The sequence below is a fragment of the Streptomyces sp. NPDC036813 genome, assembly GCF_055609245.1.
In genome coordinates, this window is sequence record NZ_JBVJPV010000025.1 from 1 (window position 1) to 57671 (window position 57671).

Annotated in this window: 50 protein-coding genes, 2 pseudogenes and 1 CRISPR repeat array (1 of these 53 running past the window's edge); of the genes and pseudogenes, 7 read left to right on the plus strand and 45 right to left on the minus strand. The window is 69.4% G+C overall.

Annotated elements, in window-relative coordinates:
• The first annotated feature begins 727 nt into the window (after positions 1–727).
• Entirely contained in the window at positions 728–1051 is a 324-nt protein-coding gene (locus ACZ67Q_RS36075; RefSeq protein WP_267009341.1) for a hypothetical protein, read from the plus strand.
• Positions 1052–1061: 10 nt separating this feature from the next.
• Here ACZ67Q_RS36075 and ACZ67Q_RS36080 read toward each other — a convergent pair whose 3' ends face one another.
• The 12 genes and pseudogenes from ACZ67Q_RS36080 to ACZ67Q_RS36135 all read right to left on the minus strand — a co-directional run bounded on the left by ACZ67Q_RS36080 (position 1062) and on the right by ACZ67Q_RS36135 (position 15139).
• On the minus strand, positions 1062–2246 hold the full coding sequence (locus ACZ67Q_RS36080) for an IS110 family RNA-guided transposase (protein ID WP_471190819.1): 1185 nt from the start codon (positions 2244–2246) through the stop codon (positions 1062–1064).
• A gap of 460 nt (positions 2247–2706) precedes the next feature.
• A CRISPR array of direct repeats spans positions 2707–2979; the repeat unit is 29 nt; unit sequence GGGACCATCCCCGCATGCGCGGGGAGCAG.
• A gap of 220 nt (positions 2980–3199) precedes the next feature.
• Positions 3200–3349, minus strand: a pseudogene (locus tag ACZ67Q_RS36085) (PIG-L family deacetylase); the annotation flags it as partial.
• A 19-nt stretch (positions 3350–3368) separates the two neighbouring features.
• Complete coding sequence (locus tag ACZ67Q_RS36090) at positions 3369–4127, minus strand: hypothetical protein (protein WP_471190821.1); 759 nt, start codon at positions 4125–4127, stop codon at positions 3369–3371.
• Between the two features lie 199 nt (positions 4128–4326).
• Positions 4327–4917, minus strand: a complete 591-nt coding sequence (locus tag ACZ67Q_RS36095; protein ID WP_471190823.1) for an AAA family ATPase — start codon at positions 4915–4917, stop codon at positions 4327–4329.
• Entirely contained in the window at positions 4914–7289 is a 2376-nt protein-coding gene (gene fxlM / locus ACZ67Q_RS36100; RefSeq protein WP_471190825.1) for a methyltransferase, FxLD system, read from the minus strand. Before fxlM (ACZ67Q_RS36100) ends, ACZ67Q_RS36095 begins: the two co-directional genes overlap by 4 nt.
• Positions 7290–7319: 30 nt before the next feature.
• Positions 7320–8705 carry a phosphotransferase gene (locus ACZ67Q_RS36105; protein ID WP_471190827.1) on the minus strand — a complete coding sequence of 462 codons (1386 nt, stop codon included), beginning with the start codon at positions 8703–8705 and terminating at the stop codon, positions 7320–7322.
• Positions 8702–9130 carry an HIT family protein gene (locus ACZ67Q_RS36110; RefSeq protein WP_471190829.1) on the minus strand — a complete coding sequence of 143 codons (429 nt, stop codon included), beginning with the start codon at positions 9128–9130 and terminating at the stop codon, positions 8702–8704. The genes ACZ67Q_RS36105 and ACZ67Q_RS36110 overlap by 4 nt, the downstream gene beginning before the upstream one ends.
• A gap of 164 nt (positions 9131–9294) precedes the next feature.
• A complete protein-coding gene (locus ACZ67Q_RS36115) occupies positions 9295–10506 on the minus strand; it encodes a methyltransferase domain-containing protein (RefSeq protein WP_471190831.1) in 1212 nt (403 codons plus the stop codon).
• Positions 10496–11890, minus strand: a complete 1395-nt coding sequence (locus ACZ67Q_RS36120) for an MFS transporter (protein WP_471190833.1) — start codon at positions 11888–11890, stop codon at positions 10496–10498. The genes ACZ67Q_RS36115 and ACZ67Q_RS36120 overlap by 11 nt, the downstream gene beginning before the upstream one ends.
• Positions 11803–12591: a class I SAM-dependent methyltransferase gene (locus tag ACZ67Q_RS36125; RefSeq protein WP_471190835.1), complete on the minus strand. Its 789-nt coding sequence runs from the start codon at positions 12589–12591 to the stop codon at positions 11803–11805. Before ACZ67Q_RS36125 ends, ACZ67Q_RS36120 begins: the two co-directional genes overlap by 88 nt.
• A complete protein-coding gene (locus ACZ67Q_RS36130; RefSeq protein ID WP_471190837.1) occupies positions 12579–13598 on the minus strand; it encodes an NUDIX hydrolase in 1020 nt (339 codons plus the stop codon). Before ACZ67Q_RS36130 ends, ACZ67Q_RS36125 begins: the two co-directional genes overlap by 13 nt.
• Before the next feature lie 440 nt (positions 13599–14038).
• Positions 14039–15139 (minus strand): phosphotransferase enzyme family protein, encoded by a 1101-nt coding sequence (locus ACZ67Q_RS36135; protein ID WP_471190839.1) that lies wholly within the window; start codon positions 15137–15139, stop codon positions 14039–14041.
• A 522-nt stretch (positions 15140–15661) separates the two neighbouring features.
• On the opposite strand from ACZ67Q_RS36135, the gene ACZ67Q_RS36140 reads away from it, so the two are divergent.
• Positions 15662–16051: a hypothetical protein gene (locus tag ACZ67Q_RS36140; protein ID WP_471190841.1), complete on the plus strand. Its 390-nt coding sequence runs from the start codon at positions 15662–15664 to the stop codon at positions 16049–16051.
• A gap of 63 nt (positions 16052–16114) precedes the next feature.
• Here the strand turns inward: ACZ67Q_RS36140 and ACZ67Q_RS36145 are convergent, their stop codons facing one another.
• The 10 genes from ACZ67Q_RS36145 to ACZ67Q_RS36190 all read right to left on the minus strand — a co-directional run bounded on the left by ACZ67Q_RS36145 (position 16115) and on the right by ACZ67Q_RS36190 (position 26769).
• Positions 16115–17116: a thioesterase domain-containing protein gene (locus ACZ67Q_RS36145; RefSeq protein ID WP_471190843.1), complete on the minus strand. Its 1002-nt coding sequence runs from the start codon at positions 17114–17116 to the stop codon at positions 16115–16117.
• A 40-nt stretch (positions 17117–17156) separates the two neighbouring features.
• Complete coding sequence (locus ACZ67Q_RS36150) at positions 17157–18101, minus strand: beta-ketoacyl synthase N-terminal-like domain-containing protein (protein ID WP_471190845.1); 945 nt, start codon at positions 18099–18101, stop codon at positions 17157–17159.
• A 20-nt stretch (positions 18102–18121) separates the two neighbouring features.
• A complete protein-coding gene (locus tag ACZ67Q_RS36155; protein WP_471190847.1) occupies positions 18122–19258 on the minus strand; it encodes a beta-ketoacyl synthase N-terminal-like domain-containing protein in 1137 nt (378 codons plus the stop codon).
• Positions 19255–21033, minus strand: coding sequence for an AMP-binding protein (locus ACZ67Q_RS36160; protein ID WP_471190849.1), 1779 nt, complete (start codon positions 21031–21033; stop codon positions 19255–19257). Before ACZ67Q_RS36160 ends, ACZ67Q_RS36155 begins: the two co-directional genes overlap by 4 nt.
• Positions 21034–21196: 163 nt before the next feature.
• On the minus strand, positions 21197–21976 hold the full coding sequence (locus ACZ67Q_RS36165; RefSeq protein ID WP_471190851.1) for a nucleoside 2-deoxyribosyltransferase: 780 nt from the start codon (positions 21974–21976) through the stop codon (positions 21197–21199).
• 90 nt (positions 21977–22066) lie between these two features.
• Positions 22067–22780 carry a uracil-DNA glycosylase family protein gene (locus tag ACZ67Q_RS36170; RefSeq protein ID WP_471190853.1) on the minus strand — a complete coding sequence of 238 codons (714 nt, stop codon included), beginning with the start codon at positions 22778–22780 and terminating at the stop codon, positions 22067–22069.
• Positions 22781–22894: 114 nt separating this feature from the next.
• On the minus strand, positions 22895–24142 hold the full coding sequence (locus tag ACZ67Q_RS36175; RefSeq protein ID WP_471190855.1) for a class I SAM-dependent methyltransferase: 1248 nt from the start codon (positions 24140–24142) through the stop codon (positions 22895–22897).
• Between the two features lie 605 nt (positions 24143–24747).
• On the minus strand, positions 24748–25977 hold the full coding sequence (gene fxlM / locus ACZ67Q_RS36180; RefSeq protein WP_471190857.1) for a methyltransferase, FxLD system: 1230 nt from the start codon (positions 25975–25977) through the stop codon (positions 24748–24750).
• A gap of 103 nt (positions 25978–26080) precedes the next feature.
• Positions 26081–26221: a hypothetical protein gene (locus ACZ67Q_RS36185; protein ID WP_471190859.1), complete on the minus strand. Its 141-nt coding sequence runs from the start codon at positions 26219–26221 to the stop codon at positions 26081–26083.
• 170 nt (positions 26222–26391) lie between these two features.
• Positions 26392–26769: a DUF6415 family natural product biosynthesis protein gene (locus ACZ67Q_RS36190; protein ID WP_471190861.1), complete on the minus strand. Its 378-nt coding sequence runs from the start codon at positions 26767–26769 to the stop codon at positions 26392–26394.
• A 381-nt stretch (positions 26770–27150) separates the two neighbouring features.
• Here ACZ67Q_RS36190 and ACZ67Q_RS36195 point away from each other — a divergent pair, with 381 nt between their 5' ends.
• Positions 27151–28458, plus strand: a complete 1308-nt coding sequence (locus ACZ67Q_RS36195) for an XRE family transcriptional regulator (RefSeq protein WP_471190863.1) — start codon at positions 27151–27153, stop codon at positions 28456–28458.
• Between the two features lie 3 nt (positions 28459–28461).
• Here the strand turns inward: ACZ67Q_RS36195 and cutA are convergent, their stop codons facing one another.
• A complete protein-coding gene (gene cutA, locus ACZ67Q_RS36200; RefSeq protein WP_471190864.1) occupies positions 28462–28788 on the minus strand; it encodes a divalent-cation tolerance protein CutA in 327 nt (108 codons plus the stop codon).
• Positions 28789–29007: 219 nt separating this feature from the next.
• Between cutA and ACZ67Q_RS36205 the strand changes: the two genes are divergently transcribed.
• The gene (locus ACZ67Q_RS36205) at positions 29008–29337 is read left to right on the plus strand and encodes a DUF4259 domain-containing protein (RefSeq protein WP_471190866.1); all 330 of its coding nucleotides are present in this window, start codon (positions 29008–29010) and stop codon (positions 29335–29337) included.
• Positions 29338–29642: 305 nt separating this feature from the next.
• Positions 29643–31454, plus strand: a complete 1812-nt coding sequence (locus ACZ67Q_RS36210) for a DUF2637 domain-containing protein (protein WP_471190979.1) — start codon at positions 29643–29645, stop codon at positions 31452–31454.
• A gap of 348 nt (positions 31455–31802) precedes the next feature.
• Here ACZ67Q_RS36210 and ACZ67Q_RS36215 read toward each other — a convergent pair whose 3' ends face one another.
• Entirely contained in the window at positions 31803–32246 is a 444-nt protein-coding gene (locus ACZ67Q_RS36215) for a hypothetical protein (protein ID WP_471190868.1), read from the minus strand.
• Positions 32247–32750: 504 nt separating this feature from the next.
• Between ACZ67Q_RS36215 and ACZ67Q_RS36220 the strand changes: the two genes are divergently transcribed.
• Together ACZ67Q_RS36220 and ACZ67Q_RS36225 are read left to right on the plus strand one after the other, a co-directional pair.
• Positions 32751–33368, plus strand: a complete 618-nt coding sequence (locus ACZ67Q_RS36220; protein ID WP_471190870.1) for a hypothetical protein — start codon at positions 32751–32753, stop codon at positions 33366–33368.
• A 463-nt stretch (positions 33369–33831) separates the two neighbouring features.
• Positions 33832–34776 carry a methylenetetrahydrofolate reductase gene (locus ACZ67Q_RS36225; protein ID WP_471190872.1) on the plus strand — a complete coding sequence of 315 codons (945 nt, stop codon included), beginning with the start codon at positions 33832–33834 and terminating at the stop codon, positions 34774–34776.
• A gap of 48 nt (positions 34777–34824) precedes the next feature.
• Here ACZ67Q_RS36225 and ACZ67Q_RS36230 read toward each other — a convergent pair.
• The 21 genes and pseudogenes from ACZ67Q_RS36230 to ACZ67Q_RS36330 all read right to left on the minus strand — a co-directional run.
• Positions 34825–34955 (minus strand): annotated as a pseudogene (locus tag ACZ67Q_RS36230) (IS256 family transposase); the annotation flags it as partial.
• Between the two features lie 422 nt (positions 34956–35377).
• On the minus strand, positions 35378–35647 hold the full coding sequence (locus tag ACZ67Q_RS36235; protein ID WP_471190874.1) for a hypothetical protein: 270 nt from the start codon (positions 35645–35647) through the stop codon (positions 35378–35380).
• A gap of 132 nt (positions 35648–35779) precedes the next feature.
• Complete coding sequence (locus tag ACZ67Q_RS36240; RefSeq protein WP_471190876.1) at positions 35780–37279, minus strand: hypothetical protein; 1500 nt, start codon at positions 37277–37279, stop codon at positions 35780–35782.
• 337 nt (positions 37280–37616) lie between these two features.
• On the minus strand, positions 37617–38306 hold the full coding sequence (locus tag ACZ67Q_RS36245; RefSeq protein WP_471190878.1) for a hypothetical protein: 690 nt from the start codon (positions 38304–38306) through the stop codon (positions 37617–37619).
• Entirely contained in the window at positions 38303–41734 is a 3432-nt protein-coding gene (locus ACZ67Q_RS36250; RefSeq protein ID WP_471190880.1) for a LysM peptidoglycan-binding domain-containing protein, read from the minus strand. The genes ACZ67Q_RS36245 and ACZ67Q_RS36250 overlap by 4 nt, the downstream gene beginning before the upstream one ends.
• 12 nt (positions 41735–41746) lie before the next feature.
• Positions 41747–42190 (minus strand): pilus assembly protein TadG-related protein, encoded by a 444-nt coding sequence (locus ACZ67Q_RS36255; protein ID WP_471190882.1) that lies wholly within the window; start codon positions 42188–42190, stop codon positions 41747–41749.
• The gene (locus ACZ67Q_RS36260) at positions 42190–42612 is read right to left on the minus strand and encodes a TadE family protein (protein WP_471190981.1); all 423 of its coding nucleotides are present in this window, start codon (positions 42610–42612) and stop codon (positions 42190–42192) included. The genes ACZ67Q_RS36255 and ACZ67Q_RS36260 overlap by 1 nt, the downstream gene beginning before the upstream one ends.
• 35 nt (positions 42613–42647) lie before the next feature.
• Entirely contained in the window at positions 42648–43073 is a 426-nt protein-coding gene (locus ACZ67Q_RS36265; RefSeq protein ID WP_471190884.1) for a TadE family protein, read from the minus strand.
• On the minus strand, positions 43073–43288 hold the full coding sequence (locus tag ACZ67Q_RS36270; protein WP_471190886.1) for a hypothetical protein: 216 nt from the start codon (positions 43286–43288) through the stop codon (positions 43073–43075). Before ACZ67Q_RS36270 ends, ACZ67Q_RS36265 begins: the two co-directional genes overlap by 1 nt.
• A gap of 47 nt (positions 43289–43335) precedes the next feature.
• The gene (locus ACZ67Q_RS36275; protein WP_471190888.1) at positions 43336–44220 is read right to left on the minus strand and encodes a type II secretion system F family protein; all 885 of its coding nucleotides are present in this window, start codon (positions 44218–44220) and stop codon (positions 43336–43338) included.
• A complete protein-coding gene (locus ACZ67Q_RS36280; protein WP_471190890.1) occupies positions 44217–45170 on the minus strand; it encodes a type II secretion system F family protein in 954 nt (317 codons plus the stop codon). Before ACZ67Q_RS36280 ends, ACZ67Q_RS36275 begins: the two co-directional genes overlap by 4 nt.
• Positions 45167–46678 (minus strand): CpaF family protein, encoded by a 1512-nt coding sequence (locus ACZ67Q_RS36285; protein ID WP_471190892.1) that lies wholly within the window; start codon positions 46676–46678, stop codon positions 45167–45169. Before ACZ67Q_RS36285 ends, ACZ67Q_RS36280 begins: the two co-directional genes overlap by 4 nt.
• Positions 46665–47489 carry a hypothetical protein gene (locus tag ACZ67Q_RS36290; RefSeq protein ID WP_471190894.1) on the minus strand — a complete coding sequence of 275 codons (825 nt, stop codon included), beginning with the start codon at positions 47487–47489 and terminating at the stop codon, positions 46665–46667. The genes ACZ67Q_RS36285 and ACZ67Q_RS36290 overlap by 14 nt, the downstream gene beginning before the upstream one ends.
• Complete coding sequence (locus tag ACZ67Q_RS36295; RefSeq protein WP_471190896.1) at positions 47489–48205, minus strand: SAF domain-containing protein; 717 nt, start codon at positions 48203–48205, stop codon at positions 47489–47491. The genes ACZ67Q_RS36290 and ACZ67Q_RS36295 overlap by 1 nt, the downstream gene beginning before the upstream one ends.
• Before the next feature lie 18 nt (positions 48206–48223).
• Complete coding sequence (locus tag ACZ67Q_RS36300; protein ID WP_471190898.1) at positions 48224–48730, minus strand: ATP/GTP-binding protein; 507 nt, start codon at positions 48728–48730, stop codon at positions 48224–48226.
• Between the two features lie 368 nt (positions 48731–49098).
• Positions 49099–49716, minus strand: coding sequence for a hypothetical protein (locus tag ACZ67Q_RS36305; RefSeq protein WP_471190900.1), 618 nt, complete (start codon positions 49714–49716; stop codon positions 49099–49101).
• A 283-nt stretch (positions 49717–49999) separates the two neighbouring features.
• Complete coding sequence (locus ACZ67Q_RS36310) at positions 50000–50917, minus strand: replication-relaxation family protein (protein ID WP_471190902.1); 918 nt, start codon at positions 50915–50917, stop codon at positions 50000–50002.
• On the minus strand, positions 50914–53424 hold the full coding sequence (locus ACZ67Q_RS36315; RefSeq protein WP_471190983.1) for an ATP/GTP-binding protein: 2511 nt from the start codon (positions 53422–53424) through the stop codon (positions 50914–50916). Before ACZ67Q_RS36315 ends, ACZ67Q_RS36310 begins: the two co-directional genes overlap by 4 nt.
• 92 nt (positions 53425–53516) lie before the next feature.
• A complete protein-coding gene (locus ACZ67Q_RS36320) occupies positions 53517–54164 on the minus strand; it encodes a hypothetical protein (RefSeq protein ID WP_471190905.1) in 648 nt (215 codons plus the stop codon).
• A complete protein-coding gene (locus ACZ67Q_RS36325) occupies positions 54161–55276 on the minus strand; it encodes a C40 family peptidase (RefSeq protein WP_471190907.1) in 1116 nt (371 codons plus the stop codon). The genes ACZ67Q_RS36320 and ACZ67Q_RS36325 overlap by 4 nt, the downstream gene beginning before the upstream one ends.
• Before the next feature lie 35 nt (positions 55277–55311).
• Positions 55312–57671, minus strand: the 3' portion of a protein-coding gene (locus tag ACZ67Q_RS36330) for a hypothetical protein (protein WP_471190909.1). It continues 391 nt past the right edge of the window; only the last 2360 of its 2751 coding nucleotides appear in the window; its start codon lies off the right edge, out of view; its stop codon occupies positions 55312–55314.

Consider the following 57671-nt stretch of genomic DNA (forward strand, 5'->3'; position numbering starts at 1 on the left):
GCATCGCCCGCCTGCACAACCTCACCCTCACCGGATGACAGGCAAACGAGCAGGTCAGCCTGCATGCCTCAGATCATTTACGGGACAACCTCTAGGGCTCCTTGCTCCACTTGAGGCAAGGGGCATGAGCGCAGGCAGTGGTGGATGGGTAGCCTCAATTCGTGCGGGGGCCGCGCCGGACGCAGACGGCGCGGCCCTCGGATCTGTCGTGTGCCGGGGCGGCTGTGCCCTGGCCGTTGCTGCGGTCGGCCCGGCGCGCGACACGCCCTCACGAACATGCTCCACACACACGAAGCAGCGGCCCTCGCCGATCCCAGACCGAAGTCGTGGGACGGTGAGGGCCGCGTGGGTGGTCAGACCGTCGTCGGCTCGCCGCAGGTACAGCGGGGGTCGTTGAGGGTGCCGCGTCCAGTGTGGCCGGAGCCTCCGCAGTCGGTGCACGGGGAGCAGCACCCCGAGCAGCGGCCCCTTCCCTGGCGCGCGAGGGACCATCCCCGCGTGCGCGCGGAGCAGGTCATGCCGCGCGATCCGGTCGAGCTCGAAGAGGGGCCATCCCCACGCGCGGGTAGCAGTTGGCGAGCCTCCTCGGCACCCTCATACTCCTGGGACCATCCCCGCGCGCGGGGAGCAGATCGAGTTCGCCGAGTCCGTCCCTGAGGGACCATCCCCGCGTGCGGGGGGGGGTGCCCCTATCTCTTTCATCAAGGTGGTGGGTCAGGATGGCGGCATGACGACCTGGTTCCGCACCTACTACGAGGACGAAGATCTGTGGCTGTACTTCGAGGCCGATGACGAAGGCTGGGCAGCGCGACAGGTTGAGGTCCGGGGGCAGGACTCGCGTCCGGTAACGGCCGCCTCCTTGGAAGAGGTGCTGCACTTGCGTGATCATGCAGATCTCGCGGCGATGTTCCGCTATGAACGGCAGTACGGCGTTCTCGCCGAAGGTCCCATGGACGGCTGGCAGGACCAGCCGCAAGCTGCCGAGATCTCCGCGGAGGAGTTCGAGCGGCTGTGGGCTGAAGCACGGCGGGCTCTCGGCGATTCAGCGTGACTTGGCGGGTTTAAGGTTCGTAGAAGGTTCCGTCTCGGAGCATCGCGAAGAGGACGTCTGCCCGTCGTCTGGCCAGGCAGAGGAGGGCCTGAGTGTGGTGCTTGCCCTGGGCGATCTTCTTGTCGTAGTAGGTCCGCGATGCCGGGTCGCCCAGGGCTGCGAACGCGGAGAGGAAGAAGGCCCTCTTGAGCTGCTTGTTTCCTCTCCTGGAGGGCTGTTCACCGCGGATCGAAGACCCGGAACTGCGGGTTGCAGGGGCGAGACCGGCGTAGGCGGCGAGGTGGCCGGCGGTCGGGAACGTGCTGCCGTCACCAACCTCGATGAGGATCCTGGCTCCGGTCCTGACGCCGATTCCCGGCATGGACGTCAGGACCTTGGAAAGAGGGTGGCCCTCCAGGAGTTCCTCGATCCGCACAGCCAGGAGCTTGCGCTGGTCAAGGACAGCAGTCAGGGATCCGGCCAGGCTCGGGACGATCAGTGTGGCCGCCTCGGTGCCCGGAACGATAACGGTCTGTTCGTCCAGGGCGGTGAAGATCTCCTCGACCAGTCGCTCGGCCATCCGCGGGGCCTTCGGCCGTAACAGGGTGACCAGCCGCTGCCGTCCGGCCTTACGGATCTGGGCCGGTGAACCGAACCGCTCCAGCAAGGCCAGCACCGCCGGGTGCTGCAACCGTGGCCCCAGCACCCGCTCCAGCGACGGGTGGATCTGCGTCAGCAGGCCGTGGAGCCGGTTGGCGACCCTGGTGGCCTCGCCAGCCAGGTCGTCGTTGAACCCGACGATCATCTCCAGCTCGGCGATGGTCTCGTCCTCGCCGTCGATCGCCCGCAGCGTGTGCGGCATCGCGCGGGCCGCGTCCGCGATGATGAACGCGTCCTTCGCGTCCGTCTTGGCCTCGCCCGGGGAGAGGTCGGCGATCCGCCGCATCGTCAGCCCCGGAAGGTAGGCGACCGGGCAGCCCATGTCCCGGGCCACGGCCAGCGGCAGGGCACCGATCGAGGCCGGCTGGTCGACTACGACCAGCACCGTTCCGTGCTTGGCCCGAAGTTTGGCGAACAGCTCGCGGAGCTTGGGTTCAGTGTTGGGCAACCACTTGTCGAATGCCTTCTTGCCGGCCGGTGTGACGGCGGTGGCGTGGTGTTCGCCTTTGCCGACGTCCAGGCCGAGGAAGACGTCGATGTCTTCGGTGTCGATCACGTGCGGGCCCCTCCGCTCACGCTTTCGTCCGGCCTTGCCAGGGCACCGAGCTGCCACATCCACGTTACGGAGAGCTCTTCCGGCCTTGGGTGAAACCGGTGCTCAAGCCCCTCATCAGCGGTCCGTCGATGCCTCCGGACCCGGTAACACCACCCCCCGGATCATCGCCAACAAGGGGGGAAGTCATGCCGGATCCGAAGGCCGGAGGCCCCGTTGCGGAGCACGAAGACGGTAACGGGGGGGGAGGCCGAGGGGCAGTTCGTCGCCTTGGTCAGCGTGGGACCATCCCCGCATGCGCGGGGAGCAGATCATCGCCAAGGCGGGCGGCCTGGAGACCCGGGGACCATCCCCGCATGCGCGGGGAGCAGCCTCGGCCGGGGCGGTCTGGCGAGCGCGGAATGGGACCATCCCGCATGCGCGGGGAGCAGTCGCACGGTGAGTGCGTATCCGCTCGGCAATGGGGACCATCCCCGCATGCGCGGGGAGCAGTACGGCCGTCGGCCCTCGTGCTTCTGGTGGTCGGGACCATCCCCGCATGCGCGGGGAGCAGCTGGGCGGCCAGGCGGTGGGTGTCGCCCTGGAGGGACCATCCCCGCATGCGCGGGGAGCAGCGTGGACGCGGTGACGACACTGGCGGCCGCGGGGGACCATCCCCGCATGCGCGGGGAGCAGAGCGTGAGCCGCATCAACGTCACAGAGGTCGAGGGACCATCCCCGCATGCGCGGGGAGCAGACTACGTGACCTGCAGGTTTGCAGGGCCAGTGCCGTGTTTTCCATGACTTCTCGAGAGTCCGACAAAATTCGCATTTACCTACCCTGCAGTTCCTGCTGTGCCGCGGCCCAGCAGGAGGCCCAACTCATGACGTCCGCTGTCTAGCTTCGCTAGCTGTAGATCCTGCCCGTTTCTTCATATCGGTGTCACGCTTCGCTTACACCCTGTATGTATCTGGCCGGCAAGTTCGGGTGCTCTGCGGCTGTCGGGGGCCCAGGTGGCGGTGACGACCGCCGTGCGGGCCCCGGCGGCGTGGTGCTGGGCGAGGACGCCTCCGGCGAGGAGGGATTCGTCGTCCGGGTGGGCGGTGACGGCAAGCAAGCTGGGCAGCACGGAGTCTCCGGTGCGGTCACGGTACGGGGACGGGGGTGCCGGTGAGGTGCTCGGCGCGGTGGGCGAGGTGGGGAGCGAGGTCCGGGTGGCCGCCGCGGCCGGCGACCTGGAGGAGCTGGGCGAGCGCGACGAGCTCCCCGGTCCGTCCGGCGGGCGTGTTCAGGACGTGGGCGAACTCGTGGCGGATCCGGGCTGCCGTGGCGGGCCGGGTGAGGCTGTAGGCGTGCAGGAGGCCGACGTCGAAACCGACGGGAACCAGGCCCCAGCCCTCCCAGTCGAGCATGACCAGCGGCGGTCCGGTGAGGTTCGCCCAGTGCAGGTCGCCGTGGCCCGTGGTCCAGGCGCTGATCTGGAAGGTGGGGACACCGAGGAACCGGGTGAGGTTCTTGTCGATCCACTGCTGCCGTACGGCCTGCCGGTCGGTCTGGACGGTCGACGTCGCCTCCAACGCCAGGCGGAGGTCGGACCACCACGCGGACGGCAGATCGAGGTCCTCGGTGAGGACCGGGCCGCCGGCCTGGAGGGCGGGCAGCGGCACGTACTCGGACAGCTCCGCGCGATAGGCGTAACCGTGGGCGGACCATTCGAGCACGTCATGGAGCCGTGGCCGGGGCACGGCCGCGGGGAGCGCCTGGTGGGCCGTGGCCGGCCCCTCCCACAGGCGGGCGTTGCGCCTGTCCTCGGGCGCGCAGACCAGGCGGAGCCACCACCGGCCGGCCCGGCGGCCCAGGGTGCGGCCCTGCCAGCCCCACACGTCCGGGCCAGTGGGCGTCACCTTGAACGTCCCTGCCGCGGCCGCGTGAGAGTGACGCATTCTGACCTGGTCATCGCGATCGTGCGGCGGCACGAACACCGCCGTGGACGGGGAACCGGCCGCGGTGTTCATGACCGTGCTCCGCACGCTCGGCCCGGACAGATCGGGGAGGGGCGCCGGCTGCTGCGGCCGAAGCCCGGGACGGGGTGAATAGTGGCGGTCATGCCTGTGGTGCCTCCGGCGATCGGGGCCGCGCGGGGACCGGGAGTCGCAGGTGTGCGAGGGCGACGTCGAGGGTCTGCTCGGCGGTGAGGGCGCTGGTGTCGATGACGTGGCCGTCGGCGTGCATCCAGATGGTGGCGGCCTGCTCGTAGTCGGATGCCCGTCGGCGGCGGTAGGCCCGTACGGCTTCGCTGCGCGCCTCGTCGCCGGGGAACTCCCGGCTGGCCGCGATCCGCTCCTGAAATACCGCCGGGGCGGCGTGCACCACAAGATGCTGGAAGCCTCCGTCGGCCTGGCGCAGCGGGGTGAAGATCTCCTCGGCGTAGGCGGGGTGCAGGACAGCCATCGGAACGATGACGGGGCCGCCCGTGTGCCGGACTAGGCCGGCGACGAGAGCGCCGGTCAGGTGCCGCCACAGCGGCAGGTCCTGGTAGTCCTTGGGCCGGAGGGCGTGTCCGGCGAGCGTGCTGCGCAGCAGGTCGCCGACGGCCTCCGGGTCGGCGACCGTCGCGCCGGGCAGCGCGCGGCACAGCCCGGCGGCCAGAGTGGCCTTGCCGCCGCCAAACGGACCGTTCAGCCAGACGATCATGCCTCTCCCGTGGTCGCGGCGAGCGTGTCCGTGGGCCGCGCCGGGGTCGGGAGGTGCCCGTCCCGGCCGGGCCACCGGAACACCAGCCGGGAGGACGTCTTGTCCACCACGTCGCCGCCGGGCAGCAGACGGTCGGGAGTGCCGGCCGGATGGACCGTAAGGACGGGATCGGCGTGCTTGTCGTTGTCGTCGGCGCGCACGTGGCGGTCCCAGGCCCGGACCGTGGCCGTCAACTGCTCGGCGAGATCGGGTCCCTGCTCGCCGAAGGCGTGGACGACCCACTCCCACGCCGTGTGCTGCGGGCGTTCACCGTCCTTGGTCTGGACGTGGATCAGGTAGGCGAGCGAGGCGTCGCCGACGATCGCGGGCGCGTCACGGTCCTTCCCGATGGCGGTCACACCCTCGGCTGGAGCCTGGTGAGCGGCCAGCCGGCAGAAGGAGGGCAGAGTGGTGGCCGCGTACAACTGCAAGGAGCCGAAGTACGAGTTCGCCCCCATCGTCACTCCGGTGGCGACCTCGTGCCGCGGCCCGCGCAGCACCTCCTCCAGGCCCGTCGTGTCGGCGGCGGTGCCGTGCTCGAAGCGGAGCGTCAGCCCGCCGTCGAGAAGGGAGACGACCGGGATGGTGCGGGCCTGCTCTCCCTGGTCACGGACGAAGCCGCAGAAGGTCCATCCGCGCGCATGCAGCACCTCGCCGCGCCGCTCGAAGGCGATCGCCCGGGTGTAACCCCCGATCTCCAGCGGCAGGACCAGACGGCCGCCCTCGGCCAGCTGCTCCCGCCAGGCCGGGGCGATGTCCCAGCAGTTGTAGGTGATCACACTGCCGTCGAAGCCGCCGCGAGGCACGAGGTGGGCAGGGGCGCCGAGGGCCGCGTCCGCCTCGACAACGGTGACGCGTCCGCTGCCCGCCTCGGTGGTGAAGGCGCGAGTGCGGCGCACGACCCACGGGTCGATGTCGACGGTGACCACCCGCCCGCAGGGGCCGGCGACCTGGGCGATCAGCTCGGCGTTGTAGCCCCCGGAGCCCGCCTCGAACACGATCGCACCCTCCCGCAGGCACAAGTTCTCGATCATGCGGGCCTGGAGCCACGCCGCGGACACCGAGCTGGTCGCCGTCCCGGTCTCGTCGCGGCGGGTGACGACGGCCCGGTCACCGCCGTCGTACGCGGCCGCCAGGTTCGCTTCCGGAGCGAAGCGGTGGCGGGGGACGGTGCGCAGCGCGTCACGGACGGCCTCGGACGGGGTCCAGCCGCCACCGATCACGGTCTCGGCCATCGCCCGGCGCAGCCGGACAGCCTCGGCCGGTTCACCCGGCACGGGCGGCCGATCTGCGGCGAGCGGGTAGGAGACCACGGGCGGCAGGTCCGGGATGACACCGGGCCACACGGCATCCAGCGTCTGGGCGGCCGGGACGAACACGTCACCGACGCCGGCCAGAGTGTGCAGGTCGAAGAACTCCCAGCGGTCGAACAGCTCCGGTTCCCCGTTGGTCAGGGTTCCCGTCCACGCGGCGACGCGGACGACGGCCGTGAGCCGGGGAATCCCGTGACTGTCATCCACCAGCATCGTCACCACATACGCGTCCGCCGGATCGGCGACCAGGCCCGTTTTTTCGACGAGTTCGCGGACTGCCGCTGAGGCGAAGTCCTCCGCACCACTCGTCTTGCCGCCGGGGAGCTCGAGCACGCCGCGCCGGGCGCGGCCGAGCAGGACCCGCCCGGCGCCGTCCGTGACGACCGCGAGAGCGCCGGTCAGCGCGTGGCCGGTGGTCGGCCGCTTCTCCACGGCCCGGGTGCTGACGTGGCAGGGGCCTCGCAGGACCAGGACGGCCAGGCCGTCCGCGTCCAGCTGCTCCACCGTCTCCCATCCAGCGGCGAGCACGGCGATCTCGTCCTCGTCCAGCGCGATGCCGCGCCGCTCCTCGGGCGTGTTCTCCACCACCGGGGTGATGACGACGAGAGCGCCGCCGTCCCGCAGCCGCTCACGCAGCCCGTGGACGACGCGACTGCGGTCCTGCACGAACGCGTACATCAGGCGGAGCGTGATCAGGTCGTACCCCGCATCGTGCAGCGGGGCGAGGTCGTCGTGTTCGATGTCCAGGTGCAGCCAGCGCACGCCCTCGACGTCACCGTGCTCGTCCCGGGCCCGGGCCAGGGCGCTGTCGGTGAAGTCAATGGCGTCCACGGTGTAGCCGAGCGAGGCGAGGTAGGCGGCCAACTCCCCGGTGCCGCAGCCCACATCCAGCGCCCGGCCGCCGCCGTCGGGGAGGGTGGCGTACTCGGCGAGAAATTCCCGCTCGCGCTCACCGAGCCGCCGGAAGTTCTTGCCGTCGCTGAAGTGCTGCTCCCACTCGTCGCGAGCGATGTACGTCAACGTGCTGCTCCTCTTCCGTAGGTGCGGTGGTCAGGGGCGTCGAGTGGTGCGGAGCCGGGCCAGGGTGCGCAGGCCGCGCTCGACGAGCTCGGGATCGCCGTGGGCTGTGCCGTAGGAGATGCCGGAGACCGCGTCCAGGGCGGACAGGACCGCGAGCTGAACCTCTTCCTCCGGCGTGAAGGGACGGCCGTAGCCGGCCATCACGGCCTGCCGAAGGTCGGGGCGGCCGTGCCAGGCATCGGAGAGCCGCACGAAGTCCCTGATCACGGGGCCTTCCTCCGACCGCTCGAAATCGATCACGTAGAGGGCATCGGCGGCTTCGTCCCATCGCAGGTTGCGCAGCTGGAGATCTCCATGGGTGGGGACCGCCTCCAAGGCGGGCAGGCCGACGGCCTCCTCGGCGGTTGCGCGGATGAAGTCCTCATCCCCGGGCGCGAGGTGGGTGCGGGCGCCGTCCAGGTGCCGCTCCAGCTTCCCCAGGGGCAGGGCGCCGGCGGCCGGGCGCGGTGGGGCGCTGGTGTGGATAGCGGCTGCGAGCTGCCCGATGCGGTGGAAGATGCGCTGCTGCTGCTCAGGCGTGTACGTGGCGCCATGCAGGGACCGGCCTCCGACCGCGGTGAGGACTACAGCCCGCAGCTGTGCATCGGCGGCCACCAGCCGGGGCGCGGCCGCGCCGAGGGAAGGCACCCAGCCGCGGAGCGCGCCGACTTCGCGCTGGTGGAAGCGGTCATTCTGGTGGATCTTGACGTACCAGATGCCGCCCTCGGCGCCGCGTGCCCGCCAGACGCGGCTCTCCTCTCGCGCCCAGGAGACGTCCGTCCACGCGGTGATCCGGCCCACCGCATGTTCGGCGAAGGCGCGCACCTCCTCCTCCGGGGCCGTGCCGAGGCTGCCGGGGTCAGGGACCAGGACCGTCCGGTCGGCATCCGGGGTGTAGGCGATCGGGTCGCCGGGCTCCTGGAAGTGGACGGCCATCCGCGCGCCGGTTTGGTAAGCGTCCAGTCCGGCCCGGCAGTACGCGACCATCGGCTCCGGCAGGCTGTGGAACGCGAACCACCCCATGGCGTCGCAGACTTCCGGCTCCCGTACCTGCGGCGTGCCCTGCCAGCGCCGTACCTCGAAGAACACACCGAGGCGGGCGCTGCCGGCGAGGGAGCGGTGGTGCACGGTGACGGCCGCGCGGACGTCGGCAGGATCGACGACGATGCCGGCCTCTTCCCGGGTCTCGCGCACCAGGGCCGTGACCACGTCTTCCCACGGGCCGTCCAGGTGCCCGCTGACCAGATGCCAGCATCCCGCCGCGTACACGTCGCCGGCCCGCCGTGACAGCAGCACCTCGGGCTGCCCGGCCGCGCCGTCGCGAACGGCGATCAGGTGGACGTCGAGGGGCTCGGTGTGCCGCTGGCCGCCGGTCATACGTCCCCCAACAGGGTCCGCAGCGCGGCGCCGTCGGCCGGCAACTGTGCCTCGTCCTGGCGTCCGCCGTCGAGGAACTCCCGCGGCAGCGGCCCGCGCGGGGACGGATCGGTGTCACCGGCGTACCGGGGGCAGATGTGGCTGTGCAGGTGGGGTACGACGTTGCCGAGGGTGGAGTAGTTCAGTTTCACCGGCTCGTAGAAGGCCGTCAGGGCCTTGCCGAGCGCGAGGGTGTCGCGCCAGTAGGCGGCGGCGTCGGCTTCCGGCAGGTCGGTGGGCTCGGCGACGTGCGGGGCGCCGCGGTGGATGAGCACGCAGTAGCCGCGGACGCGCCCGCTGCGCCACAGATAGGCGTTGGCCACCTCACCGCGGCGAAGCAGCACGCCCCAGCCGATGTCGGCCGAGGTGTAGTCGTTCGCACACATGGGGCACCCGTCGCCGGAGCGGTGGCGGAGGAAGTCCTCGGGCCAGCCGGCTGGCACAGAGGAGCTGTCGGCTTGGGGAGGGAGGGGGTGGTGTTGCTGGGGCATCCGTTCTCCGTTCGCGGAGTGGCTGGTGGGCGGGGTAAGGGCGTTTCGCGCGGGCGAGGTCACGACCTCGGCTGGGGAATGCCGGCGAGGGTCGGTAGCGTCCAGGTCAACGCATTCGGCTCCGCGCCGGACGTGACGGTCTGGGCCCCGGTGCCAGCGGTGAGGTCGACGGTGTACGACTCCGGCCGGCCGGTTTCCTCCCAGCGGGCGTGGAGCTCCTCGAGTTCGGCCCAGACGTCACGCGGCCCGCAGACGCGAACAGTCCCGTCGCCGGGGTCGGCGACGACCCAGGAGTCTTCGTCAGGCGCGACGATGGTCATGGTCTCGGCCTGGAAGTCCCGGACCAGACCGGGCGCGAGGTATGCCGCGGCGAGCCAGAATCCGTAGGCGTCGTCCGGCGGCGGGGCGAGCCGGGTCGGTCGTGCCCTGCCGGGGTCGGCTTTGATGCGGGCGCGGTGGTCCAGGGCGCTGAGCCACCGGTAGCCGAGCAAGGGCCGGTACCCGCGCGGCCGGCCCTGAAGCACCGCCTTGACTGTGCCGACCGCGGTACGGGTGACCAGCAGTTGTCCCGGCCAGCTCGGCGTACGGGTCACGAGCGTCGTGAGTAGCCGGCCGCCCGGTGCGAGTTGCTCCACCCACGGCTCCGGGGCGCAGGGCACGCCGATGCCGGAGTGGATCCGATCGTACGGCGCCCGCGGCTCGTGCCCTTCGAGCGCGTCGCCCTCCACAACGGCCGCGCCGACACCGAGGCAGTCCAGGTTCCGCTGGGCGAAGGCCGTCATCTCTCCGTCCCGCTCCACGCCGGTGGCGAGTCCGGGGCCAGTGATGGCGGCGGCGAGCGCCAGGGAAACGCCGGGGCCGGGGCCGAGCTCCAGATACCTGTGGCCGGGGCCGAGTTGCATGGCTTGGAGGGCTTCGACGGTGGCGGGGGTGTAGGTGGACATGGACGTCATGTGTCCGCCGGTCACCGGGCCGCGCGGAAGAGCGTCGAGGGGTTCGCCGTCGCGCTGGAGCAGAATCGACTCGTCGCTGTGGATCAGGTCGAGCCACTCCTCCTGGTCGTCGGGGTGGGAGCCGTCGAGGAGGCGCCAGTCGATCGGGTCCGCACCCGGTCCGCTGACCCGGACGTACGCGTGCGGGAGCAGCACCTCACGAGGCAGGCGAAGTAGCGCGTCGCGCAGCAGCGTGTCAGTCAGGACGCCGTCGGCCGAGAGCCGGTCGACCATGGAGGCGCGCCGACGGCTCGCCGCTTCATGGAGGTCAAGAGGCATGAGCGGAGTCCTTCACGGGGAAAGGCGCAGGGGTGGGCATTGTGGTCAGGCGGCGGATCGGCGAGGCCCACAGCAGCGCTGCTGGCAGGAGGTAGAGCACGGTTCCGGAGATCAGCGCCGCGTGTACGGAGGAGGCAGCGGCGATGGCGCCGGCCGTGAGGGCGGCGGCCGGCCGCAGACCGGTGACCAGCCAGACTGAGGTCTGCTGCGCGCGGGACTGCAGCTCCGAAGGGCACAGCTGCTGGCGCAGGGACCGCTGGGTCGTGCCCGCCGCGACCGCGGCCGCCGTCCTCAGCGCGCCGGCGGTCGCGATCACGCCCAGCCACACCGGACCCGGCCGGGCGACGAGAAGAGGCACCCCGCACACGGCGTAGGCGAGGAACCCTGTCAGCAGCACGCGCGCCGGCCCGAACCGCTCCACGAGGCGGGTGGCGACCATTGCGCCCGCGAGGCCGCCGGCGGCGGTGACGCCCATGACCAGCCCGAGTCCGGTGCTGCCGGAGTCGAGCCGGGTCAGCAGCGTGTACGCGAAGTACGTCGTCACGGTCCCGTCGGCGTACGCGAGACCGGCGAGCGAGAGCACCAGGGGACGCTGTATCGGATCGCGCATCACGTAGCGCACCCCCTCGCGGATCGCGGCGCCCATCCGCACGGGCCGGTCAGCCGCCCGGCGTGCCGCGCCAGGCCGGATCCAGGAGGCGCACCAGGCGCTGATCAGGTACGAGAGAGAGTCCAGCCACAGGGCCCGGACCGCACCGAGGAGTCCCACGACGAGGGTGCCGCCGTATGTACCGGCCGTGTCCGCGAGGGAGAAGGCGCCGGCGATCCGCGCGTTCGCCGGATGCATGTGGGCGCGGTCGACGATCTCGGGCACGATGGCGATCGACGCGGCCTGGTGCACCACTGTCAGGGCCCCCAGCAGCAGGGCGACTGCGTAGAGAACGGCCACGGACAGGACTCCTACGGCCCAGCAGACCGGCACCACGGACACCACCGCGGCCGCGACGAGATCCGTACCGATCATGATCTTCTTCTTCGGGTACCTGTCGCCGGCCACCCCGGCGGGCAACGCGAGAACGAACGCGGGAACCGTCGCCGCGGCGGCCAGCAGCGACACCTGGCCGGGGGAGGCGTCCAGCTCCAGCACCGCGATCACCGGCAACGCCACGCCGTGGACCGATGACCCCGCGAGGGTCACCGCCTCACCGACCCAGTACGCGCGAAAGGACCTGTTGGCGCGTAGAGGAAGGGGGGCCGCGCCTTCCGCGGCCGCGCCGCGGACTGTGCTGGCGGGCGTCACGATCGGCTCTGCTCCGGTCGGCGAACCAGGGTGTGCACGAGGTGACCCAGGTCCCGGAAGGGGCTGCGCGAGGACGCAGCCCACTCCAGCTCCAGTGCCGCCGCGTACGCGACCGGATCCGGAGCCCAGGCGTCGTCGAAGTGGTCGTGGAAGATCCGCACCCCCTGCCACGGCAGCGGACTCAGCCCGTGCTCGGCGGTGAGCCGGTCGAGGGCGTCGGGTTCGTCACCGCGGGATTCCCGGCCGAGATTGCCGACGCTCCGGTCCGCTCCGGACACGATGAGCCGGCGCGCGGTCTCGGAGTCGCCGACGAGAGCCTCGCGTACGCCGATGGCCCGACTGTTCTTGGCGAGGATGCTCAGTAGGCCGCCCGGGGCGACGAGCCCTGCCAGCCGGGCTACGGCCTCACCGGGATCGTCCAGGTACATCAGCACGCCGTGGCAGCACACCGCGTCAAACGGCTGCAGGTCCAAGGAGGGGGTCTCGATGCCGGCCTTGACGAGCCGGACGCGGTCGGCGAGCTCAGGGCGGCCAGCGAGACGGTCGGCTGCGGCCGCCAGCATGGTGGCGGACGGATCGACGCCGGTCACCTGGTGGCCGGCCGCGGCAAGGCGGAGCGTCATCTCGCCGTTCCCGCAGCCGACATCCAGAATCTGAGCGGGTGCGGCCGGAAGCTCGGCGAGGAGTCGGCGTTCTACCAGGTCGTGACGCAGGCGGCCCCGCGCGCTGTCGGAGTGGGCGGCGTACGCGGCCCCCACCGAGTCGAACCCGGTCACCTCCCCCATCCCAGTTCCGTGTAGGGCCGGCCGGCCTGGATGCCCTCGATGGCCGCTCGGGTGTAGTCGACGGTCAGCTCGGGCAAGTCCTGGACGTTCCACCACCCCCAGGACACGCACTTGTCGGGCTCCTGCCGCTTCGGCTCACCCTTCCAGCGGCGGGCGCGGAAGAAGAGCTGGACGCGAGGCGGGTCCGTGGGCCGTTCCCTCATGTGCACGGTGTGGACGAGCTCGACGTCGGCCGGCTCGATGACCAGTTCCGCTTCCTCGTACGCTTCGCGTACGAGGCACGCTGTCGCAGATTCGTCCTCGCAATGGCCCGCCAGGACGTGCCAGGAACCGCCCGCATAGGCCGAGTCGGGGTGTCGCAGCCCCAGCAGGACCTGACCGTCCCGCTCCAGGTAGAGGTGGACGCCGACCACGTTCAGCACGGTCCCGGCCGGTGCTTCCGCCCGCGCGGACTCTGCGGGCGCCTTCGGACCGTCGGCGGGCTGGGGATGTTCGGCGGCGTGCTGCTCCAGCAGTTCCCGGGTCGAGGGCAGCATCGTCATGTGCGGGAACTTCTCGGGCCGTACCCAGGCGAGCATCACGCCCTCGGTGAGGGGTAGACGGGCGGGGTCGCCGGTCCAGAGGCCGGTGAACAGCTGGATCGGCAATCTTGTTCCGTCGGTGCCGGTGACGTGCTCGACCGCGTACGGCTCCAGGTCCGCGACCGTCAGACCGGCCTCCTCGCGCAGCTCGCGACGGACCGTGTCGAGCAGGGTGCGGTCCTGCGGCTCCCGGCCGCCGCCGAGCAGCGACCAGCAGCCGGGCTCCCAGATCCACGGCTTGTTGGCGTCCCGCAGGTGCAACAAGTACTGGCCAGCGCCATCGTGGATGATCGCGGAGGCGTTCAACGGTTCCGGCTGTCCGTCCAACCCCGCGTTCAGCTCCCGCTCGGCGTCCGAGATATTGTCCGCGCCTCCGGCCTTTGGGCCGCTCCCGGTCTTGTCGCTGCCTGGTTCGATCAGCGTCAATGTGTTCCCCCTTCGTGGACGTGGTGGTGGCGTCGACGTGTTCAACGACGCCGCGCGATTTCGAGCACCTGTTCCTTTCGGACGGGTTGTGCACCCTGTGATTCCGCGGGTCTCCGAAGGTGTGCGGTGCACCGACCCTTGCTGCGTAAGGACGCGCCACTTGGGCTTAGTTGGCCGAAACGCCGATGCTCGGTCGTTGAGGCCGTGAGATCCGCAGGAGGTCGGCCCACCTCACCGTGGCGGCCTGAAACCGCTGACAGGCGAGCCGCGGCGGTTGTCGATCCGGGCGGCGGGTTGTCCCCGGTCAGACGGCTGTCGGAGGTGGCGAAGGCGCGGGTGCCGGGTGCCTTCAGGAGTACCTGAAAGCCCTGGGCCGCGTTCCGGTGAAGGCGTGGGGACCCTCGGGTCTTGGGTGAGTTACGCCGGCCAGGAGGGTCATCTCAGCGAAGGGCGTCACGGAGTGCCTCCTCCATGCCAGGTAGCCGATCCAGCAGCATCAGAGCTGCCTCGTGCCGCACCCGCCCGTAGGCCTCCATTGCGGCGTCGACGATGTGCGGTCGTTCCACTGGTACCGACAGCGGAAAGGCCGAGCAGAGCATGGCTGCACAGCCGACACGGAGCGAGGACACGAGGTCGTCCGCGGACGCCTTAGGGTTGGCGCCCCGGTAGGCCAGGGTGAGATCGGTGTATCCGGTGAGCCAGCTCTCCGCACTGTTGTCCAGCACGCTCTTGGGGTCGCAGCCGAGACGAGCGATCTCCCAGGCGAGGTACCCGAGTGCGGGCGGCCGGAAGTCCACGATCGCGGCTACCTCGTCGTTCGCGAACAGAACGTTGGGTCCGGCCGTGTCGCCGTGCAGGATCTGGACGGTCAGACGGGGAAGCGAAGCGAGGGTGCGCTCGACGTCCCCCAGGATGGCTTGACGCTCACGCGCCGCCTGCAGCGACCACGCCTCGAACTCTCCGAGCCTGGGCCTGTGCTCGTACGCATGGATCAGGCGCTCGAAGCGGTTCCGTGATGCGGCCACATCGCACACCTCGGCACCAGGTTCCAGGGTGGGCGCGGCGGCGGGGTGAGTGGCCAGCCGGGCGTGGAGGCGGCCCAGCTCTGTGCCGACGGCTGCCCATCGTGCACCTGTCAGGCCGCCTTCGGCCGTTGTGGTGTGCGGCACGTACGACCACAGGGACATCGGCAGGCGGCCGTTGGTCGCGATGAGTTCGCGCTGGCGCGTGCGGGTTGCCCGTGCGGTCGCGACACCTCCGTCGGCGCAGTACTCGGACAGTTCGACCGACGTCTGCTCCAGATCCAGGTGCTCTCGCGTGCGGTAGACCTTGGCGAAGTGCCGTCGGCCCGCCCGGTCCGCGACGGCGTAGTTGTCCGTCGCGGTGCCCTCCGGGATGCGCGTGATCTCTGCAGGGTGCAGTCCGTACGCGAGCTCCAGCGTGTCGGCGATCGCCGTGATCTGTTCCCCCTCTCCGGTACGGCCGGGTGTGGAAGGCGCGGCGACGGGATTGGCGGCGGGCTGCTGAGATGCGGTGGACATGGTCTCCTCGTCGAAGCGCACAGCGCGATGGCGGTCAGATGATGGACGGGCGGCAAGCGGTCGGGGCGGTCAGGACGCGGGTATGGACCGTGGCCGCCAGGTGCTCACCGAGCTGCGGCGGGCCGCGCCGGGTGAAGCGGGGCCGCAAGCTCGTCGGCGTACAACGCTTCGTCAATGCGGTCATCTGTTTGTGCCTCCCTCGTTCGGGGGGTGTCGCAGCACCCGAGCCCGATCCGCACCGCCCCTGGCTGCCGACAGGAGACCGGCCCACCAAGCCGCCCCCTCATCGCCGCGTGAGCCGTCGGCAAACCGACGCCGGCCTTCCAAGGCGAACCGGGCCGGTTCGGCATCGCGCAGGCGGGACGTAGGGCCGACCGGCGGGCTCTGCGGAAACAGGTAAGGAGCGCTCGTCGAATAGAGTGCGGGCGCGCGGGTGTCCACGTCGTCCACCAGAAGATGATCTTGGGTGCCTTCGTCTCGTCTTCGCAGGCGTCTCTCGGGCCGCACCACTAGGAGGAACCAGTGTCATCGCCGCAAGTGATCAGCCCCGCAGAGAAGCTCGCCGAGGCGAAGAAGCTGCTGGGCTTGCCTCGAATTGTTGCGATTTGCGGCTCCACTCGTTTCATGGCCGAGATGGCTGAGGCGGATGTGCGGGAGACCAAGGCCGGACGGATTGTCGTCAAGCCGGGTTGTGACCTGAAGTCGCCGCACGCACTGTGGTCCGATCCTGTCGAGGCTGAGGCACTGAAGGTTCGACTCGACGAACTGCACCGGTCGAAGATCGAGCTGGCTGATGAGGTGCTGGTGGTCGGCGACTACATCGGTGAGAGCACCCGGGCCGAGGTCGCCTACGCCCGATCGCTCGGCCGGCCCGTGCGGTTCACCCACCCCGAAGTCGACCCCGACGCTTGAGGGCCACCCCCCGGGCTCCTTGCAGTGGGTCATCCAGCGGGTGGCGCGGCGGTGAGAGCCTGCTCATGTAGCGGCTGAGCGCATCGCGGCCGTTATGGCGGCAGCGAGAGGCCGCTGGTGGCTCGCCAGGTAGAAGTGGTCGCCCTCGTACAGCTCGAGTCCGCGGAAGCTCGTGGTGAACGCTTCCCAGGAGAGCAGTCTGTCCTCGCCGGTCAGCTTGTCGCGGCGGCCCCCGAATACCGAGAGCGGAACGGGCAGCGGCTCGGGGGCACGAGGAGGAGCCCAGGTGTCCAGGAGCTTGAAGTCACCACGGAACACCGGGGCGAACGTGCGCCAGACGGCGTCGTCGTCGAGGAGCTGCGGCTGGCTGCCTCCCACGTTTCGCAGCCAGCCGCGCAGTTCGTCGTCGGACATCAGGTGTGGGCGGTGGTCAGCTCCGGCCTCGTCTCGCGGGGCGCCGTAGGCGGACACCCCCAGCCAGTCCGGGAGCGGGTCCCCTCCGTGGTGAAGGCGGTGGGTGAGCTGGTAGGCGATGAGCGATCCCATGCTGTGGCCGAAGAACCCGAAGGGCCGGTCGAGCAGGGGCGCGATCGCGGTGTGGAAGTAGTCCACCAGCCGGTCGCAGTCGTCGATCAGCGGCAAGGACCGCAGCCGGCCTCGGCCCGGGGCCTCCAGGAGGCAGAGCTCCCAGTCCTGGGGGAAGAGTTTCGCCCAGCCTCGGTAGAGGAGGTGGGAGCCGCCGGCGTGGTGGAACAGGAACAGGCGCGCCGCCGGGTCGCGCAGCGGCCTCGGGCGGATGACCGGCTGGGCCGACGTGTCGCTGACGAGCTTCGAGACGACGACGGCGTGCAGCTCGGCGAGGGTCCTGGCACCGCTGATGACCACGGTGTTCTCCGGGACGCCGAACGCGGTCTCGACGCGGGTCGCAATCTCGAGCATCAGCAGCGAGTCGATGTCGAGCTCGTCGGTGAAGTGCGCCTCGTCGGTGACCTCCTCGGGCTCGATCTCCAGTGCTGCGGCTATCAGAGCGCGAAGCTCCTCGATGTTCACGGATGCGGTGGTCATGGTGTTCCCCTGGCTCCTACATGGATGGACGAGTGGTTGGTCAAGGCGTCAGCAGCAGAGCGGCTGCCGCGTCGTGACGAGGGCCTCCGGCCGTGGCGAGCACGCTCCCGGTGGCGTCGCTCACCAGATGGGCAGCCCCGGCAGCGCACTGCAGGACACCCAGCGCCCCGGACAGCGGGCCCAGCTGGGCTTCCAGGTCGATCCGGCGAGTGCCTGCGAGCAGCTGGCCCGCCCCGGCACCCGCCTTGGCCCCGAGCCACAGCCCGACGAATCTCTCCTCCGTCACACCGGCGGAGGTCAGCGCCGCGGCGAGGTCCCGGGCCCGTGCGTACCCGGCGATCGTGGCGCGCGGCCGCGCGCCACGGGAAGCGGCCGCGTCCGCCGGTTCGAGAACTACGGCGACCGCCGCGTCGGTGGACTGCTCGCGTAGCAGCCTCGTCGCCACCTCGTTGGCCGGTTCGACTCCGACGACGACGGCCGTCTCGGCGCGGCCGGCCACGAGGAGGGTTCGTGCCCAGGCGAGGGCATCCAGACCGCTGGTTACGCCGTTGCAGACGGTGAGATTGGGGCCGCGCAGCCCGTAGCGGATGGCCACCCAGCCGGCGATGACGTTGCTTGAGGTCTGGGGCAGGCCCAACGGGCTGAGGCCCCTGACGCCTTCGCTGGCGATGGTGTCGGCTGCTTCGCAGACGCTGTCCGCGTTGCCCAGGTTGGTGCTGACCACGACGGCGGTCGAGTCGGCCACGCCCGTGAACGTCGCGTGGGCGTCGGTCAGGCCCGCGCCGTGGAGGGCGAACTCGGCGGCCCGCAGGGCGAGCCGGGACGCGCGGTCCTTGTGGCGCATCTCGCGTCCGACCAGGCCGGTGGCCGGATCGAAGCCGCCCTTGCCGGGCAGCGGTCCGAGGAGGTCGCCGTACGTCGCGACCCTGGGGAGAGCCAGACCGATGCCCGTGACGACGACCTTCCGGGAGCTCTGGTTGCTCATCCGTGCAGTACTCGTCCAGCTCATCGGGCCGCCTCCACGATCGCGACGGCGTTGATCCCTCCGAAGCCGAAGGCGTCGATCTGCGCGATGGTCAGGTCGCCGGCCGCAGGGGCGCCCTGCACCAGTCCCAGCCCCGCGGCCTCGGCGATCGGATCGGTGAATCCCAGGACCGGGGGGACCTTCCTCTCCTTCATGGCAAGCACCGCCATCACGAGGCTGAGGAGTCCCGAACCGCCCAGGGTGTGGCCGGTCATCGCCTTGATGGCGGTCATCAGCGGCCCGGGGCTGGCGCCGTGGAAGATGCGGCGCACGACGCTCGACTCCGTCACGTCGTTGCGGGGGGTTCCGCTGCCGTGCAGCATCACCAGGTCGATGTCCTGCGCCCGTACCCCTGCTCTGCGGTAGGCGTCCTGGACCGCGCGGGTGATGCCGTCGGGGTCGGGCGCGGTGGCGTGGTGGGCGTCGCAGTTCATGCCCACACCGCGCACACGGGCATGCACGGGCCCGTTCCCGGTGCCGGCGCGCTGGACGACGACGGCCGCCGCGCCCTCACCCATCAGCATGCCCTTGTGCGCGGTGTCGAAGGGGCGGAGCGCGTCGGGGATGTCGTTCTGCACCCGGTCGAGCGTGCCGAAGCCGCTCTCGGTGACGGCGTCGGTGCCCGCGACGACGACCGTGTCGGCCAATCCGAGCTCGATCATGTCGGTGGCCAGGCCAAGCGCGCACAGCGTGGCCGAACAGGCGTTGGCGAAGGTGTACGTGGTGGACGCCCCGAAGGCCGCCTTCAGGGCGGTGCCGAAGTGCAGGTCCTCGAGGGCGACGTCTGCGTTCTCTCGCCACCACAGTTCGAGGCTGCGCTGCTCGCGCATGGTGGTCCCGACCAGCACGGGTATCTCGGACAGATCCTCGTCCAGGCCCGCGTCGGCAACTGCCTGACGGACGACGGTGGTGAGCCAGCGGGTGGCGCGGCGCGGGATGTCGCCCCCGCCCTCGGGCCGGTCGTCGATCTCGTAGGCGTAGGCCGCCCGGTACTTGGCGGGGTCGAATGCCTTCAGAGGCGTGCGGCTCTCCTGGCCCGCGCACAGCGCGGCGAATATCTCTTCGGGGCTGGCACCGACGTTGGCGACGGCGGCCATGCCCGTAATGTCCCAGGTCACGGTTGTCCAGCCGCCTTCCGCAGCTCGAAGGCGGCCAGCTTGCCCGTCGATGTGGTCGGGAGCTCGTCGCGGAACTCCAGACGGGCGGGCCGCTTGTAGGCGGCGAGACCGCCGCGGATCGCGGCCATCACCGCGTGCCGCACCATGGCCTCGTCGCATCCCGGCCGGGCCACCAGGTACGCCACGGCCTGCTCCAGGCCGTCCGCATCGCGGCCGCCGACCACCGCGCAGTCTCGGATTCCTTCAGCGCCGCGGATGACGTTCTCGATCTCGCCCGGCGCGACCTTGTAGCCGCCCAGGTTGAGCAGGTCATCGACGCGGCAGAGGTGGACGAAAGCGCCGTCCGGGGCACGGCGCACCACGTCGCCGGTGTAGGCGCCGCCGTCGGCGAAGGTGGCCGCTGCGGCCTCCGGGCGACCGATGTAGCCGAGGGCGACGGTCGGGCCGGAGATGTGGAGTCGGCCCTCCTCCCCCTCGGCGACGGGCGTGCCGTCCGCAGCGCGGACGGTCGCGGATATCCCGGGCACCGGTACCCCGAAGGTGCCCGCACGCCCGTTTCCCGGCGGGGTGCCGATGACTGTGTAGAGCACCTCGGTGGCGCCGAGACCGTTGAGCAGCTCGGCCTGGAAGGCGGTGCGGATCCGCTCGCTGAGCGGAGCGGGCAGATTCTCGCCCGCCGACACGCACAGCCGCACGGAGTCGACTGCCGTCTCGGATGCGTTCAGCAGCGCGGCGTACAGCCGTGGGACGGAGAACAGCACGGTGGGCTGGTGGTGTTGAAGAGCGGCGGTGAGTGAGTGGACGTCGACCGTGCCACGTATGAGCGCAACGCGGGCGCCGGCCGCGAGAGGGCACAGGACGGAGTTGCCGAATCCGTAGCCGAAGAACATCCGGGCACTTGAGAGCACGGTGTCCTCGGGAGTCAGCGCCAGTACGGTGCCGATGCCGTCGGCCATGGCCGTGATCGCTCCTGCCGAGTGCCGGACCCCCTTGGGCATGCCGGTGCTTCCGGAGGTGTACTGCACCAGTGCCTCACGCCCTGCACTCCAGGCGGCCGGGGGCCCGGCATCCTGCGGGCGCCGTGCGGGGCCAGGCTCGGCCGTGGCCAGAGCGGCGAGGACGTCAGCACCAGCGAACTGGGTTGTCGTCCCGAACATTTCCTCCAGTGCGCGTTGCCGCGCGGGCGCTGCGTCAAGGTGCACCATCGCGGCGGCACAGTCTTCGGCGATGTAGCGGACTTCGTCGTCCGTGAGCATCGGGCTGATCACCACGGGGACGCAGCCGTGCCACCACAGGCCGAGGACGGCGACGACGGTCGCCACGGAGTCGTCGGCCACCAGGAGGCCGCGGGCGCCCTCCGGCACGCCTGCTGCACTCAGGGCGCCCGCGTACCCCCGTGCCGCCTCCAGGAGGGCGACGTAGGTGATAGCCCCCGCCTGGGGGTCGAGGTAGCTGATCCTTTCGCCCCGCCCGGCGGAGACATGACCCGCCACCAGGTGGTCGAGCAGGTCGACCCCGCGAAGGCGTGCCGCCCGCTCGCTGAGCACGGACACCGCGGCGTCCAGGCTGGAGATGGCTGCCGCTTCCTCAGCAGACAGGACCCCGAACTCGCGCTCGATCGCGACCGAGATCGCAACCTTCTCCAGGGAACTCATCCCGAGTTCCTCGTAGAACAGGGCACCGGACTCGATGCTATCCTTCTCGACTTCGAGAACAGACGCCACGATCTCTCGCAGCCTGTCGAGGACTGTTTCGATGGGTTCTGTATCGCGCACCGGCTGGGGTCCTTTCTGTATCTTCGTTGCCGAGAAGTGAGACATGGTTGGGCAGAGAGCGAGAGCGTGCCGGAGACCTGCTCCCTCCATGCGCCGGAACGTCGCTTGGTTCCGGTCAGGATGGAGGAGCGGGATAAAGCACCGCAGGGCTCGGCAGAGACGCTTAGAATTCCAGGCTGACCTCGCAGGGGAAGACGACAGAAACGCCCTGGGGCTCCTCCGTGAAGATGACCCTCTTGGAGAGCGCGGCCATGAAGCCGAGCTCGAACATGGTTCCCTGCCCAACGCGGCCGCCGGGGTTGCATACGACCACAGCGTCGGCCGCCCTAAACGCGTCGAGGTGCACGTACTTGTGCCGCCACGTGTCGCGTTCGTTCTTCAGGTGATCCTGGTAGTCGAAAAGGATGAAGTCGGTACCCACGGTCTCCGGCTTGACCCTCGTGGCAGGAGGGCTCAGCACTGCGGCACCGCTCCCGCGCAGACGGTCGATGACGTCATCGATGTACCCCAGAGACTGCTGGAAGCTGCCGCAGACAACAGCATTCCTGAATTCCCGACGGGTCAGGCCCTCCATCATGTCGCTCGACCCGCACGCGGACATGCCTGTTTCCCGGTAGAACTGCTCCAGCTCAGGCCCGACTATGTTGAAGTAGAGGCCGGTGTCGACGTAGAGGCTGTTGACCAGCGCGGCCGCCGCCTCCTGTGGGAGCTGTTGAAAGATCCCGGTGGCGTGCAGGCGTGTGGTCTTGTTGTCAACGACCCCGTTGAACTCCGTGAGCCCGGCGCATAATTCGCCGATCCTTTCTGCCAGCTCCTCGTGCGCGCGGCCGCCTCTGAACGCGAGCCGCTCCCTTTTGAGCAGTTTCAGCTCGCCGCCCTGGAAGCGGTAGACGCTCGCGTCCTCCGAGCTGAAGTGGACCAGGATCCTGCCTTCGGACGCCAATTTACTGCTCTCCTTCTTGTCGGTTCCACCGGGTTCGGATCTAGGGCGTTCGATATTCAGACCGAGGCAACCTTCCGGAGGACGCAACGACTAGGCATCCTGACCACGGAAGGCACTGAGATATTTTTCGGCGAATTCTTCCTTCCTGCCCCCGTTGTATTGGGTGATGAAACGCGGGTGCTCCAGAGGCATAATCTCCCGGAAGAAACGCTGCCTCTCGTTCACCTGCGACAGGTACGCGAAGTTCTCCCCACTGCCGATGCAGTAGCACACCGAGGTGTCAATTCCAAATGCCAGCTGGCGTTCCAGGGTGTCCACGAGAAAAGAACCCAGGAGCTCCAGCAGTTTCTTGTTCTCGTAGTAGTTGCAATTGACCTCTTTCCCTTTGGAGTTCGTTCTCACCAAGCCAAGGGGACATACGAAACTCATGATGAAGTCGGCATAGAACTTGTCGCGACCCCCGTAGCGGCTGATGACGTCGTGCAGAAAATCGGCCGAAGGCCGGCTCACCGCATAGCCGTAGACATCGACTCCCGTTTCGTCTTCGAGGAGCTTGGCGTCTTCAAACGGGACCCCGGTCACAGCCGTTCCACGGCGGGCGGGCGAGCTCCCCAGCACCAGACGACGCGGCCTGTCGTCGTCGTAGTACCTGTTGTAGAACGCAGTCGTCACCTCCCGGACGCGCTCCCTCTGGGGGCCGCTGAACGGATTGATCGCCGCGAATCCGGGAGGAAGTGCAAGCGTCGTCTCCGCAAGTTCCTCATTGAACTGCAGGATCCGGTCGGAAATCGTTCGCCCGTTCATTGCAGAACCCTTCCTTCGCGCTGGTAACTCTGAACAGTCCGGCCGCGCCCGGTCGGCTCCGGGCGCCCACAGAACTGATGGACCTCGTGAACGTGGCCGGCCGGACAGGCGGCGCTAGGCGGAGACAGCCGACAGGTAAATCTCGGTACTCGTTGGGAACATTCGGATGTCTTTGAACCCGATACGATCAAGCTCCGCGCCAATCAGATTGGCTGTGTCCATCCCGCGATAGATGTCGACGAAGTCAGTGCCAGGGACGATCAGTCCCGGAACAACGCAGCCCCGCTGAGTATACAGAAATCCGTTGGCTACGGAGACGATAATCACCGCGCCGGACTTCAGTACTCTGTGCGCCTCCGAGGCAGCTGCGGACGTGTCGAAGAACGACGAGTTGTATGTTCTCAAGGAGACATACAGATCGAAATTGTTCTCCGGTAGGACGGACAGGTCTTCGGCGCTGGAGACGACCGTTCTCGACGAGGGAATGCGTTCGCTTATATTCGCAAGGCCTCGTTCTGCGATGTCGACAAAGGTGATATGCGTGCAATCCGAAAACAAGGCCGCCGCCTCATAGCCGCCTCCGACACCGACATTGAGGACGTTGAGGGAAGACAGAGGCCTGGTGGACGACCTCTCGTAAACCGACTTGAAGTCGTCGGTCCAGCTCGCGTTGGCGGCTCGAGCGTCGTACACGTAGTCGTAAGTGCCGTACTTCGCGTCGAATGCTTCGGACAGAGCGTCGTTTATGGCGCGATCAGCCTCATCGTACTCGACCCCATACCTCTGACAGATCAGAGAAGCGAGCGCGACCCTCCCCCTGTTCGCATTGACATCACTCCGGGAGAGTCCGAACCCGCTCGACTGCAGCCGGGTGTAGACGGCTTCGCTAATGCGATGTTTGGAGTAGTGCGGGTTGCATTCGATGTTTTGCGCGCTCGCTGCGTAGACGTCACGGTTCTGCTCAAGGATCTCGCGCTGCAGATCGTCGGGGAAGCGGTGCACATGGCCTCGTACAGTGACGGGATCGTCATCGAGGTAACCCGTCAGCGCAGGGTCTGGCAGACCGACATAGACCCTGCCGATGCCCACTTCCTTCAAGAGCTCGGCGAGCTCAAACGACTGGTTCGCTGACAGGGTATTGATCGTCAGATATGCGCTGTGCGCGCTGGATATTCCGAGTTTTTCCATCCTGTATCGCAGAGTTTGATACCAGGATGCGCCGCGGACTTCGCCCTCGAAGGCGGAGCAAATCAACTCGTTGTGTTCAGAAACGAGCGCAATGCCGACCCGACGGCCTAATTGCGGCGCCCTTTGTGCGACGCCAATGGCGTAGTTCATCCAATGGGTACTGTTCGGGCTCATCTGAACCTCCATTTCTCACCTTTCGCGGCACGCACGGGGCGTCATCGTTCCTTGGGGACGTGGGCAGGCCGACCCGGTCCGGGGATTTAATGGGTGGACGCCGCATCCCTTGAGCGGGCTGGCCGAGCGCTTCACGCGCTCACTGCCTATACAGGCAGGGCGCTGGGTGAGGAGATGGCCACAGCGAGCGCGCCGCCCACCTCAGCGCGCATGCGCAGGCGCACTACCCGCTCCCCGTCCGCGAGGCTGGCAGATCCTCCCAGCCAAGATCACGCACGGCGTCCAGCCGCGTTGGGCCCGTCTCGCCGACGACGGTTGCCGGGATCTCCCACCAAACCCACTCCAGCGCTTCAGGAGTTCGATGTACTCCTCGACCGGCAGGCCCTATGGGCGCCACAGGTTGCCGAACTCCGAGTGGTCGTCAGATGGGTCAGTCACTCCTGGGACAGATGAGCGGCGGCCACCTCGTTGTTCTGCCGCTGACGGCCCTCCCTCTGCACGATTTGGGCCCCCGACAGCGGCCGGGAACAGGATGGTGTGAGAGAGGTTCATGGGGCCCTTCGTCGCGGAGTGCGGCGGGTGTGGAGCGTCGAGCGCTGGCAGCGCTACGGCCAGGAGATCGTGATCTGCGAGTGCGGCCGGTCGATGACCCGGGTGCCGGCGAGCCGGTCGTCGTAGGTTCCCGCCGGGTAGACGTTGATGTGCGCGCGGGTGCCGCGGTGTTCGCGGTTCCACGTCTGGATCTCCTGCACCAGCCGCTCGGCGACTTCCCGGCCGCGCGGTCCGTGGCCGATCGCGCCGAGCTCGAATCGGTTGGGGTCGTCGGTGCGCCGCACGGTGCGGTAGGCGAAGCTGTCGCCGTCCACGAGCGTGGGGATACCGAGCGGGGAGGCGGAGGCGACCAGACCGCGCTCGCGGGCGGCCGGCTTCGCGGCCATGAGGGGCAGGTTGTCCAGGGCGGTCGTCAGCCACAGGTCCAGGTGCTCGTTCGACTCATCGCCAGCGAGCATCACCGCGGACCACACCTCGCAGCGCGGCATCGCCAGGGCGTACGCGAGGGCCTGGATGTCCGGCTCCGGGTGGCCGTCCAGGCGCAGACCGATCTCCTCGCCCTCGGCCTCGTGGATGAGGGCCACGCGCATGCGGTCCTCGCCGGCACCCTGCATCGGAACGAAGCCGCACAGCTCAACGCCGTCGCTGACAAGGCGGTCCTCCTCGCGGATGAACGCGATCGTGCGGGTCATGCCACGCATCCGCAGCGGGACGATGACCCGCCCACCGAGCCTGAGCTGATGCACCCAGGGGGACGGGATGTCGGCGGCCTGCACCGTGACGATGATGCGATCGAACGGCTGGTAGTCGATCGCCCCGCTTCCGCCGTCGCCGGTGAGGACGGTGACGTTCCGGTGCCCGGTGGTCTTCAGGAAGTTCCTCGCGCGCTGGGTGACGTCGGGGTCGATGTCCACGGTGACGACGCGGCCCTGCCCCCCAACCATCTCCGCGAGGTAGGCCGCGTTCACGCCGCCCGAGCCGATCTCCAGGACGCTGTGGCCGGGCTGGATGTCGGCCTGCTCGATCTGCATGGCCTGAATCCGGGGGGCGGACACCGAGCTGGTGCCCACGCCGGTCGCGTCCGTCTTGGTGATCAGAGGGGCCTCCGGCTCGTAGCACCTCGAGATCGGAAGGTCGGGCACGGCCAGATGCCGGGGGACCGCGCGGAAGGCTGCCACCGCACGCGAGCTGCGCAAGGCGCCGATGTCGATGAGCGCCTGCACCATGGCGTCGCGCAGCTCCTGCTCGGAGACGGGAAGGCTCTGGGGGATGTCAGCCGTCATGTCGGGGACGGTATTCACGTCGGTCTCCTTCTCGGCGTACGCAGTGCCGAGGGTTGTGGCTGATCGTGCGAGGGCTGGCACGGATACGCGCCGGGCGGTGGCTTTAGGCACTTTCGGCTGCTAAAAGGCTGCGGGGGAGCGGGTCAGGAGAGCTGAAGATGGAGTCGTGGGTGACGCGCGAGTCGAGGTAGCGCGATATGGCCTTGGCGCTGTAGCCGAGGAAGCGGCCATAGTTTTGGGACACCTCCCGCCGGTGCCTTCCGGATCGCGGCGGGAGGGGCGCTTCGGGGTGCGACCCTGACCCTGCGGTCGCCATGGGGGTGCGTAAGCGTCAGTTGGAAGTCCGCGCCAGCACCAGGGCGTGGACCGGGGCGGTCACGGCCGCGACATCAATTAGTAGGCCGGTCATCGTCTTCATCGCTTGGCGTGGCCCTTGACCTCGTAGTGGTCGCACAGGGCCCGCAGCACGCGGGCCAGACGCCGGGCATGGCCAGCCTCGCCGCCATGGCGAGGGCTTGCCTGCTCGCTCAGCTTGCGGCGGGCCTCGCCGATACAGGCGAGCGCGCAATAGCGCGCCACGCTGTCCTTCGGAAACCGCGCGGCCTTGGCCTCGACCTCGTCCATAACGAGTCTCAGATGACCGCGTAGCACAGCGGTGAGCGCCTGCACGTCATCCGGTGCCGGTGGCATCTCACGCTCGTCCTCTGGTCCGAGCAGCTGAGCAGCGGTCTCGCGCATCTTGGCGATGTCCAGCACAGCGGTCTCGTTACTGGTTTCGATGGTGGCGTTCACCTGGTCAGCGCCTGTCCGGCCCGGCAGCGCGGACACTGGCACGGTGGGAAGGCGGATGTGTCCGGCAGCTGTTGCTCGTCGGGAAGAACACTGATCGGGGCACGTTCGCGGGTTACGGTGCCGTAGCGGTCGACCTGGTACACCCGGATGGTCAACTTCGGGCGGGGTGGGCGGCTTTCGGTGGGGCCTGTACGGTTCGTCATGTCGACGCTCCCTCGTTGGTTCGAGCGTTGGCCAAGCCCCGGGGCCGTTCGCGCGGTCGCCGGGGTGTGTAAGGCCAACCCTGCTCCTGGGAAGCGGTGCTGACTTGCCGTCGATGGGTACCCACGATGGGTACCCTGTCGGCAGCAGTCGTCTGCAACAGCCCCATGGGGGAGCCTCATGAATGGCTACAGACCATCAACGGCGTTACCTCGCGAGCTTCTTGATCGCCCCGATCTGAAGGCTGCGCTGGCGCACCATGACTTCGGTACGGTGTTCTTCCTCGCGCGTGCAGAGGCGGGTATCAGCTACTCGAAGATCGCCTCCGAGTGTGACATCAAGCCGGAGCGCATCGGGACGCTAGCCAAGGGCCACGGCAGTGTGACGACGTTCGACAAGATCGTTCGCATCGTCGATGCCCTGCGCATCCCCGGGCACATGGTGGGGCTGGCGCCCCGGCCATGGGAGTCGTCTGCTGACGCAGACGCCGACAGCAGTGGAGGTGGCGTGCAGCGCCGGGAATTCCTGAAGGCGACAACAACCGCGGGTGTCGCCGCGAGCCTGCCCGAACTGGTCCGCCCCCCCTCGACGGGCAGCCGTATCGGCAGCGATACCCCTCAGCGGCTGAGGCAACGCACCGCCCGCCTGCGGCGCCTCGACGAGGTGCTGGGCGGCGGAGACACCTACCGCATCTACCTCGCCGAGTACCATTCCACAAGGGCGCTGCTGCGCGACGGCTCCTACACCGAAGAAACCGGACGGGAACTGCTGTCCGTACTCGCCGAGCAGGCACAGCAGGCAGGCTGGGCTGCCTTCGACGGTGGGCGACACGCCGAGGCGAGAGGCCTGTACCAAGCGAGCCACAAAGCCGCGCAGGAAGCGAAGGACGCGCAACTCGCAGGGAACGCACTCGCCTTCCTTGCCTACCAGCAGCTGCCCGCAGAGCGACAGGCAGCCGTGCAAGTGGCAGCTCGGTCCTGCGCCACGGCCGGCCCTCACGCAGCACCCGGCGTCCGGGCGCTGCTACATGAGCGCCTCGCCTGGGCTCACGCCGTAGCCGGCCAGCCCACGGAGACGGAACGGGCCCTGGAGGCAGCCCGCGACGCCCTCTCCGAGGTTGATGACACCCCGCAGCCCGACTGGGCGTCCTGGGTGGATGCCACCGAACTTCAGATCATGAGCGGCCGCTGCTGGACAGAACTCCGCAGGCCGCTCCGCGCCGTGCCAGTGCTGGAATCAGCCCTAGCCAAATTCGACAACCGGCACGCCCGCGACAAGAGCCTTTACCTATCGTGGCTGGCCAAGTCCTACCTGCAAGCCGGTGAGGTAGAGCAGGCGGCCGACGTCTCGGGGAACGCACTGGACCTCTCGTCCGGCGTCGCATCTGTGCGGCCTCGCGAGCGCCTCGGCCCCGTGCTCAAGCGGCTTGCAGAACATCGCACGCTGCCCCAGGTTGCGGCCCTCCTGGAAAAGGCCCAGACCCTCTAATGGTCAAGGCGCGGGCTGAGTGTTGGCCTCGATCCAGCTCAGACACGACTTGGAGCCTGCAAGGATCGGCACGGCGGCGATCTCCGGGTTTTGCCATGGGTGCTGCTCAAGCAGATGGGCCTCCAACTCGGCGTACCGGGCGCGGGTCGTCTTCATGAGGAGTTGCCACTCCTCAGCGATCCCGAACTCACCGTTGTGCCAGAAAGCAGACGTCACGGGCCCAATGATTTGGGCGCCAGCAGCCAACCTGCGGCTCACGATCGTGCGCGCCAGCTCAACGGCCTGCTCACGGGTCTCAGTTGCCGTGGATACCTGCACGAAGTCAGTCATGAGCCGGAGCTTACCCAGCCCTGCACATCGGCTCGCCTCGCGGCCTGCTTCCCGCGGTTGCTCCGCGTCGACGGACGGACCTGCACGTCGCCGACCTCGATGCGGACGACGGCACGCTGGTGGTGGACCTGGTGGCGGTCTCCAGCCAGCGCTCGGATACGAAGCTGTCGCGGCCTGGGACCAGGAGAACCGTGTGGTCCTGCCGGAGCCGTACGGGATATGCATCGCGGAGGGGCGGCGTTCCAGCGAGTCATCGACTCAGGAGAGCGCGTCGATGGTGGAGACGTGGCCGAAGCGGTTGCCGCCGGCGCTCTTGTCGCGAGCACCCTCCCGGACCGTCCCGTCGTGATTGACCCGGACGACGGTCCCAGGGAACCTCTGCCCGAACTGCCAGCCTCGCTCCGCGCGTCGGCGAGACTCGCACTGGACCGGATTCTCCAGGACGGATCAGAGCCGGCAACCGGCTCGGTGGACAGCGCAGACGCCGCCCCGTGGCGCCAGGAAGTGCGACAGATCCTCCAAGCACTCGAACCACCCTCTGATCACTAATCGCGACCGGCTGACGGAAGTCGTGCCGGAGCCCGTTCTCATGGACATAGCCAACAAACACCCGCGCCGCAGGCAGGGCAGGTACTTCGACAACCGGGTCCCAGGCGCCAATCTTGTCGGCGGCTGTCGTGGCGTGTTAGCTGGCGGGAAGTTTGCGGTGGGTGATTGTTGGTGCTGGCAGTGGTGGGACAGGTCATGCGAGTGTGAGGTCTGATCAGTTCTGATGTTGTGGTTGGGGGAGTGGGGACGTGGCTGAGGGGAAGACTGCGCCGCGGCTGGCTGGGGTGCATCGGGTCCTCATCGGCATGGTGGTGTGCGGCGCGGTGGTCATCGCCGGTATCGGCTTCGCTGGTTCGTATGCGGCGGTCCGTGAGCTTGCGGTGAAGAAGGGCTTTGGCGCCTTCGCCTATGTCTTCCCCATCGGTATCGATGCCGGGATCTGTGTACTCCTGGCTCTGGATCTGCTGCTGACCTGGATCCGTATCCCGTTTCCTTTGCTGCGGCAGACGGCGTGGCTTCTTACGGCCGCCACTGTGGCTTTCAATGGGGCGGCGGCCTGGCCCGACCTGCTGGGCGTGGGCATGCACGCGGTGATTCCGGTCTTGTTCGTCGTTGTGGTCGAGGCTGCCCGGCACGCGATCGGCCGGATCGCCGACATCACTGCCGACAAGCACATGGAGGGCGTCCGCGTCACCCGCTGGCTCCTGTCGCCGATCCCTACGTTCCTGCTGTGGCGCCGTATGAAGTTGTGGGAGCTGCGTTCCTACGAGCAGGTCATCAAGCTGGAGCAGGAGCGGCTCGTCTATCAGGCGAGCCTGCGTTCCCGTTTCGGCCGCGCATGGCGTCGCAAGGCTCCGGTGGAGTCGCTGATGCCGCTGCGTCTGGCTCGCTACGGCGTCCCCCTGGCCGAGACGGCCCCGGCCGGGCTGGCCGCCGCAGGCATCGACGAGCCGCCGATACAGTTCTCCATCGAGCGGACATTTCCGCCGCAGCAGCGCAGGCCCGAACTCGAGGCCGGCGTCGGCCAGGAGAAGGAACCGACGCAGCGGAACGGCGCGGATCCCCACCCGGAGGCGCAGCAGTCAGCCGCCTTTCACGGGCAGCCGGATGACCTCGGCGACGACGACAACACGCAACTCGCCGACGCTTATCAGGCCTGGATGGCCGCGTTCGGAGTCGAGCCGACGAGCGCGGAGTTTGCTCTGTGGCTGCGAGATCAGTACGGCATCGCGACCGCGGCGGGCGGGCGGCTGTCCGACGAGCAACTCGAACCCCTGCTGCGGGTCTTCAAGCAGCGCCAGCAGCCCCCTTCAGCCGAGAAGGGCGCCGAGTCCCAGGCCCCGCTCGATGCGGATGACGGATGGGCTGACTACTTCTACAACGCCTGGCTGTCGTACGCGCGGGAGCACGGGGCCTACCCCGATGGCGCCGCCCTCGCCGGGTACGTCTACGAGCGCGATCGGATCACCGGCGGCGACGGCCAGCCCCTTACGGGCGAAGACCTGGACGGCTTCGTCGCGACCTTCCAGCAGAGCCGGTTCGACGAGACAGAGCCGTCTGCCGGCGAGGAAGCCGCCGTGCCAGTCGCGCAGGCGCTTGCTGGCGATCCGCTGTCGACCGAGGAGCCGGAGGAGGCGCTGGCCGGCGTGGGGGCGCATCCCGCCAAGGAGCAGCGCAAACCCAGTGTGAGCGCCGCTGTCGATGACCTGCCGGGTGCGGACGACGTGACCCGGGAGCCCGCCGCGCTGACCACCGTCGACCGCTACTACCTCGCCTGGACGAACTACCAGACCGAACACGGCGAGGAACCCAAGGCCGAGCAGCTCTCCGCCTACCTTGCCGAGGTGAAGGGTATGACCGGTCGCGGTGGAAAGCCGGTCAGCCCGTCCACTCTGCGCCGCTACCTCCTGCCGTTCCGGGTCTACAACGTGTGGACGGAACAGCGGGCGCGCAACGAAATCCCGTCGCTCGACGTCATTGCGCAGCAGTGCGCATCCCGCGGGATCACTGCGCAGCACAACAAGCCCCTCACGGCCGACTACATTGCCGGGCAGGTCGTCGACTTCGAGCGGCGTTGGCAGGCATTGACCCGCCACCACGCGCAGCAACAGCAGTGACACGTCGGACCTTGCGAGTGGCCGCGTACCAGCGATCCAGTCAGCGTCAACCGATGCGGAACGGAACCGAGAAACCGTAGGGCATCCCGATTGCGCAGCTGGGGCACCCATGTTGCAGTCCGTCCACACCGTGGTGTGCGGAGCGCGGGACACCCTTGTCTTGTCCTTCCGCAACTGAACGATTGGGATGCCGTCGTCAACGACCCAACGCTCCACTGGAGTTCCGGCGCCGTCGAGGGGCAGGTCACACGCATCAAAGAAGCTGATCAAACGCCGGTCGTACGGCCGTGCCTCCTTCGCTTCCTTGCGAACTCTCGTCCTCGCCCAGCCACCGTGACCTTCACAGCGTCAGACGCGTCGTCTGCGCTTGGCCTTCGCGCGCATCCGGCCGCGAAGCTCGGCCTGGTAGAAGGCGGCTTTGTTACCGCCCAGCTCAAAGTACTCACAGATGTCAGCGACGGTTTCGGCGTCTTCCGCAGTACCCGTGAGCCCGAGTTGGACGAGCCCCCAGAACCCTCCCTGAGCGTGCGTCCGGCATCGGTCACCCAGGCCCGCGCCTTCTGCGTCCGGCTCATAACCACCGGAGCCAGCTGCCACGAACGACAACGTCTGCAGCAGCACGTCTCGGGCCAGTGTCGAGAGGTCGCCCGCCAGCGCGGCCATGATCACGCCGACCGCGGGCGGAGTGCACTCGAAGAGGATCGTGCTTTCCTCGACGTGACCATCGAGGGTGTATCCGATCATGTCCCGGGGCGTCTCAGCAGTGATGATGGCCTCGATCAGGAGAGGCACATGCTCCGCAGTATCGCCGCAACCGCACTTCAACGAAGCCCAATCGACCCTTCGGAGTTCTGCGCGCACCAGCTCGCTGACTACCACCGCAGCCCCCCAAAGAGCCATGCCAGACCCCGCGTCCCGGCGCTAGCAATCAAGCATGACCCAGCTGTCGGCCCACCGCCATCAGGTGCTTCACGAAATTTCCGCCACAGCCTTGAATACGGCCAAACCCTGCTTGAGGGTGTGCCCCCACAGCTGCTCGCTGTATCTGCCCACCCATGCGGCCCTTCGCGTGCGGACGGATGCCGCAAGGGAGGGGGCCGCACGTGAGCGGACACGAGTGGTTGCGGTACAGGAAGGCCTGTCGAGACTCGTCATCGGCGGCTGGCGCACCGTTCAAGCGCACCGCTGGGGTTCGGGGCGCGATCATCGGGCGGGCGCGAGTCCGCAGCGGGCGTATTTCTTTTGCCTCGCACCTTCACCGCCGCGTAGGGTCACCGCGTCCCAGGAGGTGAGGTCGTGACCACGTACGGCACGATTCTGATTCCCGTGCCGCTCGAGCAGGCGGCTGGCGTCCTGCGCGAGGTCTGCGCGGCCGGCTACGCGCTTCCCGCCGGGCCGAGATTCTGCCTCGTCCATCCGGACCGGTCCGTCGCCGACAACAGTGTCTTCGCGCTCGCCGGGCCGATCAGCGCCGAGTTGGGCGCCCCCGTCCTGGCCGCCTTCCAGTACGACGGCGACCGGCTGGAGTTGGAGGTCTGGCGGGACGGGGAGCGCGCCCACCGCTACGACTCCTGGCCGGTCCGGGACGATGAGAGCGCCGACGACGCGCCCCTGGGCGCCGACCCCGCTGCGTTCCTGGACTTCGCCGCCGGGCCCGTGGAAGGCCACCGCTTGGCCTCCGCACTCGCGGACACCCCGATCGACGTGCAGGACATGGACGTCGACGGCGAACCGGGCTACGTCTGGGCCCAGGCCCTGCACTGGGACGTGTTGCGCGCGCTCAGCCACCCGGACCAGGTGATCCGCCGCGCGCAGTGGGACTACTTCCATATGCGCGGCGCACCGCAGGCGCTCGCGGAGGTGCTGGACGGCACCGAACTCGTCGTCCTGGGCACGACCGATCGCCCGTTCTGAATCCCCCACCACCCGCGCACGGGCAAAGCCAGGCCCCCCCCGCAGGTACACCGGCGTCACCCAGGGTCTCAGGCCGGGTCACGGGAACGCACCAGCACCGGGCCAGATGCACGCATCGATCCAGCAGCATGCCGTGGTCGATCCGCGGCATGCCCAGCCGGTCGGCTCAGTCCAGCTGATCAAACAGGTATGACTGGAGCGCTGGTGATGCGGACCGAGGCCGGGGGGGGGGGAGCGGGTGAGTAGGGTGCGGGGGCGGCATGGTGTGCCGTGCCGGCCCTCGGTCAGCGCGTGGCGGCACGCGTCTCGCAAGGTGGGCAGTTCATGCCGTGCACCGAGAGCGATTGTCCAGTCCTGTGGATCTGGTTCGTGCGGTCGGACGTCGGTTGGTTCAGAACCGAGTCGGGTCTCACAGGGTGGTGTTCGCCTGCCGTATGGCGGATGAGCTGCTAACTTCCGCGTCATGGCGAACCAGAGCGACGGCGCAGATCTACGAAGCCGGGTGGCCGATGCCGACAGCGGTGTCCTGTTGTTCGGCATCACGCCGCCCCGGCTGAGCAACACTCCCGAGCGGATCCGGGAGATCACCGCAGCCACCCTGGCACGGTTGGAGTCCCTCGATGTCGACGGTCTGGCGCTGTACGACATCGACGATGAGAGCGACCGTAATCCGGCGCAGCGGCCGTTTCCGTATCTGCCGACCATCGACCCCGCCGTGTACCACGCGGACTATCTCGGCAAGTGGGACCGCCCGGTGGTCGTCTACCGGTGCGTCGGCAAGTACTCCCAGACGGAGCTGCGGACCTGGCTGCGGATGGCCGACGCCGACCGGCTGCTCGGCGTCTTCGTCGGCGCGTCCTCGAAGGGGAAGGCGGTGCGGACCGGCCTGTCCGAGGCGCAGGACCTGCGCCGCGAGGTCCGCCCCGACCTGCTGCTCGGTGGCGTGGCCATCACCGAACGCCCCGAGGAGTATCTGCGGCTCGTCGCCAAGCAGGCGGCCGGATGCGCGTACTTCATCTCGCAGGTCATCTACAGCGCCGACGCGGCGAAAAGCATGGTCTCCGACTACTACTACGCCTGCCGCGAGCGGGACCTCGAACCGAGGCCCGTCCTGTTCACGCTCTCGGTGTGCGGCTCGGTGAAGACGCTGGAGTTCCTCCAATGGCTCGGCGTCGACGTCCCGCGCTGGCTGGAGAACTCCCTGCGCCATGCGGACGACACCCTGGCCGAGTCATACCAGCACTGCTTGGCGAACGCCCGGGACCTGATCGACTTCTGCCGCAAGCTCGGCATGCCGTTCGGCTTCCTCGTGGAGAGCGTGTCCATCCGCAAGGTAGAGATCGACGCCTCGGTCGCCCTGGCCCACGAGCTCAGCAGGCTGCTCGGACGAGGTACACCCTCGGTGTGAAGCCGGGCACGAACGTGCGGCTGTCCAATCCCGCGATCCGGGCGCGGCTCAGGCCGCGCCGGCGTCCTCCCGTTCGACGAGGACGCCGCTTTGAATCGGGCTCCGGCTCGCACGAGGACGACCAGGTGCGGCGCATTGACCGCGCGCCAGCGTTCCTGGGCGGACTCGATCAGCTTGAACTGTCGGTACGGTGGGCCAGCGCGGCCTGCCGACGTATAGATCTGCCCGTGCAGTTCACCACAGGACGGCGGCCGCAGCCGATCCGACAATCCTCGACGAGGTTGCCGTGAACCGTTGCTGGGTCCGCCGTGGCCGCGCCGGGGCGCTCGAGATCACCACGGACACTGTCGGCCTGATCGCCCTGTCCATCATGCTCTACCCTCCGTTCCGCACAGACCCGGAGCGACCCTGGACACCCCCTGAGTGGCGAGGGCTGGACTCGGTAGCGATCGGCCAGTTCGACACCCTGCCGCAGCATGCCCCTGCCCTGTTCGTGTGGACCATTCCAGCGGGCTCATTCCAGCAGTACGACGATGGGTGGTCCAGCGATCTGAAACCAGGGGCTGCCCGGTGACTCGATGAGACACAGCTCTGCTGATGTTCACCGGCTGTGTCCGTCACCCAGATCGCTCTGAGCACCTGCTACGTGGGTCAGCTGCTCGGCTCTCGTGCCGTCGGCGTGGCGCAGCGCTGTGGAGACCACCTCGGGGATGGCCGATCGCAGGTCGGCCAGTGCCGCTTCGTAGGTCTGGTTGCTGTAGAGGCCGCCGGGGACCGGCTCGACGTGGGCGAGGACGGCGTCGGTGGTGGAGTGGTCGTATCTCGTGGCGACCGCGCGGTGGCGCTTGAGGTGGTTGATGCCGCATTCCACCGCGTGGGGCTCCTTGTCATCGACTTTCAAGGCGAGCTGGCGTTGAGTTTCGGGCTGCCTGCCCGGTGTGTTGGCGTCAGTCGATGGCCGACGCGATGGCCATGCCCGTGATCGCCGCGTGGGCCTCGTCACTCAGCATCGGGCTGCCGTCGGCGGTGTGGTAGCGCTGTTCAAGCAGTGGTCGAGCAGGGTGTGCATGCGGGGCACGGGGAGGGACGGGTTGGCCGCGGCGCCCTGGGCGGTGCCGAGGTCGGTGAGGAGGGTGTCCAGGGTCTGCGGTGTCAGGGTTGGATTGGCGGCGGCTGCCCGGCGTACCGCGTCGTCGGGGTCTTCCAGCGGAGGTTCGGGCAGGGTGGGGTCGGCGGCGGCCAGGGCGCGTACCTCGGGGTCCGGGTGGCCGATGAGGTGGGTCAGGCCGGTGCGGGGGAACGCGGGCAGGGTCAGCAGGTGCGGGCGGTGGGCCGGCCGGGTCACGAAGATGTCCAGGAGGAGATGGGGCGGAGCCTGCGGGTGGTGGCAGGCCAGCCGGATGCGTACCTCCTCGTCGTCATCCAGCGCCAGTGGTCTGACGAGCTCGATGGGCAGGCCGGGCCAGCTCGCCGCAACCCGGCGCAGCACCGGCTCCTCGGACGCCGCACAGGTGGCGTACCAGTCGGGCGACGGCTCGGTGGCCGGCTCCGTGATCGGGCAGGTGCAGTCGGGCCCGTGCCCGACGACCGTGTGGACCGCCTCGAACTCGTCCCAGGTACGGATGGAGGGCTGGAGGCGGGCCCGCATCCGCACGTCCTCGTCCGGATCCTGCCTCAGCTGTGCCGCCTCCGGTCCCAGGTCGGGCCGGGTGGCGACCAGCCTGCGGATCTCCGCATCCGGATGGCGGGCGAGCTGGGCGAGGGCGTAGGCCGGGGTATGGCGGTTCACGGCCAGCGGGTGCACCTCGTCTTTGAGGAAGCACTGCTCGACGACCGCGGGTGACAGGGCGCAGGTGCTCAGCACAAACATCGCGTGGCGTGATCCGATGGGTGGCAGCTCGGCCTCCACAGCTGCCGGGTCCAGCTGCCGACTGCCCTTCCTGGCTGCTTCCCGCACGGCGGGGTCGGGGTCGTCGAGCAGGGCATTGCGCTGCGCAGCGGTGAGCGACTGCCACTGGAAGGCGGCGTACAGACGGAGCGCGGGGTGATCGTGACCAGCCGCGTGCCGGGGAAAGGAGCGAGGGACCTGCCGGGAGGATAAGAGCTCCGAGACGATCTCCTTTTCGGTGAGCTTGCCGTCCTTGCCTCCTTCCTGAGCGGTCAGGAAAGTGACGAGGATGTCGTCCGGCAGGTGCCGGACCCACCGGGGCTGGCGCCGCGTGCCGCCGGCGAGAGAGGCACGGACGAGTCCCGATGGGTCCGACGCCAGGGGAGCAAGTCGTGCGGGGTCGACGTGCAGGTTGCGGGCGAGGGCCCGGCGGATCCGCTCGATGGGGTGGCACAGGGCCGCGTCGATCACGGCGTCGGGCAGGTCGCGGCCCTCGTACATCAGCAAGCCGGCCTCACCGGCCGCTTCGTCCAGGAGGCGTATCAGCACGTCGGAGGGGGCCGCCGTATTGAAGGCGACGCCGCGCAGCCACAGGTCACGCAGGGAATCGGACACCACGTCATCCTTCCACTTGCCTCCTGACACCGGGCCGCCCGACTCATCGCCAAGCCGGCAGTGTGGGCGGAGTCGCTCGCGTGGTCGACGTAGCAGGCCCGCGCCGCCCGGCTGGTCTGCGCGGAGTGCGACTACGACCGGCGCGAGTTCAAGGACGAAAGACCTGAGTGCCGTTCGGCGTCCGGTTGCCCGAGCGCCCCAAGGCTCGGCGGCTGGTGTGCGGGCAGTGCTGCAACACCAGCAGACGAGATGGAGCGCCTGGCCGCGCTCGCTGGAAAGCCGTCGCGAGCACCGCCATCCGGTGACGGACAGATTGCGGGGACCCGTCAGCGACCTCTTATGGGCTGGGTGGGAGCAGCGTGGGGGGCAGAGGGCAGGGCCGGCCCTGTTGTGCGCATCGGGTCATGAAACCCGGTGGCAGCCATCCGCCGCTGACGAGGCGGGGGTGGGAAGGGAACGCGCTGAGTGCGGCGAGGACGAACAGAAGAGATGCCCAGGGGGTTCGTAGCTGTGCCAGCAGTGGTTGGTTGGCGATTTGATCGTGGAATGCGACCTGGCAGAGGTCGGGGGTGATCAGGTCGATGCTGTCGAGCCCGCCGTAGGGCACCCGCATACTGGCCTGTGGGTGGTGGAAGTGGAAACCGTGTGTGGTCACGGTGAGGTAGCCGGTCCCGGAGTGGATCCAGCGAGGCCGGGCCGCGTCCTGGGCTGCGCGTCGCCGGGAGGCGTTTCCCAGGGCGGCTCCGGCCAGGGAGCCCAGGACGAAGGCGGGAGAACCGAACGCGACCACACTGGTGTGGTGGTAGCTGCCGTTGCCCACTGCCTGCCAGGTCATCCGCTCGCTGGGGCCGACAGCCAGGGGCAGCTCGCCTTGGGAAAGGGGAGCCGGCGTGGCGATGCGCGGCCGCAGATGCAGACGATCGGCGACCCAGTCAGCGAGGATCGCGCAGGTATGCCACAGGTGTTCATCGAGCTGCGTCCACACCGGGTACGGGGGAGCGGGTTCCTTTCGCCGGCGCCAGGTCATCGGGTCGCCTCCTGCCCTGCGGAGCCGCCCAGCAGGTTACTGATGAGCTGCACGGTTTCCCACTCCAGGTCGCAATCGAGGGCCCGATTGACCTGCTGCACACGGGTGATGGCGGTGTGCAGTCCGGAGCGGTTGCCGGCCGCGTGCTCGATCCGCATCCAGTCCCGGTACAGCAGCTCTGCGCTCTCATCGACGTCGAGACCGGTCGACACGGCCTGCCGCGCGGCGCTCAGGTCGTGGTGGGGGCCGGCGGGGATGCGGTAGGTGGCCACGGCGTGGGCGATGTCGATGATCCGCGTGATCATCTCCTGCGCGTGGGGCTCGGCCCACGGCAGGGGCCGGCCGCCGAACGGTTTGCCCCGCACCAGACTCAGCGCCTTCTCCAAGTCGGGCAGCCCCGACGGGCCCAAGGGCAGAGCGCGTTCGACGAGCTGCAGGAAACGCGTCCAGTCGCAGCGCACGCCGGGACCGAGCCGGTAAGGATCATCGCCCGCCTTGCGGCGCGGCACGTACGGGTTGCCGGCCGAGTCGCTGCCCAGACAGCTGCGCAGGCCCTGCAGCCGTGCGTTGAGGGTGCTCGTCGACCACGGGCTGACCGGATCCATATCGGCACACAGAACATCCGCGCTGCGCCCGGGACGGAAATACAGCAAGGCGGCCAGCTGCGCCATCCGCGGGCCGTGCCCGGTGCTGTCCACGCCCGTCACCTCGACCGCTCCCAGGACCCGGATCTCCGGGGCGTGCAGGTCATGCGCCTCGCCTCCTTCCGTCTGCGTCGCCGCCGGCTCCTCCAGAGCCGTCGCCGGGACGTCGCCCTCCGCGGCATGTGCCGTGCCGGCGGCGTCCGCGCCACCGCGGGACTTTGTGCCCGAAGGCGCCCCCGGCTCGATGTCCGAGCCGGGCTCGTCGCCGGCCTCCACCAATGGCGTGGCGGGGGAAAGAAGACGGAGCCCGGACGGATCGGCGCTGGCGGCGAGCAGCGCCGGGAAGACCTCGCCGCTCACCTCCGCTGCCGCGGCCGGCGCGGGCATCGCGCGTTCGGGTGCGGCGGGCTCCTGCGGCGCCGCCTGCTCCGGCTGCTGCGAGGTGTCAAGCTCCTGCGGCACGTCCTGCCAGGGCCCTTCGGCGGGGTGGGGCGGCTGCCCGGACACCTTCAGTGCGGTGGTGATCTGGAGGTAGGCGGCGTGCTCCAACCGCTGCACGGTGATGTCGGTGCCCACGTGCTCGAGGGTTTGCGGCTCGCTGAGAGAGGCGTTGAGGATCTCCGCCTCGGGGAAACGAGCGGCCGCCGTACTGGCGGGGGCGACCAGCGTGACGGGCACCGCCCCCGCCCGGTCGATGACGTCGGCGAACTGCCAGGCCGTGTCCTCATCGAGGGAGGACACACACAGCAGCACATACGGCTGATGCCGGGTTTCAGGCATCTGGTGTGCTTCCAGCAGGCGTTCGCTCAGATCTCGCAGTGCGTGCGCGGCCTGCCGCATGTGGGCGATCCGCGCGGTGGGCAGCAGCTGCGGCAGGTCCTCGCCGAAGCCGACGGTGACGACCTCAACGTCGGTTGCCCACGGGCTCATGCCGAGTTCCAGCGCGAGGGAGGTGCACATCTCGGTGATGTGGACCGGGTTGCCGTCCAGCAGCAGAGCGCGAAGGGCTGCGAGGTTGAGCAGCAGCAGGTCGCCGGCCCTGGTGCTGCCGATCGTGACCAGCCCCGGATACGGCGCCGGCACCTCGCGGGCGGCCTCGTCGTCCAGGAGGGCGGCGTCGGCGGGCAGGAGCCACCAGCCGCCCTGCCCGGTGGTGAAGGGCGCCACCGGTTCCCGGGCGAGGTCCTCGGGCAGCACCTGCACTGCTTTGGTCCCGATCCGGGCGGCCCGCAGGGGCGGCAGAACCGGATCCTCCTGCTGCTGGGCCGCGTGGTGGGCCATCGTCCGCAGGGCCACGTCCAGGCGGGCAGCGCCTGCGGGCTCGGCGGCCGCCGCCAGCTGTGCCTCAGCGGCGGAGGTTTCCGACGCCATGGCGATCATCTCGCCAGGCTTGCGGCGGCGCCGCTGCAGCGTCCTGCGCAGGGCGAGCGCGCCGGTGATGGCGGCGGCCAACAGCGCGCCGGCACCGAGCACGATGCGCAGATTCAGCGGGCTGCGGCCGCCCGGAGCCACCGCCGGGGCGGGGGCAGCGGAAGGGGCGGATGATGCCGGCGCCGCTGCTGGCGCTGAGGGGGCAGAAGGCGAGGCGCTGACGGCGGGCTCGGGCGCCGTAGCGCTCGAGGCGGGCGGAGAGGACTGATCCTGGCGCGGCTGCTCCGTAGGGCGACTGGCCGGTGCGCTGGGCGCCGACGACTCGGGTACCGGCGCTGTGGTCTGGCTGGGCGCGGGCGCTGGCGCATCGCCGCCATGTCCCGGCTCGTGCCGGCCGTCCGGGTCTTGGGTGGCTGGGGGAGTGGTCTGCCGGCCACTCGGCTTCTCATCCTCCTCCTGGTCCTGGGCTGGTTGGTGGGGTCGGGCCTCGGGCACCGTGACCTGCTGGCCCACGTAGATGACGTCGGGGTCGGTGATCTCGGGCAGGCCGTGCGGCTGCGGCTTGCCCTTGCTGGCCTCGAACAGCTGCGGCCAGTCGTCACCGTCGCCGAGTTCCTTCTCTGCGATCTTCGACAGGTAGTCACCCGGGCTGACCGTGATGACGCGGCCGGACTCATCGTCGGCAGCGGGTGCGCCGCCGAGCTGCGTGCGGACGCCCTCCATGGCGGAGGCGTCGGGCATCTGCAGCTGCCAGCCCGGTTGGAGGAAGCTGTTCGCGCGGAAGACCGTTCCGTCGATCATGGTCCGGCCCTCGTTCAGGTCGGCGATCTCCCGCCACCGCTCACCGTCCCCCAGCTGGTGCTCGGCGATGCTCCACAGACTTTCCGCCGGGCGTGCCTGGCTCACCGTGTAGGTGCGGGCCGCCGACGTGCCCGCCGCGGGCACCGATGAGCGCTCGGCGCTGGGGGCATGCAGCTGACCGGGCAGGTGGGCGACGGCGGCGGACGGGGCGGCTTGTGCTTCGGAGGCCAGGGCCGAACTGGCGGGCAGCAGTACCAGGATGCTGCCGATCAGCGCGGCTGCCGCACGCTGCGATGCACCGAGGCCGCGGGGTGCGTGCCAAGTGCGGCCGCGTACCTGGGCGACGAGCTCACGGACGGCGCAGAAGGCGAATTGGGCCCATCCGGCCCAGCCGACCACGACGAGCAGCATCAGGAACGCCGCCCCGGTGTCCCGCCGGTCGAGGAGATGCGCCAGATCGTCGTGGCTGGCCGTCCAGATGGCCGGGGTTGCCCACCCGAGCAGCAGCGGCAGCCCGGCAAGTGCGCCGGCCAGGAGGAGCAGGCTCACGAGGGCCTTGAACACCCGGCCCAGGGTGCGGCTGGCCGCGGGGGAGGCGTGCGGGGTGCGCATGCAGGGGTTTCCTTAGTCGGGGTTGGTGATGCCGGTCAGGAGCGTTGCGGTGCCGTGGCCGTTGACCGGCATGGAGCCGATCCCGACGACGGGCAGGAACTTGGTGTCGTAGGTGCCGGACACGTGGACCGTCAGGGTCTTGCCGTCACCCGAGACGCTCACTGTGCCGCTGGCGCCGGCGGCCCGCAGATAGGCCTGCGCGGCCGCGACGGCGTCTTGCGGGTTGACGACGACTGCTTCACCGGAGATGGCCTTGGCCGCGTCGATGGCCTGCCCGCCGGCCCGGGCTGCTTCGCCGGCGATGTAGTCGGCCCGTTCGGTGGCGCGCATCTTGCCGCCGCCGTCGATGGCCAGACCGATGATGCCGATCAGCGCCACCACACACACCGCGACGAACACGGTGACGCCGCCGCGGTCGTCAAAAGCAGGGCGCCTTTTGACCTTCAAAACGGTCATCACGCTCCCCGCTGCCGGTAGGCGTCCACGACCGACGTCGCGGTCGATGTGAGTGTGCGCGCCCCGGGCACGCCGGGTAGCAGGAGGTCGGACAGGTTGACGGTGCAGGAGATGGTCACCGTGACGGTGCCGACCTGGCCGACCGGCACGTTCAGCCCGCCGGTGTTGATGTTGACGCTGGTCGAGGAGCAGTGGATGCCCTGGTCATTCAGTGTTTCGGCGGCCGCGGATTGGGCGGCTGCCTGAGCCGAGGCCGCGGTGCGGTGGATGGATGCCTCCCGGGCCGCATCCTCGGCCGCAGCGTCGATTTTCGCGCCGGAGGTGACGATGCGGCCGCCGGCGATGGCCAGACACACGAACATAATCAACGGTGGCAGGATGATGGCGGCCTCGATAGCGACACTGCCCCTATCGCCCTGCATCCGCCTGAGCCGGGACGCGCTTGTCGACAAGGTGCTCACTCTCCCGGCACCACCCATTGTTCTACTGGCCCGGACGCCCGCTGCGTGATGGCCAGACCTGGGACACCGGGGATCATGGACTGGGCGAAGCCTGAGACCGCGATATGCACCCGTTGACCGTCACTGCCGGCATTGACACTTGGGAAGCGCAGGCTGTCTCCTGCGGTGCGGCTCAGGACCTCGCGGGCCCGGGCCGCACCGTCGGCCGGCCCGGCCCGGTAGGCGCGCGCGGCGGAGACCCCTTCGCGGGCGGCGGTCAGGGCGATCTGGCGGGCGTAGTACCACATGGAGGCCTGGATGACGGCGATCGTCGCGAGCAGCACGAACGGGTAGACGATCGCCATCTGGATGGATGCGTCCCCGCGATCGTCCGCCCATCTTCGCCCGCGCCACCAGGATGCAAGTCGGGCGTGCGCGTACATCAGATGCCGCTCAGGTTCCCGTTGTACTTGGCGATCACGGCGGCGATGGTGCCGGCGATGACCAGCGCGCCGGTGACGGCGGCGACCCAGATGATGACGGTGGTGATGCTGATGTCGCCGCCGTCCGGGCGGCGGCGCATGCTGGCCTCCGCCGCCTCAAGCCGCGTGGTCAGCCAGGCCACAGCGCGGTAGGAGTAGCGAGCGGTGTTCTTCATGAGCGATTCCCCTCCAAAAGTCGCAGTTGAGCAAGTCGTTGCGTGGTTTAGACGGTGAGCATGCGGATCACTGCTGGGAAGGCCATCAGCAGCATGACCAGCACGGCCAGCAGGGCGCCGGGGGCGGTCATCTTCTCGCTTGCGGTGTTGGCCTCGGCCGCCTGATCTGCGAGCAACTCGGAGCTCAGCGCGGCGGTGCGGGCCCGCAGGGCTTTGTAGACGGCGGCGCCGTCGGTGGCCGAGCCGCGCATGATGTCCGCGACATCGTCCAGCGCGGGAAGCTCGTACTGGGCGGCGAGCTCGCTCAAGGCCTGATACGGCGGGATCTTCTCCAGCCGGGCCCGCCGCAGGGCTCCCTGCAGGTACAGAAACGGCCAGCCGCGGCCGACTGCGGCCGCCTTCTCCAAAGCTTCGGTGGGGCCGGCGTCCGCGGCCCGCTTGAGAGCCACCAGGTCGAGGTAGGCGACCAGGGCGTGGGCGAACTCCTCCCGGGCGCGCTTGGCCTGGTCGCGCACCGCGAGGTCGGGGGTGATGAACAGAAGCCCCGCGACCACGAACCCGACCACGGCGGGCACGTAGAAGGGCAGGGAGATCCCCGCGATGATCCATGGGATGGTCACCAGCACCGGGCAGAGCAGGCCGAGCGCGGCGAGCGCGACTTTTTTCAGCATGAACTGGCCCGGGCCCTGGCCGAGAAGGGCGAGGTTCGTCGTGGGCACATGCACACCGGGCAGGCGCTCCAGCCGGCTCAGCAGCCACCGGCCCCACACCTCGTCGCGATTCAGCTCCGGCTCCGGCATGGTCAAACCGCCTGGAGGCGTCCGCTCGAGGGCTGGCCCGAGTGCGGGCTGGGGGCGCAGCATCTCGCGTACCAGCAGGGCGACACCGGCGCCGACCGTTCCCCCGGTGAGCACGGCGGGCAACAGGTTCACGACATGGCTCCTTCCGCCTCGCGCTCTGGAAGGCTCGTCTCTGCCGCAGGTGTCACAGGCTCGGACAGTCGGACGGCACTGCGGGCGTCGGCGATCAAGAAGCGCGGGATGCGGCGAAAGACCCCCAGCTGCCGCATCAGGGCGAGCGCGGCGACGAACCCGGCGGTCAGGAAGCCCAGCACGAGCTGCCCGAGAAGCGTGGAGTACGGCCTGGTGTAGGACGGCACGAAGAACCCGGCCACCACCACGCCGAGGGTGATGATGGTCATCCACCGCACCGTGGTGCGTGGCTTGGCCCGGTCTGCCTCGATGCCGCGCTTCTTGGCGACCTCCTCGCGCACGGTTCCGGACAGGTCCTCCAGCGCCTGCGCCAGCCCCGGTCCGCGGTCGTTGACGGAAAGGATCAGCGCGGCTGTGACCTTGTCGGCGGTGACGTCGTCCAGTTCATCAGCAAAGGCGCGTAGCGCCTCCTCGGGCCGCCATCCCAGACGGAGCCGCTCCGACAGGCCGGCGATCTGCTGCGCAAGCGCATCAGGGGCACTCTTACGGCTTGTGATCATCGCCTGTTCCAGGCCCATGCCCAGCCTCAGCAGCCCGGCGAGCCGCTGCGTCCACTCGCTGAGCGCCTCCAGCTGATTGATGCGTCCGGCCGCGACCTGCCCGGGTGTGATCAGCCAGGGCACACCGACGACGGCCGCCCCCAGCAAGGCGCCGCCCACGAAGTTCCCCGACGCCAGCCACACCCCCACGAACACCACGACCGCCCCTACCGTCAGCGCCTCTCGCCGCAGCCGGACATCCTCGCTCCGGGCCCGGCCGGCGCTGCGGGTCTGCCATCGCCGCACCAGCGAAGCTCGACGCGGCGCGGCCGTCCCGACGACTCCGATCACCACGCCGATCAGGCCAGCCATGACAGCCATGCCACTCAGCAGGGCCAGCAACAGGGTCATCGGCTCACCTCCACGAGGAGCGGCAGGGGCTGTTTCCACAGCCCCTGGCGGTGCTGCAGCAGGCTGGAGTCGAAGCCGACACGGCGCAGGTCGTCGATACAGGCAGGGTCCATCTGAGGCACTGCCCGCACCTCCCCGACGTCCAGGCCGGGGGCGAAGACGGCGTTGGTGGCCGGCCGGCCGGACTCGCCGATGCCGGTGACCTCGAGGACGTGGGAGACGTAGCGGTGGCGGCGGCCGCCGATCTGGGTCTCGTCGGTCATGGAGACGTAGACGATGAAGTCCAACCCGTTGGCGATCTGCCGGTAGGCGAGCTGCTCGGACAGGTTCTCCTGCGCCAGCGCATACAGTTCGGCGATCCGGTCGAAGACGATGTCCGGGCGCCGGGCGTGAATGGTGCACAGGTTACCGCCGGCGCCGTTCGTCAGGGCCTGCATCATCGCCACGACCTCAGGGCCGCGGACCTCACCGACGACGATCCGCTCCAGCGACATCCGCAGAGCCGGATGCATCAGGTCCAGCAGCGTCACCTCACCCGCGCCGCGGCCGGCGGCGTCCTTCTCTCCGTTGGACTCGCGCGCCACCAACGAGACCACCTGGCGGTGGTATCCGTTGGTGTGGGCGAACAGTTCGTCCTCGGTCTGGATCGTGGCGAAGCGGCACTCCGGGTCGAACTCCTTCAGCATCGCCCGCAGCAGCGTGGTCTTCCCGGCCTTCTGCTTGCCCGCGATCATCACGTTCTTCTCGGCCCTCACGCACGCGCCCAGGAAGTCCCTGAGGATCGGGTCGATGGTGCCCAGCCTCACCAGGTCGTCCAGATCCGCGTGAGAGACCCGGTGGCGGCGGATGACGGCATAAGTCTTCGGGCCGAGCCCCGTGATGGCCTGCAGACGGGAGCCGTCCTTCAGCGACAACGCCAGGGTCGGGTTGGCGGTGGAGATGGTGCGCTCACTCAGGCCCGAGTCCCGCGCCAGCTCGCGAAGAAGCTCCAGCAGCTCGTCCTCGGAGTCCGCGATGGGGCCGACCATCTTCCGCTCGCCGTCACCGTAATCGAGCCACACCTCATCCGGCCCCTGGATGAAGATGTCCTCGACGCGCTCGTCATCCAGGTACGGCTGCAGGCGGCCGGCCCGGTAGAGCAGGTCGTACACCGCCCGGCGCAGGGCATCCTCTTCCTGCGCAGTGGTGCTCACCCCGCGCTCCGCACCCTGGGCATGGGCCCACAGCGCAACCGCATCGTTGATCCAGCGCAGGCAGTGCTGCTCCTCGGTGGCGCGGTCGACCTCTGGCGTGGTCTTCAGCAGTTCTTCGCGCTGCCGGGCGACTTGGGTGGCGATGTGGCGGGCCACCTTGTAGTCCACCACCACCCGGGGCACGGGCGTCCCGAGGGACTGGGCGCTCGAAACCGAACCCGCAGGCATGCTGGGGCCCTGAGGTCGTGCCTGCCGCGGCGGTCCAGGCGGCGGCGCCACCGTCGGATCTGCATGCAGAGGTCTACCGCGCAGCATGCGTCACCTCCCCGGAAGCCGGCAGGCGCGGGGCCAAGCGGGAGCGGCGCAGGGCCGCTCTCTGCCCGAGCGATGAACTGGCCGCACGCGCCGCCTTCATCAACGCGGACTTGGTGAAGCTGCGCGGCTGCTCCGCGCCGTCGGACAGCACCGCGGCGTCCTTGGGCACGCACGGCAAGGTGGCCACCACCGGGACCTGCAGCACACGCTGCACTTCGCCGGCGGCGTAGGGGCCTTCCTCGATCATCACCAGGCCCACCTCACCGACATGCTCCCGCAGAACGCGGACGCGAGCCTGGGCAGCATGCAGACAACGCAGCGTGTTCCGCACCACGACGAACACCGCGTCCGCCTGCTCGGCCAGCACAGCCGACGGGCCCACGCCTCCGCTACGGCCGAGGTCGATCAGGACGTCGTGGCCGTAGTCCGCCTCGATGCCCCGAAACATCGAAGCAAGCGCCTTCCACACCGGCCCGAGCCCCGCTGCCTCGGCGGGATCGGCGATTCCAGGCAGCAACAGCCGATCGCGTGGCGAATCCTTCGTGCCGTCCTCACTGCTCAGGTCGATCAGCTGTCGCCAGAACGCGTCGCCGAACTCGTTCTTGCGCGCCGCAATGGAGAGGTTGCGCAGCCCGTATCGATCCCCGAGCGATCCCTGCAGCAGGCCGTGCAGCACGGCACCGCCGTCCGGATCGCACTCGGCGAGGATCATCTTGCGTCCCGGCTCCAGCGGCCAGGCCAGCAGCAGAGCCAGAGCGCTGGTGGTCACGCCGGGCGCGCCGCGGCACCCGGCCAGCGCGATCACACTCATCACTTGCCGTCCGGAGCGTCGAGGACCAGGCGCAGGGTGCCGGCCGACAACCACGCAGCCGCCTTCGGGCCGTCGGTAGCGGCGGTGGCCACGTCGACGACCACGACACCCGTGCCCGGCGCCGCCTGGGATGCCTTCACCACACGGCCCGCGATGGTCTCCTGCGGGATGCTGGACTGCTTGTCCACCTGGCCTGAGTCTCCCGTTCCCTGCGCGGGCACGTGCACCAGCTGGACTTTCTGCCCCGGAACCAGGGCGCTGGCGGGAACCTGCTCGGGCTTCAGCCCGATCGGCACCAGTTGTTCGCCCGCCTTGACCAGCGAATCCTTGGTCACCTGCGACGGCGACAACAAAGAGCCGGGCTTCAGCTCTACCGCGGCCCGCTTGCCCACCACGGAATCCAGGTCATCTGCACGCACGGCCTTCACCGCCGGATCCAGAGCAACGGACGCCTTGCCCAGGTCCTGCTCGGTCAGGACCTGCCCGACCTGGACATCGCGCACCACGGTCACCACCTGCGTCCGGTTGCCGACCTGCAAAAGGAGGACCGCAACCCCCGCTCCCCCAGCCGCGATAAGCGCCAGCGACAGGGCGATGACGCCCGGTCGGCGCCTGCGGGCCGATACCCGCGGCGGAGCCACCGGACCTGCTAACTGACCCTGCGCGGGCACGGTGTTCGCGGTCGCCGCGCCTGCGCGTTCCTTAATCTTGCTCACTCTTCTTCCCTCCGGCGGCTACCTGACGACCTGCACTTCGCCGACCGCCACCTGCACGTTGGATTGCCGGACCTCGCTGAGCTGGCCCGCCTCACCGCCGCCCTCCCAGTTCACCGTCCATGTCGAGGTGGCGGTGACCCGATACTTGCCGCCCGATACGCCGGCTGTGCTCCTGGAGTAGATGTGGCCGCACGTCGGTGACTCGGCCATGCCCACGGAACCCTTGTAGGGCGTGCCGGGGCCCGTGCACGTCACCGTGGAGCCGTCACCCATCTGCCAAACGATCTTTGAAACCTTCGCTGTTGCCGTAACCGTCACGCCACCCGCTGACGCTGATGCCGAGTTCGGCCCGTACGTGGTGGCGCTCTGGTTCACCCACATCCACATCGGCACACCGACCGTGTACCGACCAGCGGCGCGGGGGCTCGCGATGTCCGGGCCGAGGAGCGTCATCGAGTCCACCGCACGCTGAGCGAGGACGGCGGGATCGATCTGCGGAGCGGCCGGAGCGTTGCCGTTCGCCATCCAAACGACACCGACCCGGCCAGTGGCAGGGCAGTTCACCCCATAGAGGGCGCCCTGACCGTCACCGGGTTTGTGCGTGCCCCAGGCGAGATTCTCCGCGGGTGGCTGAGGATCAAGCTTCCTGTAAGTGCACTGGGGAGCGTCCGAGTCGCCGGCGTGTGTGCTGCCGGTCGAGCCTGACCCGCCGCTTGACCCACCGCCTCCAGAGCCGCCCGCACTGGGGCCGTTGCCTCCTTGCTCCGCACAGACCGTGACCGTCAGCGGCGCGCCATCGCAAATGCCTGCGCTGACCGCCCCAGGACCGCCCGCTGCGAAGGCCGCCGAAGTCGCTGCAGTAAGCAGCAGCATGGCGGGTGCCGCGGCTCGCGTCAGCACTTCTCATTCCCGTGAGTGGTGAACACGGTCACGAGCCACTGCCCGTTCCACCGTTCAGCCTTAGCCGTGGCGACATACCGTAACGGCTGATTGCTGGGAAGCGGAAGCACTTGCTTCTTCTTCGCGCTGTAGGTCTGCCACTTGGAGATGTCCATGCAGTCAGACAGGGAGGCCTTCGGCGTCTTCGCCCTGAGGTCGATGCTCGTCACCTTGGTGTCGCTGTGCGTCAGCTCGCCCCGAGCCACGGTGCCGGCCTGCCTCATCCGCGCCAGATCGTTGCGGAACTGGCCAAGGGCGTCGAGCGTTGCGTACTTCTCCAAATTAGTACCTGTGGCATCCGCCTTCTTGTAGGCCTTCACCTGCTCTTCCCACATGTGCGAATAGGCCGCCAACACGGCCGTCTTCTCTGTGCTTTCCGGATCCGCGGAAGACGTTGCAGGGGTCGGCGTCGGCGCGGATGAGGCAGAGGACGACTTCTGTGCGGAGGCTTGCCCATCGTCCGAGGCGGAATCACAGGCGGCGGTGGCGACCGCTGCACCCAGCAGCATGAAAGCGGCGAAGAGATTTCGGATGCGAACAGCACGATGGACGGTCCGGTGTTGGCTTGTCACATGTCCTCCCCGTTCAGCGCTTCGGATCGGGGCTGGCCCGACGAGTGCTTCCTTCGCCGCGCCACCCCTGGCCGAGCTGCACTGATGCGCTATGTGTAGTCGCCAGGTTACGCAAATCCCAGCCAAGTTCCCAACCCGATAGGGCACTTGCTCTGTGCATCTCTGGACGTATCCGGTCACTTCCGGAGCGGAACATCGATTTATGGTCGTGTGCACTCGCGTACGCCAGACCCGATACGGCCCGCCGTGCGGCTAGAAAGTTCACCGTTGCACCTACCGACTGTCACAGCTCTGTCCACGAGCGCCGCCCTTCGCCGCCGGTCAAAGGCACCCAGACGTCAGCGGTGGGCCCCGGGTCCTCGAGGTCTTCCAGGATTGCCGCGCCCATCGGCACGTGCCGGGCCAGCGTGCCCACGAGCGGGTGCTCCGTCACCATGGCCTGCAGGTCACTGATGCGGTTGTCCAGGGCGTACCGGGAGGCCCCGGTCAGTACGAACAACACGCGGGGGAACACGGGGTACCAGCGCAGCCACACCGCCCCGGGGTTGGCGGGCTGGCGTGAGCGTGGCCGGCCGACGGGCTGCGGCTCGTATGACCACAGCCGCGCGTACTCGATCAGCTTGGAGGCGAGCCGCTCGCTGCCCATGGTTGCCCGGTCGACCTCGACGAAGGCTCGCAGCTTGGTGCGCTCCTCGCTTTCGACGAGGGTGTAGTGCATGACCGCGTCCGTGATGATCCGCTCGCCGTCGCTGAGGGGGTGGGAGACCTCCGGTGTCCAGTCCAGGTGGCCGTGCTCGTCGCCGCGGCGGCGGGCGTCGGTGACGAACGCGAGGTGGGTGCGGACAACGGTCAGGGTGTGCGGCGTCTTCAGCGAGGCCGCGGTGGCCGAGTTGATCGGGTATGCGGGGCGTCCGCGCAGGGCGGGGAAGTCCTTGGTCAGCCGTACGCCCTCGCTGGCGAGGTACCAGGCGCGGGACCGGTTGGACTGCGGCAGCACGGTGTAGTCCACCAGGTGGTCGCGGCGCAGCTTGTTGAGCGGCGCGGAGATGGTCTGCCTCGCGGCGCCGGGCCGCAGCAGTTGGTGGAGCTGGCTAGTGGTTGCCATCCGGTGCTGGCCGAGCACGGCCAGGAGCTGATGCGGCAGCGGCTCGATGGGGCTGGGCGTACGGGTGGACGGTGTTGTCTCGAAGGCGGTGGTCACTTGTAGTTCCTCTTCTTCTGCAGATGGACGGCCGGCTGGGCGGCGGAGGAGTGCTGGGCGAGGAAGGTGCTTACGCGGGTGAGCTGGGCTTCGGCCCTGGCGGTGAGCGCCTCCAGCGGGCCGGCGCCCGCTGTAGCCCGGGCGGCGCGTTCCAGCGCCCTGGCCTGGCCCGGGCGGGCGTAGTCGGCGAACACGTCGTCCAGATGCGGGCCGGTGATCCGGACAGGCCCGACACGGCGGCCTTCGACGGTCAGCGACATGTAGTGCTCGAAGCGGTCCAGAGCGGCAACGACGTCCGGAGTGGGACGGTCACCCCACTCGGCTGTGATCGGGGCGATGGCGGACTGCGACCCCGCGGTCGAGGCCAGGGTGGAGGCGTTCTGCACCAGCGACAGTCGCACCGGGATGGGAAGGCGGGCCAGCAGCTGGGTCATGCCGTGGACGTGCACCTTGTACTTGCGGAAGTCCTCGAACATCGCGGCGATCGTTTCTGGGGCCGCGCCGGTGAGGGTGATCAGCTCGTCGAAGTACGGGCGGAACGGTACCCGTTGGGCTTCGGGGGTGTCGCGGCGCGAGCGCACGGCGCGCAGCAGGTCCCGGGCGAGCAGCGCGGTGATCAGCCGGTGGGTGGGCCCGTTCCCGCCCGGGCACACCCACACGATCATCCGGGAGTCCATCGCGTCCCGAATGTTGTAGATACCGGCCGGCTGCCCGAGGAAGGCGCGGGTGACGGGGTTCGCGGCCAGACGGGCGATCGGATTGAGGACGACGGCGAACGCGTCGGTGGGCAGCGTGGGAAACACGGTCTGCCACCAGGAGCGGGTCTCCTCGTCCAGGCGCCCTTCGACCGCGGCGAGCGCCGTCGTGCGGAAGACGGGGTCGGTCAGCAGGGACCGCACGTGAAAGATCGTGGCCTGGTCCTGCGGCCGCCCGGCCCGGCAGGCGGTCTCGTTGACGGCCACCAGCACCGCCAAGGCGGCGGTGAAGATGGTCAGCGCGCGGGGAGCGGTGGCGTCGTCCCAGCCGAGCACCGACGCGTAGGCGTCGGCGGTCGCCTCGACGACCTCGTGCGCGACCTGGCCTTGGTGCATACCGATCGGGTTCCAGCAACTGAGCTGCGAAGCAGGCCCGCTGGCGTTGAGGTCGATCAGCGCGATCCGCGGCATCAGGTGGTCGTGGGCGAGGAACGGCAGGGCGCGCGGCCACGAGTCGCGGTGCGGGTCGACGAACATCAGCCCGCCGCCGGCATGCGCCCAGCCGATCGCCTGGGCGAGGGCGCGCTCCGTCTTGCCGCCGCCCGTCTTGCCCACACCGACCTCGAACAGCGTCTCCTTGGCGTAGGTGGCGACCAGGCGCCGACGGCCGTCCGGGCCGCGGTAGATCCCCTGCAGCAACAGCTCGGGATTGCCATGCTCGAACGTCGGCAGGTCGCCGGCGAGCAGAGGCAGACGGCAGTGCGTCGTAGGCGGCTTGAGCAGGCCGGTCAGCTCTTCCAGGCGGACCCAGTTCGGACGGGGCGGCTGGGAGTGCCCCAGAGTCCAGCGGCGTTCGAAGCTGCGGCGGCTGGGCCAGCGGTCCGCCCCGAACCGCCAGGGGCCCACCCTCCAGCCGCGCATCGCCCAGCGCGAGCCCCCGCCGAACACATCCAGGGCGGCCTGGATCTGGGCGAGCCGGGCCTCGGCGCGGCCCTCGGTGTTCGACGCACACATCACCAGCAGCTGCACTCGGACCAAGTGGTCGTCCTCGGCGAGCTTGCCCAGCGCCTCCTCCGGGTCAACCCGGCGCGGGACGGGCGGCATGACCAGCCGGCGCCCGCCTCCGCCCTGCTTGCCGGCTACCAGTTGCTGCAGCTGCCAGGTGAGCGAGTCCTCGATGCCGGTGGCGTCCTGCCGCACCCACCGGGCGGCCCGCTGGGCCTCGCGCCGCTCCGCGCGTCGCGCGTCGCCCATCAGCTGCAGACGACGCGCCCGCAGTGCCCATTTGGGGGCGCGCTGGATGTCGAGCCGGATCTCGGCGAGGTCCCCCAGCTCGGCACGGAGGTCCGAGACGGCGTCGATCAGCGGCTGCAACGGGTCGGGGTCCAGCGGAACCTCACGCAGGGGTGCGGTCGGCTTGCCGCGCAGGATGAACTCCGCCCGCACTACGTGGTCACGGGGCCGGTCGATGAGGGGACGGGCCCGGTTCACGGTGACGGCCGGACCGAAGGGCGTGATTGACAGCAGGCGTTCGCCGCCGGCCGGGCCTTCGATGCGGTAGCGCAGCGGGCTGGAGCCATCGGCGCGCAACCTGATCTGCACGGTCTTCGACCGGCGCGGCGCCCACCACGGCATGCTCGTCGATGCCCGGGCGAGTTGCACACCCCGGCGGAAGATCTCCTCCAGGCCAGGGTCAAAGTGCCGCGACGGTACGAGCTCAAGCGCCATCCGTTCGGCCGAGGCTTTCCGCGCCAGGTGACGCACTGCTGCCTCGCCCGTGGCCCAGACCGCCACGGCGGCCAGGGCCACCATCCACCAGTAGGTGATCAGCCAGGCGATGCTGTGAACGATGCTCAAGACGAGCCCGAGTCCCTGGCCGGATGCCGATGCGGAGATCTGGCTAGTCAGAAACGGGTCTGCGGAGTCCACGTGGCCCCCTTCAGTGCGTTGGTGCGGGTGAAGTGCCAGTCGGTGATGCGGAGGTCGGTGAAGGTGCCGCCGCGGTCCGTGCCGGCCCAGACCAGATGGACCACCGCCTTGTCCGGGCTGCCATCTCGGCGGGCGATGGCAGCCTGGATGCGGAAACGCGCAGTGGCGAACGCCGGCGCCACCGCCTGGTTGTAGGCGGGGAACACCTGCGGCCAGTTCCCGCGGCCGACGCCGGTGGCGTCCGCGCGCAGCAGCGCGCGGCCCGCGGTGAGGAGCTGCCGTTCGTCGTCTGCGGGAAGGTCGGGGGGCCAGGCCGTCTCAAGGGAGTGCTGGATGGCCCCATCGCCGGCCGGCCCCTCGCCGTGGGGCGGAAGCGGGGGCTCGGTGGCCGACGGCGTCGATGTGGAGGATGGTGCTGATGCCGGGGGAGGCGGCGTGGCGACGTCCGGCTGGCTGGTGGGAGGCAGAGCAGCTGTTGACGGATCCGTGGCTGCGGGTGCGGCCGTCGTCGGGACCGGCTGCCGCTGGCTATTCGGCAAGCCCAGCAGGGAGACGCCACCGAAAACGGCCAGGATGACGGTGCTCAGCACCAGCAGACGCGGAGAGCGCGGGGTCGTGGTCACAGCAGCCGCGCTCCCCCCGCGTAGCCGGACATGGCGTTGACCGAGTCCATCCGGACGACGGTGCCAGGGCGAGGGGCGTTGATCATTTGGCCGCTGCCGAGGTAAATGCCGACGTGATAGATCGTGGAATCGCGTCCGGGCGCGTAGGCGTAGAAGACGAGGTCGCCGGGCTTGAGGGCGCCTGTGCCGAGGCTGGCGGGGATCCGCCGGCCACGACCGGCCTGCGCGGATGCGGTGCGCGGCAGGCTGATGCCGGCCTGGGCGTAGGCGTAGATGGTCAGCCCCGAGCAGTCGAAGCCCTTGATCGTCGTGCCGGTCTTGCCGCTGGGTGAGCAGCAGATCCCGTACGACGGGCCGCTCGTACTGCCGCCGCCCCACGAGTAGGGCACGCCCCGCTGGGAGAGCGCGGTATCGATGACGGTGCGCACGGTCCCGGAGACGTTCTTCAGGTCGGGGCCCTTGGCGGCGGCTGCCGTGTACTGGTCGATCCACCCCAGCACGTTCGCCACGTACTCCTCGGAGTGGTTGTACTGCAAGATCGCGGCCTTCAGCTGCGATCGCTGCGTCAGGTCACGGCCGCCTCCGCACAGGTAGATCGCGGCGCCGAGGGCGGCGTCGTCGGCGTTGTGCGGGTCGGCGACACGATCGCCGCCTGCGTCCTTGCCGATTCCCTCCCAGGTGGAGGGCAGGAACTGGAAAGGGCCCACTGCACGCTCCCCGTTCGCGGTGCCGTCCCACTTGCCGCCGTCGGTGTCGGGGAAGACGGTGGTGTTGCCGCCCTGGCCGGAGCCGTTGAGGAGCACCCCGTAGATCTTCGGGCGGATGTCGCCGTTGTCGGCGATGGTGCGTCCGGCGGCGTGGTTGGACTCGACCTTGGCGATCCCGGCGAGGATCGGCCACCGCATGCCGCGGCATTTCGGCGCGTACGTGCCGACCTGCTGGACGGCCTTCTTGTAGGCGATCAGTATCCGAGCGGGAATGTCCGCGGCGCTGCCGCCTTCGGCGATTCCGCCGTCGCCCTGTGCGCCCGCCTGCAGCGCGACGTACGCGCTGATCGCGTTCCCTACCGGTGCGGCACAGCACACGGCGGCGAACATCAGCAGACCCGCCATGCACCCCCACCGCCTCACACGGCGTCCCGGCAATCTCACTCGTCCTCACCGTCCTCGGGCCGCCGCCGAGACCGCTCCTGGCGCAGGCGTTCGGCCTCGGGGGCGGTCCTGCGCATCAGCTCCTGCATCCGGGCCCGCGCTTCGTCGCGCGTGTGGTTGCGGGCACCCCCGCCTCCGGGAAGAACCGGACCGCCGAGGTCGGCGCGAGGCCGCGGCGCAGCGCCGTCCCGGCGCGGGGACGGTGCCGGGTCCGGCGTTGCCGGCGGACCGCCCGCAGGCGCGGCCGGCCGCGTCGGGCCGGAGGCCGGCCGCCCCGCAGGACGACCGGACGGCGCAGGCCGGGCAGGTGTGGCCGGGCGGGGAGGCGCTGCCGGAGTGGCTGCGGTGGGCAGGCGGCGGCTGGCAAAGGGACCGGTTCCGCCGTGGTCGTCGGTCTGCTCCCGCATGACGCGGGAGACGTGCCGTCCCGTGTCGGTCCAGGCACGGCCGTCCTCACGCACGGTGTTGCCCCACACCCGCACCTGCTGGCGGACGTCCTGGGAGTAGCGCGAGCCCCCCGACCGGGCGCGTCGCACGTTGGCTGGCAGGCCGACCGTGGCCCCGTATGCGGCCCGGCCGCCGCGGTGCAGGATCCGGTAACCCCTAAAGCGCACCAGCCGGTTGTGGGCCCGCGTCGACAGCAGCGTGCGGTCGCTGTTCTGGTCGTGGAGCACCTGACCGGTGTTCCGGTCGACGACCTGCCCCTGTTCGTTGCGGTACCGGTCGGGCGGCCCGGAGGGCTGGCGCGGCCCCGTGCCACCGGAGCCGCCGTTCCCGCCGTCCGGCGGGCCGCCCGCGCCCGGGTCCCCGTCGGCGGTGGGCTTGCGCCACTTGGCCAACTGCTCCTTGTCCGGGCGGCGGCCGATGAGCAGCCAGTGCGCGCCCTTCCCGCCCAGGCGGGCGCCCATCCCACCCACGGCCGCCCCTGCGGTGAGCGGCGCCAGACCACGCCGGGCTTCAGCGGTGGCATCGGCCAGGATCCCGCCGGTGTCCACCGGCATGCCCGCACCGTCGAACAAGGAGGTCAGGACGCCCATCAACCGCTGGCGGGTGCCGAGCATCCCGAACCGGCCGCCACCACCCCCAGTGAAGGCGCGCAATCCTCCGCCGTATCCGCCCGCAGGGGAGTTCATGGCGAGCGCGGCGCCGAGTTCGGAGGTGTCGCCCGGCATGTGGGTGCCGCCGACCTTGGCGTACCGCATCCGCATGGCCATGCGCCGGCCGAAGGAGGTGATGGAGGTCAGGAGTCTGCGGTGCCCGGCCGCACCGGCGATGGCGAGGACGTCGATGAGCAGGATCCGCTCCACCATCAGCTGGGGACCGTTGGTGATGGTGGCGTCGACAGCGATGCCGAAGAACGGGATGAACGCGCAGACCCCGACGACGGCCAGGACCGCGATGCCCCACAGGGACAGCCACTTCCACACGCTCTGCCGCGCGGGCCCCGGCAGCATGCCCGCGATGAACGTGACGCCGCCGGCGGCCGCCGCGGCCGCGCAGACACCCTGGGTGCCGAGCAGAACGATGGCGCTGGACAGGAGCATGCCGCAGATGAACAGGGCGGCGATCAGCAGCAGGGCGGCGCCGCCGACTCGCCACCAGGTGGGCTTCTCGGCGTAGGCGGCGCAGGACTTGCCGACATCACCCGCCCGCTTCATGTCCGCGAGGAAGGCGGCGAACTCACGGTCCTCGTCCGTGACGATCGCATTCGAAGAGTCGAGGAGTTCCCCGCCTGGGGTGAGAGCCGGCAGACCGTCCTCGGTGTCCTTGCCGATGGGCACGCCTTCCTGGAAGCCGCGCTCGCAGTACTTCCTTCCCGGGCCGCGGATCTTGCGGCAGACGTCCTTGCCGTGCTCTGAGACCTTGACGTTGCCGGCCTTGTATCCGCCGGTGATCCATTTGAGGTGGACGGCATACGCTGTGCGGTCGGATTCCTTGGCCGGGTCGAGGATGCGCCCGTACTGCAGCAGCATGTAGGGCTTCACGACGAGAGCGTTGGTGATCGAATCCTGAAGGGGGCGGGCCACCTCCTGAGCAGAGACGGGCCCTTTTCCATCGAGCTCCATGCACTTGGTTTCCTGCTGGCCGGCCATGCCGTCACAGGGAGCTTTGCTGGCGAGCTTGCCGCCCCAGTCGTAGGAGTTCACGCTTCGCTGGGCGACCTCGGCGGCTACGTGCTGGGACTGTCCCAACGGGCCGTCAGGGCCGAGCAGGGTGTCGGGGCGGATGAGAGCTGAGGCGGCGATCGCCCCGATGAGCAGGGTGAGGAAGATTTCGCCCAGGCCGCGGCCGACCCGCCCGCGCACGATCATGAATCCGGCGAAGACGAACGCCCAGGCCAGCAGCAGGCCTTTCA

Bases quoted from the DNA above. Each gene is read 5' to 3' on its own strand.
- ACZ67Q_RS36110 (WP_471190829.1), bottom strand. From the start codon at position 9,130: ATGTGTGCGAACGACTACACCTCGGCCGACATCGGCTGGGGCGTGCTG.
- ACZ67Q_RS36175 (WP_471190855.1), bottom strand. From the start codon at position 24,142: ATGAGCCCGAACAGTACCCATTGGATGAACTACGCCATTGGCGTCGCA.
- ACZ67Q_RS36290 (WP_471190894.1), bottom strand. From the start codon at position 47,489: ATGAGTGTGATCGCGCTGGCCGGGTGCCGCGGCGCGCCCGGCGTGACC.
- ACZ67Q_RS36125 (WP_471190835.1), bottom strand. From the start codon at position 12,591: ATGGGGGAGGTGACCGGGTTCGACTCGGTGGGGGCCGCGTACGCCGCC.
- ACZ67Q_RS36075 (WP_267009341.1), top strand. From the start codon at position 728: ATGACGACCTGGTTCCGCACCTACTACGAGGACGAAGATCTGTGGCTG.
- ACZ67Q_RS36270 (WP_471190886.1), bottom strand. From the start codon at position 43,288: ATGAAGAACACCGCTCGCTACTCCTACCGCGCTGTGGCCTGGCTGACC.
- ACZ67Q_RS36115 (WP_471190831.1), bottom strand. From the start codon at position 10,506: ATGCCTCTTGACCTCCATGAAGCGGCGAGCCGTCGGCGCGCCTCCATG.
- ACZ67Q_RS36210 (WP_471190979.1), top strand. From the start codon at position 29,643: ATGGTGGTGTGCGGCGCGGTGGTCATCGCCGGTATCGGCTTCGCTGGT.
- ACZ67Q_RS36325 (WP_471190907.1), bottom strand. From the start codon at position 55,276: ATGGCGGGTCTGCTGATGTTCGCCGCCGTGTGCTGTGCCGCACCGGTA.
- ACZ67Q_RS36105 (WP_471190827.1), bottom strand. From the start codon at position 8,705: ATGACCGGCGGCCAGCGGCACACCGAGCCCCTCGACGTCCACCTGATC.
- cutA (WP_471190864.1), bottom strand. From the start codon at position 28,788: ATGACTGACTTCGTGCAGGTATCCACGGCAACTGAGACCCGTGAGCAG.
- ACZ67Q_RS36225 (WP_471190872.1), top strand. From the start codon at position 33,832: ATGGCGAACCAGAGCGACGGCGCAGATCTACGAAGCCGGGTGGCCGAT.
- ACZ67Q_RS36250 (WP_471190880.1), bottom strand. From the start codon at position 41,734: ATGCGCACCCCGCACGCCTCCCCCGCGGCCAGCCGCACCCTGGGCCGG.
- ACZ67Q_RS36150 (WP_471190845.1), bottom strand. From the start codon at position 18,101: ATGAGCAACCAGAGCTCCCGGAAGGTCGTCGTCACGGGCATCGGTCTG.
- ACZ67Q_RS36315 (WP_471190983.1), bottom strand. From the start codon at position 53,424: ATGGTGGCCCTGGCCGCCGTGGCGGTCTGGGCCACGGGCGAGGCAGCA.
- ACZ67Q_RS36095 (WP_471190823.1), bottom strand. From the start codon at position 4,917: ATGATCGTCTGGCTGAACGGTCCGTTTGGCGGCGGCAAGGCCACTCTG.
- ACZ67Q_RS36260 (WP_471190981.1), bottom strand. From the start codon at position 42,612: ATGCAGGGCGATAGGGGCAGTGTCGCTATCGAGGCCGCCATCATCCTG.
- ACZ67Q_RS36265 (WP_471190884.1), bottom strand. From the start codon at position 43,073: ATGTACGCGCACGCCCGACTTGCATCCTGGTGGCGCGGGCGAAGATGG.
- ACZ67Q_RS36280 (WP_471190890.1), bottom strand. From the start codon at position 45,170: ATGACCCTGTTGCTGGCCCTGCTGAGTGGCATGGCTGTCATGGCTGGC.
- ACZ67Q_RS36145 (WP_471190843.1), bottom strand. From the start codon at position 17,116: ATGACCACCGCATCCGTGAACATCGAGGAGCTTCGCGCTCTGATAGCC.
- ACZ67Q_RS36195 (WP_471190863.1), top strand. From the start codon at position 27,151: ATGAATGGCTACAGACCATCAACGGCGTTACCTCGCGAGCTTCTTGAT.
- ACZ67Q_RS36255 (WP_471190882.1), bottom strand. From the start codon at position 42,190: ATGACCGTTTTGAAGGTCAAAAGGCGCCCTGCTTTTGACGACCGCGGC.
- ACZ67Q_RS36245 (WP_471190878.1), bottom strand. From the start codon at position 38,306: ATGACCTGGCGCCGGCGAAAGGAACCCGCTCCCCCGTACCCGGTGTGG.
- fxlM (WP_471190857.1), bottom strand. From the start codon at position 25,977: ATGACGGCTGACATCCCCCAGAGCCTTCCCGTCTCCGAGCAGGAGCTG.
- ACZ67Q_RS36300 (WP_471190898.1), bottom strand. From the start codon at position 48,730: ATGGCGAACGGCAACGCTCCGGCCGCTCCGCAGATCGATCCCGCCGTC.
- ACZ67Q_RS36135 (WP_471190839.1), bottom strand. From the start codon at position 15,139: ATGTCCACCGCATCTCAGCAGCCCGCCGCCAATCCCGTCGCCGCGCCT.
- ACZ67Q_RS36205 (WP_471190866.1), top strand. From the start codon at position 29,008: ATGCATCGCGGAGGGGCGGCGTTCCAGCGAGTCATCGACTCAGGAGAG.
- ACZ67Q_RS36285 (WP_471190892.1), bottom strand. From the start codon at position 46,678: ATGCTGCGCGGTAGACCTCTGCATGCAGATCCGACGGTGGCGCCGCCG.
- ACZ67Q_RS36170 (WP_471190853.1), bottom strand. From the start codon at position 22,780: ATGAACGGGCGAACGATTTCCGACCGGATCCTGCAGTTCAATGAGGAA.